We start from the raw sequence: 57,671 nt of genomic DNA on the forward strand, positions 1-57,671 counted from the left end.
CAATACGTTAGCTTCTTTATTTAAATTAGTTACTTCTTGAAATTTTATTTTATTTCTCTCTGTAGAATTTATAAAAATGTCTACAATTCTTCCTGTAATGTTTTGTAATTCTTTAATATCATCATTAATACTAAATTTATCATCTTTAATTGAATTTAACTCATAGAATTTCACCATAGTTTCCATGAATTCTTTATTGTTTATTCCTTGTTTTTGTGCTAAATCATTAAATTTTTCCTTTAATTCATCACTTATTCTTACACTAAAAGTCGTATCCATAAAAATTCTCCTTAAATCTATAAAATTTGTTTACTTCTATATATGCTTATTAAGTGTAAACATTAAGTTTTCAACGTAAACTTAATGTTTACATTATAAATTATATCATAAATTGGTAAACAAATAAATGATTAAATGTTGATAATTATAGAAAATAAGTTTAACTCAATATAACTTTTATTATATTGAGTTAAACTTAAATATAAAATATAAGTTATAATAATAAATCTTAAAAAGGGGAAGTAATTAACTATATAATGATAAATGTAATGAAAAACAGAAAAAATAACCTAAAAAGAGGTAGCAAACACATTGAAATAAAAAACAAAAGTGAGTAAAAAACTTTCACCCACTTGTACAATTTATTAATGAATTCAATTTTAAAAAAATTCAAATTGTATAAATCGAAGTTGAATAATGATTATCAATGAATAATAATATCTTTTTAAGCTCTATTTTTTATAAATTATATAATTTCAGAATAAAGATAAACTATAAAGTTAGTACATATGAGTAATAGTCATCATTTTCTTGTAAAAGAGTAAATCCAAGAGAAGTAAAAAGCTTTTGAGATCTTATATTATATTTATAAACTAAAGGTATATGAAGTTCTGTTAACCCTAAGATTTTAGCACGATTTATCAATGTAGATACAACTTGTTTTCCAATACCTTTACCAAAATAATCGCTATCCCCTATAACTATAGGTAAATTCTCTTGTGATAAAGTTACATCTCCTATAGCTTTCCAAGAATTATTTTCTAAAATTTCTATAAAGTATAATTCACCAATTGACGATAAATAATCATACATTTTAGTTATTTTTTCTATTTCATAGGGTGCTATATCCCTACCTTCAGAATAATATAATATCTCTGGATTGCTGTACCAGGGCAGCGCCAACTTATATCTGTCTTTCGTGACTTTCGTTAGTTTTAATCTATCGTTTATATATATAGTTTTCGGTTGTTTGATTTTTTTGAAACTCATAAAAACACCCCTTTACAAAACATATATTAAAATAAATTAGAAATCGAAACCTCCTATATATAAGATATAAAAATCCAAAATTAAGCTTAAATACACATTTAAATTTTAAATTAGGGAACTGAAGATTGGTTAATAAATATTTTTACTTAATCTTAGTAAAGATGTAAATTATAAACCTAATAAAATACAATTCAATTTTAAAGTCTAGAAAATTCCGAAAACTTAATATATTAATATAAGAGGGAAAGTATGCCCTCTTATATTAATATATTATTTAATTGTAAAATAGATGCCACTGTCAATATTACAAATATGAATAAAAAACTTGAATATAACATTTTAGATTTTAAAGAATGCTTTTTACGTTGTGTATTAAAATATGAATTTATATCTTCAGCAAGAGCGTCTAATCTATTGGTATTACTAGCATTAGTATTTAGAGAAATATTGCTACATATATTTAATGAATTTATTTCTATTTTTAATATTTCATCATAAAAATATAAAATATACGAATTATTAACAGTTTTGAATTTTATGTTATTTTTCTTAAATAGTATAAAATCAAATCATCAACAGAATAGCCACGTTCACCATAAATACTATAACTATATTTTCCGTGATCAAAAGAAATATAATATAAAATTCCCATCAGTGCTAATACAAATAAACTTTTAAAACTAATTAAACTATGATACTCTATAGCATAAGCTAAATAACATAAATTAAAATATGTCATAACATAAAATGATTCTATATATGACTTTATAATAAATTTTCTTTTTAAAAAATTAATAAAAACATAGAAAAACTGACAAGTATACCTAATACTAAGCTAACATTAAGCATATTGGCCTCCTTTGTACATAAAAATGTAAATTATTTTAAAACCATATGAATTTTAACATATATATGTTAAATAAACTAGGGGATTTTAATAATTTATTAAAGAAGCTAAATTTAGAATTTTGTTTATTTTTAAAATCAATTCTTGAAAAGATAACAAAATTCTATAAAATAAAGTTAAAGCATTATATATTAGTATATTTTTTCATTAGTAAAACTTATAAACAATATATTAAGTATTATTAATATAAATAGTATAATAATTTAATTCTACAACCGTTTGTATAATCCCTGTTAATAAATTATAAATTAAGTATTTGCACAATGAAAGTGGAAAAAATATAAATTTAATATATAATTGTTTAGTACTTTTAAAATATAACTAAGGAGAAAATAAATGAGTAGTAACAACAAAATTAAAGGAATTATTTATATAATACTAGCTTCTTTATCTTTTGCAACTATGAATCTTTTTGCAAAATTAGCACTTGAATGTAGTCCGTATCAAAAAACTTTCATCTCAAATGCAGTAGCAACAATTATAATTTCTATAATAATACTTAAGAGAAAAGATTCTTTTTTAGGTAAAAGAGAAAATAGAAAGTATTTGCTTTTAAGAGGTGTTATGGGAACAGTTTCTATATTAACTTTATATTATTCCATAGAATACTTATTACTTGCAGATGCAACGATACTTACTAAATTAAGTCCATTTTTCACAATAATATTTTCGTTTTTTATATTAAAAGAAAGAATCACTAAAAAGCAGCTTATATTTTTATTGTTAGCTTTTATAGGAAGTTTATTTGTTATTAAGCCCCAATTTAATGCAGCTATAATACCAGCATTAATGGGAGTCATTTCTGCATTAACTGCTGGTGTAGCTTATACAATGATAAGAGTTTTAGGTGATAAAGAAAGCTTTTTTACAGTTATACTGTCTTTTACTGGCATAGCAACTATAACTATGAGTCCATGGATTTTTGTTAACACAAGTGCTTTAACATTAACTAACATAACATTTCTAATATTAGGAGGACTTTCATTTACATTAGGGCAAATCTTTTTAACATTGGCATATAAAAATGCTCCAGCTAGTGAAATATCTATGTTTGATTATATTGGTCTTTTATTTGCTGCATTATATGGATTTGTTCTTTTTAAAGAAATACCTGACTACCTATCTTTAATAGGTTATGGAATTATTATTATAGTTTCTATAATTAATATATACTCTTCAAAATCTAGTAAATAAAAGAAAAGAGTCATATCCAATTTAAAAGTGATATGACTCTTTTCTTTTATTCTTTCTAAAATGGTTTTAATCCATCAAATACCCCTTGTATTTTATTCCATGTATTATAATCTACATTTCCAGTTTCATCAAGTCCGAAATATCTTTGAAAATCTAATACAGATTTTTTAGTTTCGGCATCAAATACCCCTGTAATTTTAGGTTTAGATATAGTTGGATATATATCTGAAATAACAGCAAGATGATACTGAAGTAACCTTACCTCATCGCCTATAGATCCTTCTTTTAGCATATAGTTAGAAGGCAATTGATTTTTATTGCTTTTAGGGAATGTACTTTCAATTTCATAATATATTTCAATAAGCTTTTCCCAGGTATTTCGTCCTACTATACCATCAACTAACATATTAAAAAACTTTTGAAAAGCTAAAACTGCATTTTTAGTATCTTCATCAAAAACTCCAGTAATTTTAACTTTTGGTATTTCGTTATAAATATTAGATATAATTAATAAATAATATTGTAAAAGTTTTACTTCATCCCCTGTAGAGCCTTCTTTAAGAGTAATATATTTATACTCATCAGTACTACTAAGTGCTTCTACTTCTTCTAAATTTAAAACAGCAGCATAAATAAAATAAATTCTATTCCACGTAGAACGGCCTACTATTCCATCAGGTATTAAATTGAAAATATTTTGAAATGCAATAACTGCTTTTTCAGTAGCAACATCAAAGAATCCATCCACTTTTGGGATTTTAGGTATAGCAGTATAATTATTACTGATTTCATTTAACTTTAACTGTATAATTTTAACGTCTTCTTCTTTGCTATTTAGCATCAAAGTATTTCCTGGATAAGGTGCTAACATACCCTCTATATTATCAGCCATAATTAGTGAAATATCATATCCATAATAATGTTGTAATATTCCAAAGCCATCATATCCTCTAATTGCCAAATCTAAAGATCCCCATTGAGATAAACCATTACAAGTAACTGTTATACCATTACAAAATGTTGCAAATAATGGTTCAAGTAATCCTATTTTAGATATATATTGATTAAATATATCATCAACCATTTGGCTTACATTAGTAAAATAATTTCGTCCTAATTCAAAGCATTGATCATATGATTTAGAGTTAGTGATTTCAAAACTATATCCTTTATCCCTATACCACGAAGTATAAACTCTATTTAATGCAAAAGAAACTTGAGCACGAATGTTTGCTTTTAAAGCTTCGTTACGCCAAGTTGGGTAAATCTCACTACAAGCAACATTTTTAATATACTCTGGAAAAGCTACTGTTACATCTTCTGCATATTCATTGGGTTCACCTAAATGGACAGTTATATATTTGGGAATATATGTCTCTTTTAAAAGATACTGTGCAACTTTTGGTCCTACTTGTTTATTCCTTGGCTCACTTAAAGTAAGTTGATGCGGAGGAATATTTAATATGTTTTCTTTTATTTTATTTTTAGGATTTTTAAGAAACATTTCTATCTTTTGAAGAGCTGTTACATTTGGGAAAATTTGAACTCCATTTATAACCGTAGGTATATAACCTTCCGCCTCAGCTGTAATAGTATACAATTTATAAGGTATAACCTTATTTTGAGCTGTTTGTGAAAATTCTTCTGCCGGTGCGTCTAATGCTATAGTTTCTGCTATTCCACTAATATTAGTATATAACACTTTTTCAAAGGATATATCTTCATCGTTAAATTTACGAATAGTGACTTTACAATTTTGAACTGGCATAGCTTCTTTTGCAAAAGAAACTTGAACCCGTATATATCCTGTAGCCATAAAATCTCCTTTAGAAAGTTCTATTAATATAAATATATGATATAATTACATTAAATATGTAGGAAAACTTACTTATAGAATATAGATTTATAAAAGTTTTTATAAATACTGAATATATTTTTCAAAATAAAAAATATCTATAAACTAAAAGTGTTTAGTTTATAGATATTTTATTAATTAAAAATTTTATTATTTAAATCCAAGTAATAAACCTACTTGATATACAAGTACTGCTGCTATCCATGCAACTATAAATGTATAAACCGCTGTGAATAATGTCCATTTCCAAGAGTTAGTTTCTCTTTTTACTGCACCAAGAGCAACTAAACAAGGTGTATATAATAAAGACATTACCATAAAAGATAAGGCAGATAGTGGAGTGAATATTGATTGAATTGCAATTGTTACTGCAACACCTTCTTCTACACCAGCATAAATTAATCCCATTGTAGCTACAACAGTTTCTTTAGCTAATATACCAGTTATAAGAGATATACCAGCTTGCCATGTTCCAAAACCAGCTAAAGTAAATAATGGAGCAAAGAAACCACCTATAATTCCAAGAAGTGACTCTTCACTATTAGGTTCAACACCTAATGGGAAGTTAGATAATGCCCAAAGAACCACCATTACTGGTAAAATAACTTTTCCTGCTTTTTTAATAAATGCACCAGCTTTATCCCACATTAACATTAGAACATTTTTGATTGATGGTACTTTATAACTTGGAAGTTCCATTACAAAATAAGAAGGTTCACCTTTAAATAACGTTTTACTAAATATTTTTCCCATTAAAAGTGCCACAAGAAGTCCACCAGCATAAAGCCCGAATAATATTAAAGCTTGATTTTTCTCAAAGAATGCTGTTATAAATAATAAATATACAGGAAGTCTTGCACCACAAGAAATAAATGGATTTATAAGTATTGCAATCATTCTATCTTTTTTATTTTCAAGAGTTCTTGTTGCCATTATACCAGGAACATTACATCCGATACTAACAAGCATAGAAACAAAGGTTTTTCCATGAAGACCTAAAGCTCTCATTAATTTATCCATAACATAAGCAGCTCTGGCCATATAACCACTGTCTTCTAATATACCAATTAAGAAATACATCACCATAATTAAAGGTAGGAAAGCTATTACAGCTGCTAAACCACCAAAAATTGCATCGCTAACAAAACTTGATAAAACTTCTGGAGCGCCTGCATTTGTAAGGAAAGCACCGGTAGACGCCCCTAATGATGCAATAAGCCCATCAGTCCAATCTTGAATTCCTGCACCAACAGTAAATGTAATTTGATATAATAAATACATAATTAGTCCAAATATAGGAATTCCTAAAAATTTATTCGTTACCACTTTATCTATTTTATCTGAAACAGTTTCTTTAGATTGTTCTTTTCTAGTTACCGTATCTGATACAATTTCAGATATTACAGAATACCTTTCATTTACAATAGCCATTTCCGGTTCAAATCCAACTTTTTCTTCAATTCCTTTGTAACATCCTTCTAGTTGCTTTTTCAACTTATCATCTTCATCAATGTTAAGTTCCCTTTTTATATGAGAATCATTTTCTAAAAGCTTTAATGCAGCCCATTTTGAAGAAAGAGTGCTATCTTTAACATTTTCTTCAATAGATTTTGCTAAACCTTCTAACTCTTTATTGATATCTTCACCATAATTAATTTTTATATTTGAAGTATTAATATTATCTTTTATACTAGCTTTTATAAGATTATCTATACCTTTATTTTTTACAGCAACTGTTGGTATAACATCTATCCCTAGTTTTTTAGAAAGTTCTTTTATTTTAATAGAAATTTCTTTGCTTTCAGCCTCGTCCATCATATTTAAAGCTATAACTACTTTAGCTCCCATTTCTATTAATTGAAGTGTAAGATATAAGTTTCTTTCTATATTAGTAGCATCAATTACATTTATAACTACATCTGGATTATCTTTTACTATGTAATTTCTTGCTATAACTTCATCTTCAGAATAGGCACCTAAACTATAAGTGCCTGGTAAATCTACAATTTTATACTCATTACCTTCATATTTTAAAATACCTTCTTTTTTTTCTACAGTAACTCCTGGCCAATTTCCTACATGTTGTCTAGCTTTAGTTAATATATTAAACAAACTAGTCTTTCCGCAGTTAGGATTACCTGCTAATGCTATTGTCTTCATTTTAATCCCCCTCTTTGATAATGAAAGTTATTATCAATAAAATTTCAAAAAAATTTTCTTTAAGTTGCTATCATAATATTCTTAGCTATATTGTTATCTAAAGCAAATCTACTATCTTCTATGGAAATTATAAGACTTCTTCCATCATTTTTAATTATTTTTATTTTATTACCTGATATAATTCCTAATTCTCCAAGTCTTTTGTTTAGTCCATCTTTCATAGATATAGATTTCACTTCCACTGTATTACCTTCTGTTGCTAGATTCATAGGTACTATCATAAAATCACCTCTTTTTATTCTCCGCTAATAACTTTAGCTTCATCTTTTCTAAGGGTTAATTTGTATCCCCTTACTAAAATCTCAAGTGGATCACCAAAAGGCGCTTTACCAGTTACTTTAAGTTCTACACCTGGTGTTATACCCATATCTAAAAGCTTTCTTTTTACAGCACTATCTTTTTCTATACTTTTCACTTTAATTTTCTCGCCAATACTTAATTGATCTAATGTGTTCATAATAACCTCCCTAGTATATTACTTTTAAATATATTAACTAATCTTTTTTAATAAATTGATTCCCTTTTCAGTTATTTCCCAATCAGTTTTATCATTTAGTTTCTTACTGTTACATCCACAGGAGCATTTTTCACACATAGATACATCACAAATCACTTTTTTTATATATCCCATATTAATCAGCTTTTCTTTTAAATCATCAATAATAGGTTCCGGCAATTTAAGTGATTTAGATATAGCTTTAGTTGAAAAATTTCCTTCCTTATGTAAAAAATTCAAAACTTTATATAACATAATGTCACCTCTTTCTCTAATTCTATATTAATCATAGATATATTTTAAAGCAGTTAAGCATGTACTACTTATTTTGATTTTCAAAAACACGACGTATAAATGAAATTAGATTTTTAAATATATACAATATGTTTTAAATTACATTTCAATGAAATATTTTACTTATATTACATATTTGCTTTCCAAAGTAATATTAACACATTCTCATTCTAATTGCAAGTGATTATCAATAATATTTGATTTGGAGTTTCATTAAATAAAAATGTGCTATTAACAAACTTTTCAGTTCATTAATAGCACATTTTAGTTATTATAAATTAAATTTTATATGTCTTTATTTTCAATTTCAACTTTAATATTTTTAATAAATTCGTCTAAAGCAATAGTTCCTTGATCACCGTTTTTTCTAGTTCTAAGTGCAATTGTTTTGTCAGCAACTTCTCTTTCACCTATAACTATTATATAAGGAACTTTTTCATTGCTAGCTTCTCTAATTTTGTATCCTACTTTTTCATCTCTATCATCTAATTGAACTCTTATATTATTATCCTTAAGAGTTTTAGTTACTTCCATTGCATAATCATTAAATTTATTTGATATAGGAAGTACCTTTACTTGAACTGGTGCTAACCATGTTGGGAATTTTCCAGCAAAATGTTCTATTAATATACCAATAAATCTTTCGATACTACCTAAAATTACTCTGTGAATAACTATTGGTCTATGTTTTTCACTATCAGCTCCTATATAGTTAAGATCAAATCTTTGTGGAAGTTGGAAGTCTAATTGGATTGTACCACATTGCCAAGTTCTTCCTATACTATCTTCAAGATGGAAATCTATTTTAGGACCATAGAAAGCTCCATCACCTTCATTTATTTTGTACTCCATATTTATTTCATCTAGAGCTCCACTTAATGAAGATTCTGCAATTGCCCATTCTTCATCACTACCCATAGAATTTTCTGGTCTTGTTGAAAGTTCTACACTATATTTAAATCCAAATTTTGAATAAACTTTATCAATAAGTGATATAACACCTTTGATTTCTGATTTTATTTGATCTGGTAACATAAATATATGGGCATCATCTTGAGTAAACGCTCTAACTCTCATAAGTCCATGTAACGCTCCTGAAAGTTCATGTCTATGAACTCTTCCAAGTTCTGCAACTCTCATTGGAAAATCTCTATATGAATGTGCTTCTGATTTATATACAAGCATTCCACCAGGACAGTTCATAGGTTTTAATGCAAATTCTTCTTCATCTATAACAGAAGTATACATGTTTTCTTTATAGTGATACCAGTGTCCTGAAGTTTCCCACAATTTTTTATTTAACATTATAGGTGTCTCTATTTCTATATAGTTATCTTCTATATGAAGTTGTCTCCAAAAATCTATTAAAGTATTTTTTAACACTACACCATTTGGTAAAAAGAATGGGAATCCTGGTCCTTCTTCCATAACTGTAAATAATTTAAGCTCTTTACCTAACTTTCTATGATCTCTTTTTTTAGCTTCTTCTAAGTTGTTTAAGTATGCATCAAGGGCTTTCTTATCTTCAAAAGCTGTACCATAAATTCTTTGAAGCATTTTATTTTTTTCATTACCTTTCCAATATGCACCTGCTACACTTAATAATTTAAAAGCTTTTATATATTTTGATGATGGAATATGTGGTCCTCTGCAAAGATCAACAAAATCACCTTGTCTATATAGTGAAATGTTTTCTCTTTCTGGTAACTCTTTAATAAGTTCTATTTTATATGGTTCACATTTATCTTCCATTAACTTTATTGCTTCTTCTCTTGATACATCTATTCTTTCAAATTGAAGATTTTCTTCTATTATTTTATCCATTTCACATTGAATTTTTTCTAAATCTTGTTCTGAAAAAGCTTTTTCAACATCAAAATCGTAGTAGAATCCATTGTCGATTGAAGGTCCTATTGCTAATTTAGCACTTTTATAAAGTCTTTGAACTGCTTGTGCCATTATATGAGTAGTTGAATGTCTTAAAACATCTATAGCTTCTTTATCTTCATATGTTAAAATTTCAACTTTGTCATTTTCTTTTAATTTATAACTTAAATCAACTAATTCATCATTAACTCTTCCTACTATAGCTACTTTTGCTAATTTATTGCTAATTGATTTAGCAAGTTCATATACACTAATATTTTCCTCTATTTCTTTTATTGAATTATCTTTTAATCTTATATTTATCATTTTCATTGTTATCCCTCCAAAATATTTTTATATAAATTCTCAAACTTTTAATGTTTAATTTTCAAAAATTCCTTATCAATTGAAAATATAAATTTATTTTTTTGAAAAATTTTATGTTTATTATTTTTTATTGTAAAGCTATATAATATGTCATTTCTAAGTATAACCATAAAACATTTTTAATTGTTTTATAATAAAGTTTCTATTCTCATTTGATAATAAATACTTAATATTATGATTCTATGTACACTTTTAAAATTATATTTTAATTATAAATTTTAATATTACACATAGTTTGTAATTGTTTTAATATTAAGAGAACTTTTGTTTTTGCATTTCAATAATTTTATGTAAAACTTTAACTTAATTTATTATTTTATTATTAATTTAAAATAATTACTAATTTTGGGTAAAACAAAAAGCATCCATCCCTGTTGGGACGAATGCTGTATATTCGTGGTTCCACCCAAATTGAATTAAAATTCAATTCTTCTCGTTTTAATAACGGCATCTAACCGATGACATTTCACTTTAAAAGCTAATAAGCCATAACTCCAGGGTAGTTTTCTTATAGTCATATTTAGGAATACTTCCAGCCAGTGATATTCCCTCTCTGTAAACTGTAACCTATAATACTCTTCCTATCATAGTCTATTTAATATTTAATTTACATTTATTTGTGCACAAATTCAAATATATAACCTTTTCAGAAAAGATTAATAATTTATACTTATAGTATCATACTAAAATTACTTTGTAAACACATTTCTGAAAATTTTTTATAGTTTTTTAAATTGTACTTATAATTTATAGCATATTTTTAAAAACTATATAGAATAAAAGTACAATTTATTTACCTCTTTACTAATAATCTTTAGTATGAGATAATTATTATTAGTAATATGTTTAGAATTGAAAGGAGTTTTCTTTATGGAGAATTTAATTTTAACAGAAGGCATGAAGGCACCAGATTTTACTTTAATGGGAAGTGATAAAAATGAACATAAATTAAGTGATTATTTAGGGGAGAAAGTAATTTTATACTTTTATCCAAAAGATAATACTTCTGGATGTTCTAAAGAAGCACTAGCCTTTACAAGTGTATATAACGATTTTAAAGAAAAAATTCAGTAATATTAGGTGTGAGTAGAGATTCTTTAAAATCTCATGATAAATTTATCGAAAAATATAATATACCATTTGTATTATTATCTGACGAAAAAGAAGAAGTGTGCAACCTATATGGAGTTTTAAAAGAAAAAAATATCTATGGGAAAAAGACTATTGGAATTGAAAGAAGCACTTTTATAATTGATGAAAATGGTATTATTGAAAAAATATACAGAAAAGTAAAAGTTGCAGGACATGTAGAAAATGTTCAATGCTTTTTAGGATTATAATTTTAAATAGAAAACCAGTACTTTTTATTAAGTACTGGTTTTATTATATTTCAAACTAAAAAATATAATTAATATAATATTGTTTAAAACATAAATAAGTAAGCCTAGAAAGTTCAAACATAACTAACTTTTATTTAAATAATAAAAAATGTCTTTAAATACATACTCCAATATTATCTAATAGAATATCTCCTTTAACTCCTTTATCAAAAACAAACTTTATAGTTTTTAATTTTTTAATATTTAATTTAGAGTTATTTTTAACAAATTCTTCTATTGGAAAAGTAAAATTTTGAAGTTCATGTTCTATTGTATTGTTTTTAACTAGAAAGTTATTTTTATATAAATTAGATCTTAATGGAGGATATAACGTATAGTAATCTTTTAATAAAAGAGAAGAAATATTTCCATTAACATCTTCCAATTGAATTGTAAAATCTACATCATTAAATTCATTTTTTATAACGTCGTAATTATCCATTCTACATGCTGAAAATTGCAGTATTGAGTTATTATTTATATTCTCTAAATAAATATCATTCTCTGGAAGTGATATACTATAAAAGCTTCCAGAACCCTTATACCACCTAAGTCTAACTGCTGTATTTCTAGTAGAAGAACCATCCCTTCTTCTAACCTTTTCTTCACGCCATATGGTAAAATTCTTTCCAAATATAGAACTATTTTTTAAAGACGATGTTTTTAAATCTAAATCTTCTTCATAATTAGCTATAACTTTAAAATTACTATCTTCATATTCATTTACATATACAGTTCTAGGTAAATCATTTTGAATATTTTTATAGTTTATAAACATGTCTTTATATTCGTTCTTATTCTTTAGAGTACAATCAAAAAAACCAGTTAAATATCCTTTCAATATACTTTTTTGATCTTCATCTTTAATAATTGGCTTAGTGTTTAAAAACCATCCCATTGGTTTGTTAAGATCATATCGTCCCCAAGTGCTATTGAATTGCCCATGGTTTGCTCCATAAATATAAAGATAGCTTTTAAAATAATCTTTTCCATCAGTGAATTTAACATTATCATATTGTTCTCTTCCATCAAATTCTGTTACATCTTGGTCATACGAACCATGAACTGAAAAATAATTAATATTTTCTAATTCCACTGACTTACCAGAAGGTTTATATTGATTATAAGTAGGTGCTATACTTGCTATAGATTTTATATTATAGTTGAAATTAAGTTTTATATCTCCATCATCAGGATAGTAACTTAATTTATTAAATAATGCGGCTATAGCTACTGCCTCCCCGCCTCTTGAATGTCCTACTAATGCAATATTATTCATATCTATTTTATTATAAAGTGGATTTTCTTTATCATTATTAAATTTTTCAAATTCTTTTATATTATTTAACATCATAATTGCTCTAGCATCATTTTCATCAGCTAAATTTGAATTTATATAAAAATTCAAAAAATTTTCATTTATAGAAGCTACAACATATCCTTTACTTACAAGGTGGTTAGCTAAATATTCATAACCTTCATGGGACGGTGTAGTCATAGTATGATTTCCATGCGCAATTAAAATTAGTGGTAGTTTTTCACCTTTTTCAGGAAAAAACACATCCCCTGTTATAGGTACAGAATAAGAATCAAATCCCCAATATATATTTCTAAGCTTACCTATAATTCCTTCTTCATCAGAAACATATGGTGATAAATTTACTTTTGAAGTTTTTAAATTATATTTATCAGATGAACCATAGCTTAACTTTTTTATTGAATAATCACCTTTTTTAATAAGTTCACTAAAGATAGAGGAATCGTTATTATTTTCAACCCTTAATGATAAGTACTTTTCAGTAAGATTCTCATCATATCCTTTAAATCCAATAAAATATATCATAGAAATATTTATAAATAATGAAAATATAAATATTGACCATATAAATCCATTTTTCTTGTTTTTACTTAACAATTTTAAAATACTATATATAAATATTAATTGTATAATTCCAATAGTAATAGCTATAAAAACATCAGCCTCGAATGATGTGTCTATAAAGAAATTTGTCACGAATATATAAGAAATTATAAACAATCCAATTATAAAAGGAAGATTTTTTATAGGTATTTTTTTATAATTAAAGATACTAACTGCAAAATAACGATAAGAATTATCAAACCTAAAAAAGTAGCGGCAGTAAATACTATAAAATCTAAAACTTTAGGAAGACCAGTTCCTAAAAAGGCCATTTCCAATCCTACCATTGATGAAATCAATAACATAAAGATTAATTTTACATATCTATATTTATCAAAATATGTATGATGTATATAATTTTTAAGATTTATTTTGAATTTTTTAAACATATCAATCCTCCTAATATGTGGATACTAAATTTGTATCTTTTATTTTTAGGTTAAAATTAAAATATAGGAATCTAAAATCAACATTTAATTAAAAGATTTAGATTCCTAAAAAATAATCAAACATTAGTCAAAAAAACTTAATTGAGCTGTTCTGTCATATTTATAATCATCAATGATTTTATTCATATTATAAATTATATTGCTTTTATCGCAGTGTTCTCTAAAAATATCATATAAAATTTTTCTATTTAATGATTGACAATTATATTTTAACCTAAAATTTGTTTCATATTTATTTTTTATATGAGGAAAGTTGTTATCTAATTTCTTATAAAAATATTCCCTTTGATTATCTCTTAAAGTTACTCCAAAATAAGGATATATAAATTTTGCTCCACAATTTCCTGCCCTTTTTATTATGCTTTTTATATTTTCTTCATTATCATTTATAAAGGGCAAAATGGGCATCATTAAAATACCACAATATATACCGTTATTTGCTAGTTCCTCTAAAGCCTTAAACCTTTGAGAAGTTAAACTAACATTTGGCTCTATCCTTTTACACATATTATCATCAAAAGTTGTTATAGTCATTTTTACACACACAGGGGAAATATAATTAATGTTTTTTAATATATCTATATCTCTAGTTATTAAGTTACTTTTAGTGGCTATTGCTACACCAAAGTTATACTTATTTAACAACTTTAACGATTGTCTAGTTAGGTTTAATTTTTTTTCAAAAGGATTGTACGGATCGCTCATTCCTCCTGTACAAATAACACCTTTATTTCTTTTAGATTTTAATTCACCCTCTATTATTTTTAGTGTGTCTTCTTTTATTTTAACTTTATCAAACTCTTCAATTCCATAGCAACTACTTCTAGAATCACAATAAATACAACCATGACAACAACCTTTATATATATTCATTGTATAATCTGCTCCAAACCAATAGTTTGGATGAGCATTTTTTGTAATAATAGTCTTACAGGGTATAGATTCCATTATCCTTCTCCAATTAATTTATTTCCACCTTTTTAAAGTAGGTAAGAAACTTTTTAGATTTTCTCTAGCAGCTTCCTCACTAAAATCTTTATGTGCATTCATAAGATGAGGAACACAAGCCTCTATCATTTCATCTAATGAAATATCTGCCTTAAACTTTCCATTACTATAACAATAAACACAATATTCCTTATTATCACTAACCTCATTTTCATTTACTAGTGGCATTCCACAACTTTGACAAAAATTCATATTAAAACATCCTTTCAATTTATAAAATAAGTTATTTTTGTAAGCCTATAAATTTTATTATCTGCTTTAATATGATACTATCAAAGAATAGTTGACAACTGTTTGTCATATTAGAAATTATAATTCATCAAAGTTTTCTTTAATCTTCTAATAATTTCATCTCTAACAAATTTAGGCTCTAAAACTGTAACATTATTACCATAAGATAATATATGATCATAAACCCACTCACCTTTTGGATAGCTTACAGTAACATCATAGGTTTCATCTTCATTTTTCATTATAGAATTTTCATCATAAAAATCATAAATTTTATATAAAACTTCTTTACTAAAACGCAATTTTAAATTTATAACTTCAAAATTCATTTCACGTGATAAATTTAAATCTACTTCCTTACGTATAAATGTATCGTCTTTAATCTTAAAATTTTTAATTCTACTAAGTTTAAATATTCTAAAATCGTTTTTTTCAATAGAAAAGCCCCATAAATACCATTCTTTGCTTTTAAAGATAAGTTTATATGGATGTACTTTCCTTATGCTACTAACTCCTGTAGAATTTATATATCTAAACTCAATTATCTTCTTTTCTAATATAGAACCTTTTATATCCTCAAAATTATAATCTGAATTTAGTTTATTTCCCCAGTTAGAAAAATCAACAGCAACCCAATCATTCACATCCATATTCTTAAATATTGCTCCAAGCTTATTTAAAACTTTATCTACATTTGGAATTTCAGTAGCTTTTAATGTACTTAATGCTAACATTAAACTTTCTTTATCCTTTTGCGATAACATAGCTTTATTAATTGTATATTCTTCTATTAAAGATATTCCACCACCAGTACCTTTACTTGCATATATAGGAATGCCTGATAATGAAAGCTCTTCTATATCTCTATATATAGTTCTAGTAGATACGTCTAATTTTTCTGCTAGTTCTTTTGCAGTAACTACTTTTTTATTTAAAAGGATTATAATTATTTCAACTAATCTATTTATTCTCATAACATCACCTAAAGTAATATTAACACACTTAAACTTAATTTAACTATAGAGTTACAAACTGAATCTCTAACTTATTCACTTATATAACATATTGTTTAATAGCACTTCATGTAAAATTTTAATCTAAAGGCAATGTATATGTTTACATATACTTCCAATAAATATAAAGAGTTCAAAATATATAATCCATTTCATATATTTAACGAGGAACTCTTTATAAAAGCTCATTAAATAAAATCTTTTATATTACTATTCTCACTTATCATACCTTCTATTATTGGCTTTTTACTTGTTAATATAGTAGTGATTCCTGGGCCATGACCCATCTTAATGCAATCGCTATGAATTACAACACCTATAGAAACTGCTCCTGATAAATATCCCCTTCCAAAAGTATTATCACAATCTTTTAAAAGTACTAAATCACCAAATTTTAATTTATCTATTCCATGTTTTTTTACTTCATTTATATCTGCTGTCATAATATCATAATCACCAGTAAAAGAAGTCGAAGCACCTATACCTGACCCCATTAAATAAGATGGTATTATAGCTGCAACATTAACTATAAGTTTCCCATCATATTCTTTTATAGGCAATTTTTCAAAAAGATTTGGATCTATATTCATAACTGTTATATCTTCATAATTTAAAAGCTTAAGACCTTGACCGTATGCTTTTATTAAAATTTTATCATCAACAGATAAATCATCTAAAATATCATTTTCAAAATGTATTAAAACATGATCTATTCCACCATGCATTCCTGTTACATACCCAATTCCGCCTTTTCCATCACCAGAAACTACCTTTGCAATATTTCCTATACATGAAAGGGTAGTAAGAGCATTATTTTCTCTAGCATCTGGATTTTTTATTGAAACACCTGGTTCTATATGGTCTCCAGATAAACCAAAGGCACTGTCACCAATCTTAACATTATAACAAATTCCACCGGTTGCAGGTAAAACCATTGGTTCACCTTCATGACTTATTCTATAAGGAGATGGTGGAAAAGCTGGATGATGAATTTTACCTTGAACACTTTGCATTACAACTTTATCTTTGTTAGTTTTAACCAAACCGAACCCTCCTTTAGTAAATTTTCATATTTATTAAATTCTAGTGACTTCTTAATAAATCCTTTATTTTACAATAAAACAAAAACTTTTTAATAAATTATTCATAAAAGATATATAATAATTCAAAATAAAACCTCTACCACTATAAATAAGTAGTAGAGGTTTTATTATAGATAATTCATAAGTGCAATTAAATACATAGTGTATGATATTGGAGAGTTTTTAACAGTACTTGAGAAATATTTAAGCTGATTATATGTAATATCTTTTAAAATTTTATCCTTAGTTATTTTGCTTAATTTGACTAAGACGTAGGCTGCTACAGAATTACCGGATGGAATTGCTCCATCATAAATTTCCTTTGGCCTTGCAATAAGTTTTTCACTATCTTTACCATATAGGAAAAATCCAGAACTGTTTTCGTCCCAAAACTTATCAATCATTTCACTATTTAATGATATTGCTTTTTCTAAATATTCCTTCTCATTAGTTCCTTCATAAAGCTCTATAAATGACCATATTAAAAATGCATAGTCTTCTAAATAAGAAAAATAAGCTACATCACCATCCTTATATCTAGCTAAAAGCCTATTATCTTTATTTACTAGATTATTTTCTATAAAAGCTATAGCATCTTTACAAACTTTTAAATACTTTTCATCTTTTAATATAGAATAAGCTTTAGCGAAGGCTGTAATCATAAGAGCATTCCATGAAGTAAGTATTTTTTCATCCTTATGTAAAGTAGTTCTTTCAAGTCTATAATTGAAAACCTTTTTCCTTAAATCATTTATTTTTTCATCATCATTTTCAAAGGAATTATTTTTAAGTAGATTTGCAATACTTTTTCCTTCAAAATTTCCTGAAGTAGTTATATCAAAGTAATTATTAAAATACTTTCCATCATCTTCTCCTAACACTTCACAAATTTCAAGAGGATTAAAAACATAAAATTTACCTTCATCACCTTCACTATCTGCATCCTGTGCACAGTAAAAACCACCTTCATCACTTGTAAGTTCTCTTAAAACATAATCCATAGTTTTTATAGCCACATTTTTATAAAATTCTTTCTTTGTTATACTATAAGTTTCTAAATATGCCATAGTTAATAATGCATTATCATAAAGCATTTTTTCAAAATGTGGAACAAGCCATTTATCATCAGTAGAATATCTAGAAAAGCCATATCCAATATGATCGAAAATCCCACCTCTATACATTTGGTTTAAAGTTTTTTCAACCATTTCTAAAGCTTTTGGTTCATTTTCTAACTTATAATATTTTAGTAAGAACATGAGTTTATGAGGTGTAGGAAATTTAGGGGCTTTATCAAATCCACCATTTACAACATCAAAAAATTCTAAGCACCATAAATAGCCACCTTCAATAATATCTTTTCCTATTTCATCATCTGTAGTTGTTGGCTGAAATGCATTTTCAAGCTGATTGATGACCTCTTCACTTGCATCTATAATACGCTCTTTGTCACTTTTCCATTGGTCACTTATACTACTTAGAATATCCATAAAACCTGGAACATTATATTTTGCATGTTTAGGAAAGTAAGTACCAGCGTAAAAAGGCTTTTGATCTGGAGTAATAAATAGATTAAGAGGCCAACCACCACCGCCAGTAAATGCCTGACAAACTGTCATATAAATACTATCAACATCAGGTCGCTCTTCCCTATCAACTTTTATAGATATAAAATTATCATTAAGAATTTTTGCTACTTCGTCATCTTCAAAACACTCATGAGCCATAACATGACACCAATGACAAGTAGAATAACCAATACTTAAAAATATAGGTTTATTCTCATCTTTAGCTTTTTCAAAAGCTTCATCACACCATGAATACCAATTAACAGGATTATAGGCGTGTTGAAGAAGATAAGGGGATTTTTCATTTATTAAATTATTAGGTACTTTCTGATTTGTTACCATAATATCATCTCCAATAACTATAAATTCATTTTCTATTTGCTATTACACTAATAATATACCCTTAGATCCTTAAAATATTAAAAAGCCTATCTATATTTTGATAGGCTTTTAAGTAGTTAGTTATTAGCTTTTCTGTATTAATATCTATTTCTATAAACATATTGTTATGATTTAAATTACATTACTCTTATATTTTTTGTAAGTATTCTTCTTTTGTAATCTTATACTTGTCAGTTCTAATATAAATTCATCCCTACTCTTTTATGAATTGCTTTAAATATGATTTATATAAATACACATTCTTTTAATGATTAAACATTAATTTTATTGAATACATATTTTTTATTATTATGACCATACTATTAATGAAATTTTATATTTAGGAGGTATTACTCATGGCAAAAGCTAAACAATATGTTGATCAAAGTATGACAAATGTGCAAAATACAGTTTCATCATTAGAAAAAGCACTTACTTCAGCAGAAAAAGCAGAAAATAAGACTAAAATTCAATCAGCAATAGATTCACTTAATTCTGCATGTCAACAATTATCTAACTTTCAAGATTAATACTAAAAAAGGGGCTGTCGCAAAATAATTAAAATAATTAGGAGCGACGCTCCTTTTTTGTTTAATTTTTATATACCTTCATTTCACCATTATGATTTATTTAGGTACATTTTGTTTACATGAGTAATCGCTGCAATTTTAACATTCATACATTATTATTTAACATTATAACCTAAGAACATAATCATCTTTTGGTATTAAACCCTCTAAATTTAATAGTAAAACCACTTCATATACATTATTAAATTTTTTCTTGTAATTAATCATATATTAAGTAAATTACATATACAAAACAAGCTATTGCTCCTCTAACCTTAAGTTAGTTTTGCAACAGCTCATTTTTCTACAATGATTATGTTATCTTTTTTACAAAAGATTTATTAATCCTGTACTTTTTTTAACTCTAATATTATTGATCAAATCTATCTACTTTAAATAAGTTTATATCTTTATCTACTTCTCCATAATATAATTTACTTAACATCATTCCACCTAACATAGCAAATAATATACCATTTGCTCCATAACCTAAGCAATACCATAACTTAGAATTAGTCGGATCTTTTCCTATAAAACCTAAATTATCTTGAGTGGATGCAAATGCTCCACAATATTTATATTCTATTTCTATATTTAAATTTGGAAATAAACTTTTTAACCTTTGTTCTAACTTTTCATAACTTTTATTACATAGTTCTTTATTATATATATCTGGTATAAAGTTTATATCCTCACCACCAATTATTAGCCTGTTGTCTTTAGTTGTTCTAAAGTAATTATAAGGATCTTTATTATCTCTAATAATAACATTTTTATAAATATTCTCAATATTATCTATTGGTTTAGTTGCAAGATTAAATGTAGTAGTTTTAGTTCCAAAGGCTCTTTTAGTAAAAATTCCTGTATTGTATCCTGTAGCTGCAATAATAATTTTACCTTTAACTTTATAACCATATACAGTTTCTACAGTAACATCATTTTCTGAATATTGAACATCTAAAACTTCTGTATTTTCGTATGCTCTTAATCCCTGCTTACAACTTACCTCAATTAGATGTTGAGTAAATTTATAAGGATCCAATACAGCCCCTCCATTTTTACCTATTACACCGCCTTTTACATCAAATAAAAATGGATTATTATCTTCATCAATAAATTCTACAGGTAATCCTGCTTCTTTTCTTATATAATACTCTTCTTTCATTTCCTTATTTTCTAGTTTCTTATCTGTATATAAAAAACTGTCTACTCTTTTAAAATCACATTTATTACCATGTTCATTTATAAACTCTTCAATTTCATCTAATGCTTTTATTCCAAGTTCATATGATTTTATTACATTTTCTATACTTGTATATGACTTTAGCTCCATAGCATTATCATCAAGTTCATATTGAAGCAATGATGTTGTTATACTAGTACTACCATGACCTATTCTTGATTTTTCTAAAATAACGCAATTAATATTATTTTTACTAAAGTAGTGTCCTAAAATTGTCCCAGTAACTCCGCCTCCTACTATTATTACTTCTGTATCTATATCTTCTGTTAAATATTCATATTGTTTTATAGTTTTATTAATTCTTGTAAATATACAATTACCTTGTACATATTGTGTATTCATATTAAAACACCTATCCTTATGTATAATTTCAATATTAAAAATATATTTATTATGCTTTTGTAATTAATCTTCTAGAATTTCTTAAGTATTTCTATTTTTTTCAGGGACACCTAATAATTCATATAAATCATTAAAAAATTTAATACTTTTTTCAGAATCAATATTCTCTTTTACTGGAACCTCTAAGTAAGGTATATTAATTTTATTCTCTTTTAACATATCATCTAACACTGCCGTCATTACTCCATAAGTCCCTTCTACTTGATCACCATTTAAATCTGGCATCATAGACTCTGTATTATATTTGTTTACTTTATGTTTACCCCAATATATACTACAAGTTGGACTTCCTTGTATTCCGATATAGCATAGAGGGGTATTATTATTGTTTCTAAGTTCGCATACCATATCCACATAAGATTGAAGCTCTTTTCTACAATGTTTTTTAAAAAATATATTGTCATATTGTTCTCTTCCTTGTGGATTTCTCAAGTAACCCATTGCTGTAAACTCTGGGCAAGGTAATTGAATAATACTAATGTGTTTATCCAAAAAATAATCTATTATTCTTTGAGAAAAAATAAAGTTTTTGCCTAATAAATGAACTCTAGTAGCTGGGTTCAATAAACAGTGTGAAACTATTATGAAATAACGCTTTCTTTTAGACATATTATTATCCCTTCTTAATTAATTATATTTTTAGATTTATTTTTTCCTAAAGCATATGGTTATATTCTTAAAACACTAAAATATAAGCTTACCTTTTATTGTAAAATTGTATAAATCCATAATGAAATAGACTAACTATTTTGTGTATTGAAATTTTAAAATGAATAGTTTTAAACAATAAAAAACTAGCCTACTGTTAAATACAATAAGCTAGTTATATAGAAAAATAAGTTCCAATTTAAATTTATTCAATAACTTTAAAATTTTCTTATAAAAGATACAATGTTGAATTATAGGTAGTTTGAAGCATATTTCACTATTTTAGAATTCTTATGAATATTACAGTATACTACTTCCTACATATTTAGAAATTTTCTTGCTCATATGATAGGTTAATTATGTCTTCTTCTGTAATTTCTCGCAATACTTTGCAAGGATTACCTACTGCAATCACACCTTCTGGAATATCTTTATTTACCACACTTCCTGCCCCAATAATGCTACCTTTTCCAATAGTAACTCCACCACATACAGTTGCATTAGCACCAATCCACACATCGTCTTGTATTGTAATAGGTTTTGAAGTTCCGATTCCTTCTGCTCTTTGTCTTGAAAGTATAGCATGACCAGAACAGGCTAAACAAACTCCAGGAGCTATAAATGCATTAGCACCAATGTGAACCGGAGATGTATCTAATATCACACAATTATAATTAATTACAGCAAGTCCATGGGTATGTATATTGAACCCATAATCACAACGAAATGATGGCTCGATAAACGTTAATGGATGACAGGTTCCTAGTAATTCTTTTAAAATACTACTTCTCTTTTCACCTTCAGATGGTGCCGTTTGATTATATCTCCAACATAATTCTTTTGCCTTTTGTTGTAATTGCGATGGCATATCTTTATGATTTGAAAAATATCCTTTATTTTGTCTCATAATTTGTGTAAAATCCATTAATCTTATTCCTTTCAAATTTATATTTATTTAAAGATTGTATTAATAATCATTGCAGTTAGAAAATATTTTAATCTACTTGTTGGATTATTTTATATTTCCTATAATTTTTAATGTTTTTTAATTTTATTATTGATTTTAATTCTTCAATTTCAAATATAGGTATTCTACTATGAATTATAGTATGACAATTAGAACATACTGGAATCAAATCATTTATTGGATTAACTACATAATTTTCTTTAATCTGATGTAATGCTTTTTTATGATGTACTTCTATAATTTCTTTACCTATTGAACCATAGAATTTCTCAAAATCAAATTCACAAACATAACATCTATATCCATAATGCTCTAAACACTTTTTTCTGGCCTTTAAGCTTCTTTCATATTTGTTTACTCTTATAGATATCATCTTACCTTCACTAAAATTATTATCTTGCATATTACTACATTCTTCATCCATAATAATTTCTTTATTACTTCTTTCTACTACATCTTTTCCACTATACATCTCTTTAATTGTAAAATATGCATGATTATTTTGCTTAGGTAAACTTACTGCTTTAGGTAAATCTAGATTTTCACCTACTATATAAAATTTGTACTCTCCATCATGTGAAAACTTAAATGAATTACTCCTATCATTAATATATCCACATAACCTCTTCTTAGTTTCACAATCGAGATTAATATCATTGATTTCATTAATGTTATGTGGATTTAAGTTAATAATTTTTTTAAGCGAAAATAACTTTTTCATCCATCCATTTTTTCTCTAAAGGTATAATATAATGCTTTCTTATATGGATAATTTTTATTAATATTAGGATGAGCATGTATCCTATACTTATATATTAAGTCAATTGTTCCTGACGCTGGTATTGATATTACTTCTCTTTTACAGCTTCTTATTTTTACTTTCTTCTCAAAATTTTCATAACACTCTTTGAAACTTTCATCAATATATCTACTTAACTTTTCATTAATTCTAATAGCACATTGTGGTGCCGATTTTAATCCATTTTGGATTAACATATTTAACTGTAATTTTTCTGTATCAACATTTTGTAATAATCTTAACCTACAATATTGTTCTTTTTTAAATTTTATATATTTTTCTTTATCTACCCAAAATTCTCTATCATCAACTGTATCTTCAAATTTCATATTTATCTTATCTACAATCGTTTTAAATATAACTTTTTTAATGGTCTTGTACAATAAATATATACTATATCTCCAATTTTGAATTTTACCTTTTGTCTCCAATCAACATATCCCAATTTTTTAAATGCCTCATAAGTTTTAAATATGTTTGAATTAGATGTTATTATCCAGTTCATTGCTTTTCTCCTTTAAATAATAATTTAATCAAGCTACTTTCTATGCGCAATATATACATCTGTTTTTAACTCATAATTTTCCTCTAAATTCCCTTCTTGAAAATAAAAATTTGCTGTTTTATTTTCAAAATCAAGATTATATACTCGGGCAATAACATATATACCTTTATTAGCTAAAATTTTTGATTTTTCCACTTCATTAAATGTTATTTCAAATGCCGTATCCTCTCCTAATGTAGTCTTTACTTCTATATATTTATCAACTAAATTGCCATCGTTAACATCATAAGATTTAATATCATATCCAAGACCATCACCAATTACACGTGATGACCATTGAATATCAGATGCTTTTTTTACAAGTTCTTTATATTTACTATTCTTAAGCCTTACTTGTTCAAATTTAAATATTATATTTTCTCCAACAAAACCTATAATTTGCTTGTTTTTGTACTCATCAACATACTGTTCTATTTCTTTAGAATCAATCCCTGTATAAACCTCATTTGTAAATTTTTCCTTATTATATATATCTGGTGACTTATATATAGCCTTAAAATCTATATCTTTTAATAAATTCTCTATATCATATTCTTTATTTTTCTCTTTAGACTTTAACATAAATTTATTAAATGCAATAGAATAATAACATTTATTATTAATCCAGTTTTTCCATTCTAATGGCGCAAATTCACTAATCAATCCCAAATTATTTTCTAAATCATATAACCATTTTCGTGAAATATTTTTTTCATTTAATATTGTGAATATAGCTCTATAATTTTTAATATAACCGTCTTTACTTTTAATGGTTACTACTTCTAAACACTTCTCAATATTCTTATTATAACTTCCTGGCACTGCTAAACCTTTGAAAATAACATCTCTTTTCCTATGTTTTACAAAAATAAAGAAAGGTGGTATATTAATTTTTTCTCCTTTTTTTAGCATATCAAATATTCTTCTTAATATTTCATTACCTTTTTTAGGCGTATCCCATAATGATTTATTAGGTTTGTTTTGATCCCCATAATATATAAATTCATCAGTAGTTATATCAAAATCATCATTCCAATCACCATTATTTCCATTTGAATACAACACTACATATTTTAATTTTTTATCTTTAAGACTTCCCTTTTTTCTAAAACCACATGAATTCTCACATTTCATTAATTTACTCAAAACTTCATCAGACATATTTCCATTATTACCACCCATATATATATTATCTACTATTAAATCTGATTCTTTTAAGTCTTTAAATTCTATAAACATAAATTATCCCATTATCCCCTTAATTTCAATATAATACAAATATATTTAATACTTATATTATATTACATAATATTGTAACAATAAAGTTACACATTTCTTCACATGAAAAAGTAGAGTAAAAATTTAAATTACTTTTAAGCTCTTACTCTACTTTTTTACAACTATTAATTATATATAATTCTATTAAATTTAACTTTCTAACTTTATAATCTCATGTAGCTTTCTTCCCATATGTTCTATTAAGTTTACAACCAATGCGTTTCCCATACAAAAATATCTAAAAGAATGCGTCATACCTGTATTAGTCCAATTATCAGGGAATCCATTTATTCTTTCACACTCCAATGGAGTTAATAATCTTAACTTTCCAGTTTCAATATCTGAAACTACATGAGTACTTCTATTTTTACTAGCTTCACTTGTTAACATAGTACGTGCTGGCCTATCAATAGGGTCAGGAAATGCTATTGCACCCTCTCTGAATACGTATTTATGTCCCTCTTTAGAGGTTCTTTCAATAGCCTTAGGGCCTTTCATATACGACCATTTTTCTAAATCATTTTCAGATAATATGTATTTTTCATCTACTTCAATTTCTAATATATCTTTTAATGTAATTTGTTTTTCAGTTAAAAGATTACACGGTTTAGTTTCTACGGTATATATTACTCCATTTTTACATATACCTGAATTTTTAAATTCAAATTTAAATTTATCAGATACCTCAACTATGTCTAAATTGTACTTTTCTTTTAAATCTATACTCTTAATACTTTCTTCATTAAAAGTTTCTACATTAAATATAGAACTAAAAAATCCTGAATTTTGAATTTCTTCATATACATTTTTATTTTCTAATTTACTATAGTATTTAGTTGTATTATGTACTGCAAAAATAAATGTGCGTCTTCTTCTTTGTTGAAAGCCATATTCAGCAGCATTTATTACTCTCCATTCAACAGAATATCCTAATTTAGCAAAACAACTTATAATAATTCCAAAATCTCTTCCTCGTTGTTTTGATGGTGATTTTAATAATCTATCAACATTTTCTAAAAGTACAAACGGTGGACGTTTAGCTTCCAAAATTCGTTCTATCTCCCACCAAAGTACACCTTTTTTCCCTTGAATTCCTTTAGCACCTGTACTTGCTACTGAATAATCCTGACAAGGAAATCCTCCTACTAATAATGTATGCTCAGGAATATGTTCTGTAGGCACTTGTGATATATCTATATTACTAAATTCATCTATTCCTCCAGAGGTTTGAAAATGACTTTTATAACATTCAAAAGCATGTTGAACCTTTTTGCCAGGCTCCCATTGATTTGCCCAAGTTGTTTTCCAATCAGAAGAACTATTTTCAAATCCAACTCTAAAACCACCAACCCCAGCAAATAATTCACAAATCGTATGTTTCATACTTTAACCTCCTTCTCTAACTTTTTAAATTATACTATATTTCACAAGAAAATAAAAACTTTTACTATAATTTTTATCAAATCCACATTTTTACAACTTATATAATTACTATAAGTTGAGCATTTATTTAATTTAAAAATAAATTACCTCATTTTATCTCACAAAAATTAAGAGTATCATTTTGAAATTTATACTCTATTAATCTTAATGAACTCCATGAGTTTGTTATAATAGGTCGTCTTCCTTTTGTATAATTTCTTATGCATATTGAATTTTTATATTCAATAACATCTTCTGAAAAACCGCTTGCAACTATAAATGCTTCAATCATATCATAATCTCCAAATGCATATTCTATGTTAATCCAATCAACATACTTCATTATTTGATTTACTGATTCTATTCCAGCTATATCTTTTTTTATTTCTATAACTAGATATTTAGAAATAGCATTAAATCCTGGTATATATCTTATACCAAATATGTCCATTTTATCCATATAGTCTACTGGTTTAAATGGGGAAGCTACAACTTGATGGGATATATAATCCCAAGGTCCAAAAATTGTATTTTTATCATTAGAAAGTATCTCCATCAATCCAGACTCTAGTGCCATTTCATGTTTAATTTTATTATATTCACTACAGCTCTTTAAAATTTCTGTCGAATTCATTATATAATTTCTATCTATTTTATTTAATTTTTCTTGCTGTAAACATCTATTATATATATATGAACTATTATCATCTTTATATATAAACTTTTCATTTCTTTTTAAAATTATATTTCTAAGCGCTTCATTTTCTTCATTATCTATTTTTATAAAAGACAACTTCCAAAACACTCGTAACATTCTAAATTTGCTTGGGTTAGACATCAAAACATCATCCATATCTATACCATTTACAAAAAAATTAGGTGATGGTTTAAATATACATAAACACCTATTATTTAAATTATTTTCATTATTTAAAATCATTATATTTTTTACTTCGCTATGTTTAAAATTTTTAGGTAACCCAGCTTGAATATAATTCCAGTACTTACAATCGTATTTTTCATTTATTAATTCACCTATACCATATATTTTTCTATCTAAGAAAAAATATATATTATCTCCCTTTTTCATACCGAAATAATCTGTAAAAGTTCCCTCATGATGTATTAACCACTTATTGTTTTTAGGATTGCTTAAATTTGTACTATAAATCCCAAGTTTTATACACTCTTTTAATGCTTCTTTATTATTTAAACTTATTATATATCCCGCCATATATCCTCCAAATTAAGTTATAAATATTCAACTTTATTTTATAATAAATTCACATATGGAATTTGTTGAAATTGCCTAAAATACATAATGTTAATTTTTTTCGATTTCATTTTTTATGTACTTAGCATTTAACCAAAAACATTTTTTTCTTTCTTCTGTACCCTGAGGTGTAATTGCTAAATCAATTTTCGAATCTTGTCCTTTAGGTCTTATATGTGCAATTTCTTTATCGCTAATTTTCATGAAATTATTATAAATACCTTCTTTAATTTTATTTCGAGTATCTTTCCATACTTTATACATACTATTATTTAAATCTGAAATTGGCATATTCCAAAACATAACCTTATTTAATATAATATCATCTAATCCTAATTCTGATTGATTTTTAAAATTAACTCTACTTTTAAATATTATCCATAAATGCTTTTTATTTTCAAACTTGTCTCTTATAGTAGATGTCTCCCATTCTTCATTTACTATTTCACAATAATCTATTTGTTCAAAAGACATAGATTCCTTTGGAACCCCATTTGGTTTTAATAAAATTGTTTTTATTTCTATATTTGCTTTTTTAAACTCTTCAAACTTATCAAGTTTATCCCCAAAAATATTTTTACAAACATCATCTACTATTAATCTTATAAAATTTTTAGCTTTTCTTTCTCTATTTATGGAATAAATTTTCATAATATCTAAAATACTTTTATTTATTAATGAATTAAATAGTGCATAAATCTTTTCATCAAAAAGTACATTATTATCAGATAACTTTTTACATTTTTCTATTTTTCTATATTCTTCCCTTTCAAGTAATTCCTCTATTATAAAATCTACATAAGATCTTTTATAAGAGAATGCTCTTTGTGAAGCCAATATATCGGAATTGGGTTGTTCTCTTTTGCTTTTTTCAGCAGTATTACCTTTTGTACATGCTCCAAGATACATTGTATCTCCTTCTGAAATTTCATGTGCTTTCCCTTGTTTAATTTTTGATACAATAATATCCCAATCTCTTTTAATAATTTTAAAATCTTCATTTGAAGGTGTCCACAAATTTATAAGTTTAAATATTAACTCTTCCTTAGGAACATCTTTCTCATTTATATAAAACATCAAAAGTAGGTTTTTGCATTTTTTCATTAATGAGTTATCTTCCCACGTCTCATTATTTAATTTAAAATAATCAATTATAGTTAAAACAATTCTTTCTTTAGCTGAATATCCTAACTTCTCTCTTAAGACATTTGAATTAACTTTAGGTTTTATCCTTTTAATAGGACATACTTTTAATTCCACCTCAACTTCATTAAAATCTGCTTCTTGTTTAGAATTTACTTTATATCGAAAATATTCTTCTTCCACAAGTTGTCCCAATCTACCTTTAGATTTTTTATTATTAAATCTACTATTATAAATATCTTTATTTACTTGGCTTAAACTCTTATCAATTAACTTTCTTGCATATTCTTCAATTGAATATTTATCATCTCTATCATAATTTAAAATCATTATACCACCCCAAAATTTAGCATTTTATCCTTAATTATTATACTATGAATTAAGTTAGAATTTAAATATATATTTATTAATTGTCATGTTTTCTTTCCTTTTTTTAGAAACATGTTCTTTTTCCTATAAGAAAAGAACCCTACTTTCTCAAGGTTCTTTATATGTTTATACAATTTAAAAATCTCTTGCTTTTTCAAAATTAAAAGAATCTATTTGCCAGTTCCCTATTCTGACTAATATAACATTCTAAAAATTCTATATTTCATAAAGTAAAATACATCAGACATCCTAACATATTGTTATATACACTGACTATTATTAGTCTTCTATAAATGATTTATCAAATCCAATTAATCTACCTAGGGTTCCATACAAGGTCAACTCCATAAAAGGAAAGTTCACGTTTTATTTCATTTAATTTATCTACATCTTTTTTATCTAAAATTCTTCTTAAAGTTATTAATTTTTCTTTATCTTCTGATAGATTTAAAAAAAATTTTATAGATTCTATACATTTTGGCTTTATAAATGGAAATAATCCATTAATCTTAGCAATAATGATATTTACATTTTCTTCTTTGAATAAACTAGTTTTTCTTACTATTAGCTCATCTTTAGTTAATCTAATCATCGATTTATTGTCTTTAATGTTATGTGTTATATAACTTACTTCTCTTAATACGGAAAATATTTCATCCTGCCTTCTAGTAAAATCATCTATTACCTTTTTTGTGTCATCATTTAATTTTTTCGAAGCTCTATTATATCTACAAGATTGATAAATTGCAAATATTCCTAATATGATAGATAAAATTCCTAAACAATTTCCCAAATTAATTAAATTCATACAAGTTTCCTCCTAAAAAATATCAAACTATCAAATTTATCCAATATTGATTATTATATCCTCACCTTTAAATGGTATATCTAATTCTTCTTTTAAAACATGGGCTATCAAATCTATATCATAATTATAAACCATCATAATAAATTTGTATGATGGACATCTAAACATTACATAGATTGTGCAGTCATAACTTCTTAGACTACTTTTTATCAATATCATTTTTAAAATAAGATACACAAGTAGACTTATCGTACAAATCATACCATCATCCATATTCTTAAAATATTTCTCTTGTATCAACATTACATATTTTTTAATAAATTTAATTTGTACACTTTCTTTATACATGTATGAATAGGCTTATACTTGAATAATCCTCAATGTAATATTGCATTTGCAACAAACAAATAACAAAACTCTATATCTCCTTTTTTTCCATGGCTACTGATGCTAAGGCTATTTCTATACTATGAATAAAATTATTATTATAATTAGGGCTATGCACAGGTATCCTTTCATGTGTAACATTCTCTTGAATACACAACTTTTCAAATTTACTAGCTATAAATTGTGATTCATTGTCTGTTCTAATTATTAATTCAGATGTTTTACCCTTAATTACTCTATTATAAAGTGCCTTTATTACTACAATTTTAGCTTGCTCTGCATTTGGAGAAAGTGACAAATCATATGCTAATATGCTTCTATCAAACACATCTATAATAGATGTTAAATATGCTATCTCCCTTGCTTCTGCTAAATAAACATATTTCATGTCCATTTCCCAAAGTTGATTCGAATCTGTGATTACATGATTTTTACATATTTTAGAATATCTCTTAACACACTTTCTTTTAATCTTTAATAGGTTCATCCTCTTCATCAATCTATAAACTTTTTTCTTATTAATTTTTAGTTTATATTTATTTTTCAAAACTGCCCTAACCTTTTTATAACCATAAAACTGTCCTACTTCATCTTTTTTATTTTCACTATATATTTTTGAATTTATAAATCAAAAACTTTTTCACCATTTATATTTAGACTATATCCTGGAATGTTTCCTTCGGATTGATTTAAAGGTCTATTTCCACTTTTAATTAATAACTGTTGTTTATAATAAGTAGATTTTTTCAAACCTAATATCCTTAATATAGCTTTAATAGTTGGACCTATAGAAATCCATTCGGATGCATAAGAATACAAATCATGTTCTTCATCTATTTCTTTTTTTAATAAATCGCGAAGAATTGCAACTTCTAATTCAAGATCTTTGCATTTTTCTTTTGTTTTCTTATACTCTTTTTTATAATCTACAATTATTTCTTCATCTTTAGGTTGAGTAGCATTCTTGGGTTTCTAAGTTTGCTTATATCTTCTATAATTACATTTCCAATTAGATACCAATCCACTGTATATATTATACTTCGCTGCTACTAAAGAATTGCTTCCACATGTTAAAGCCTCTTCTACAATTTTCACTCTTTCTTCTTCAGTATATTTTCTAATAAAATTCCCACTCATAATGCACCCCTTCATTCATTAATCCTACTATAGTTCCATTCGAATTATGAGTCTACTTTTCTACGGGGGCCTATGAGTTTTCAATTCAAAATCATAAATTTTCAACTTTTAAAAATTTTATATTCCCTAATTTATCTTTGGTTCTCTCTGATATAGGAGGAATTGCTATAAATAACCTCTTTTTAGCTCTACTTAGTGCTACATAATACACTCTATGTTCTTCTTTTGTCATATCAGGATTAAATAAAAATTCAAGATTTGTATTTTCATTAAAATCAGATGGATTAATTAGTAATAATACATTTTCAAATTCATCTCCTTTAGCTTTGTGAATTGTTCTAAATGCCCCAGTATCATCATTTATATTTATGGTACAAGCCACTTGCTTATATGTTAACTTTTCATAATATTCTTTTTTTTGCCCGATGTTATCCTTCCTTTTATACCATAAAATCCAAAAATATATTCATTATAGAAATCAATAATATTCAAATTACTAATTTTATCATAATCGTCTACTAATCTTTTTACATTATTAAAAGAACACCTATCATCAAATTCTTCTGTCTTTTTATATGCTTTTTTCATGCTTTTTAAGGCTTCTTTAAAATTGTTTTGTTTACAATGTTCTATAGCACAAATAGAGTAAAATATAATTTTTCCTCTTTCTCCATCATCAAAAATTAACTCATTAGTTATATCATTTGAAAATAAACTTCCAACTCCATATTTAAGTTGATTAGATAATTCTTTTCTATATGATAATGTATATATAGCTTTATTTTCACAAATTTCTTTTACATTTTTAAATATTTTCAAAAAATTTCCTATGATTAAATATGGTTTATCCCCATGCAAATCTTCAGGAGATTTTTGCTTAAGGGATTCTTCTCTTCTCATATAATTTAATAAGTTAATTATCTCTTCTGTACTCCTCCTATTATCCTCTATATAATAAGTTTTCATATTAGGTAAATCAAATTTTATAAATTGTCCTACATCTGCACCTTGAAAGCTGTATATAGATTGACACTCATCTCCTATAACTCCTACAATAGTTTCTTCATTAGAAATTATTTTTATAATTGCACTTTGAATAGGATTCGTATCTTGAAATTCATCCATTAATATATATGGAAATTTGCCACGTATAATTTCTAAGACTCGTGAGTTCTTTTCAATTATTAAATAACTTAGATACAATACATCATCATGTGATATAATTCCTTTTCTCCAACAAATTTCTTTGTACGGTAAATAAGAATCATTTCTAATAGAATACTCGCCTACTTGACCTTCCCATGCATTTTTAAATTTTAATTCAATCTTGTCATTGTGAAGAATCCATGATAATTTAGAAAGTGATTTTGATAATTTTTTATTATCAATTATATGAAATTGTTTTGTTTGAGTTTTCCATTCTTTCAAAATACTAAATGTTGGTATGAACTCTTCATGACCATTAATTTTTTGAAGGTCAAATTTAAACTTACTGTTTAAAACCCATAAGTATGGCTTGACAATATGCTTATATAAAAAACTATGTATTGTACTTACTTCAACACAATCATATGCATCCCCTAATTTTTCTATTATATTTTCCACTCCTACATTTGTATATGTAATACACGCAATTTTTCGCAAATCTGAAATTTTTTTTGATTTTTCTATTATATTATTAATGTGATTTATTAAAAAAGTTGTTTTCCCAGCTCCCGGCCCTGCTACAACCTTAAAATGCTTATCAATATCAATTTCTTCTCTACTATCTACTAATCGAGTAGCTAATGACAAATCCATTTCAATGCCTCCTTTATATATGATGGAACATTAAAGCTAAATCTTTCCCCAACTTCCTTTTCTATATTATTGGAAATCACAGTTGCTAGTTCTTGTGCAATTTCACCTTTTTTAATTGACTTCAAATAACGTGCAGCCACAATATGTTTTGCTTTTACAAAAGGTTCATCATTTCCCATATTGCTATATTGACTTGCTAACTCCTTAAATTCGCCTTTTCGTATAATTTTAATAAGTTCTTCTAATTCTTTTTGTGACATATCCTCTTTAATTAAATTCATAATTTTTTTGATTTCTATACTATTTGATACAGATTGGGTGATAATATCTTCACAACTATAATTTTCGAGTATTAGCTCATACTCAAATGTTGAACCTTGTTTTTGAGTATATACCCTTATAATATCTTCATCATTCCTTTCTTGATATAAAGATGTTAATTTGTTAGAGGATTTTCTATATTCATACTTAGATTTATCAATGTCTAACATAAAAGGAAAACATGATTTCCAACTACTATTTTCATCTGTACTATTTTCATCTGTATTTTTCTTTAACTTCATTACTGGGTCCAAATCAGTAATACAAACAACTTTTTTTGATATGGCATATTTATTATTTTTTGTATCAAACAATTTTAAAAAGTGCTCAAAATATCTACCATTTACATTAATAATAGATATATGGTTATCAATTAAAGATAATTTCTCTGCTTCCGCAAAAGAAGGCAATAGCATTTGTTCAGCGAGACCTTCAACAAAAATAATATTATTTGCAAAAAACATATCTGCTTTTGTTACATCTAAAAATCTTTCAATGTATTTTTTAGATTTCATATCCTCACCAGAATCTGAAAATACTCTTCCAGGATATGAAACTGTTATTAAACTATTTTTCTTAGATAAAACAATTATTGAATTTAAATTTACTGCAGCAGTTATATTAGGTGAGTGCGTTGTTATAAAAATTTGCCTAACTTCATGTGTTCTATTTTTTTCTAAAAATTTCAACAATTTATACTGCATATTAGGATGTAAATGTGCTTCTGGTTCTTCAAAAGCTAATATAGAAAAAACTTTTGAATTGCTTCCTAAATATTCAACAGATGAATTTTTTTGCATTTTAGCTAAAAGCAATGATATATAAATTAAATTGTTGTAACCCAATCCATTTCTTGTTGCTGGTAATTTTATACCAGTTTCATTTTCTACAACTAATTTTAATGCAGAATATAATTCGGTATCTAAGATTTTTCCATCAAACGTAGGTTTCATATTATCAAAATCTGCACCTGTTTCTTCTACGTATTTCAGCATTTCCTTTTTCCCTGAACACATACGTTTTTGTAAAGATTCAATTAACTTTTGGGATTCAGAAGAAAATGCCTTTTTCTTTTCTTGAATAAGCTTCTTTTTTTCATCTACTTTGATACTTTGATCTATCTTAATTTCATAATCAATAAAAAAATCAATTACTTCTTTAAGCAAAGCATTTTTACCAGTAAAAAGATCTCTTTCAACATCACGAATAGCATTTAAAAATTGAAAGTCAAATTTTCTTATAGAGTCATTGACAATTGATATCCTATATTCAGGATTTCCAACAAAAACTTTATATGTATATTTTCTTAAAAAATCTGTTTCAATTTCTTTCCAAAACATATCAATATCATGACTTTCTATTTGGTTCATTTCTGATTTATAATTAACATATTCTTTCTCAGGTAATGAAAATTCATATGTAATTTCGGCCTCATAAGGCTTGTCTATTTTTGTTAACCATGATGCTACCATGATTAAATCGTTTGAATACTTCTCTTCACTATCTTCTTCTATCAACTTTGCAGATATTATAATTTTAGGAGGAGCATCTTTAATATTATCAATTGCAATATTATGATTAAAATCTTCTATTTTAAGACTTTTACATACCTCACTAGAAAAAAGAAGTTCTAATGCTTTTATTATTGTTGTCTTACCTGAATTGTTTGCTCCAATTAAAACATTAATGCCCTTTTGAAATTCAATAGTTGTTTTTGTGGAAAAACCTCTGAAATTTTCCATACTAAGTTCTTTTATATACATTATTTTCTCCTTTGACTGACTATTTATATAATTAAAATTTATACTATATTATATATTATTTTGTATTATTTTTCAATTTTACCCAATTAAGCTTTAATATATAAAATCAAAAGTTATCATAATTTATTAATCTTCGATGTATCAATATATGAATATAAAATACAATCTAATAATAAAATTTAAAATAAAACACATCTACAATTAAATTGTAAATGCCTTTATATAATTTAAATGCTCAATACGTAGTATCTTTTATGAACCGCCACCAATGGAAAGTAGAATAACCAATACTTAAAAATATAGGTTTATTTTTTAAAAGCTTCATCACACCATTAATCCCAATTAACAGGATTATAAGGGTGTTGAAGAAGGTATGGAGACTTTTCATTTATTAATCATATCTAAAGTTAGAGTCTATAATCCTTAATGTATTATTTACAACTGCCTTGAATAGATATTCCTGTTTTATCAGCAAGTGTATTTTATGAATTTTCAAATTTAGAGTCACTTAATAATATAACACTTTCTTTTGTTCTTGATAAATATAATCATTAACATATATATCAAAAAGGACCAACTCATCAAAATTGTCCATGAATTAGTCCTAAATTTATATTTTTATAAAATTATTTCATTGATTGAATAATACTATCAACAACGTCAGCAATTGAATCCTTATCTTGTTCTTTTACGCTGGAGTTAACTGATATATCATTATCTAAAATAGTCATTTCTTTCATATAACTTAAATGTTTACGCATTAATCTTCCTGATTGAGGAGCCCAAGAACCATTTTCTATAAGAGCAAAAGTACGTTTTTGAACATTTAGTGCTTTCATATCCATCAGATATGCTAACATTGGTGGATAAATATTTAAGTTGTAAGTTACACAAGCAAGAACTATATGACTGTATTTAAATGTTTCAGAAATCAAATATGAAACATGAGTTTTTGAAACATCATACATAACCACATTAGTTATTCCTTTTTTAACTAACTCTGTTGCTAAATTATTAGCAGCATCTTCTGTATTTCCATACATTGTTCCATAAACAATCATTACGCCTTTTTCTTCAGGTTCATATCTACTCCACTTATCATATTTATCTAAAAAATATCCTAAATCACTACGCCATACTGGTCCATGTAATGGGCATATAGTTTTAATATTAAGAGTACTTGCCTTCTTTAAAAGAGCTTGAACTTGAACGCCATACTTACCTACAATATTTGTATAATATCTTCTAGCTTCATCAATCCAATCTCTATCAAAGTTTACTTCATCGTTAAACATTTTACCATCCAATGCACCAAAAGTACCAAAGGCATCAGCAGCAAATAACACACCATTAGTAGTATCAAATGTTACCATAACTTCTGGCCAATGTACCATTGGAGCAAACATAAATGCAACCTTATGTTTGCCGAAGGACATAGTATCGCCTTCTTTAACTGTTATTACTCTGTCTTTAACATTAAAATCAAATTGATGCATAAACAGGGAAGCTTTTTCAGTACATACAATCTTTACATTTGGATAACGAAGAATAATTTCTTCAATGGAAGCTGCATGATCTGGTTCCATATGGTTGATTACCATGTAATCTAAATCTCTATCTCCTAAAACCCCTTTAATATTTTCAAGGAATTGACGGCAAATTGACCAATCAACTGTATCAAATAACACTGTCTTCTCATCTAAAAGCAAGTAAGAGTTATATGAAACCCCTTTTTCAATGGGATGAATATTTTCAAATAGAGCAAGTCGATGGTCATTACCACCAACCCAATAAAGATCTTCAGTTATATTTCTAACACAATACATAGTATTTAATCCCCCTTTTCGTTAAAAGCACATTATTATATTTATTTTTAGAAAATCAAATTTCTATAAACATATCCTTTCCCTCACCACAAGCAGGGCAGGTCCAATCCTCAGGTATTTTTTCAAAAGTTGTTCCTGGATTTATATCACCTTCAAAATCTCCTAAGCTAGGATCATATTCGTAACCGCATCCATTACATACATAATGTTTCCAAGTTGGGTGGGTCTCTTTTGGAATCACTCTTTTCATTTTTTTCATTGGTGGCGCTGCTTTTTTGGGTTCTCCATTATCAAAAGCATCAGTAAGCAATGGTAATATTTCCATTAAATCTCCAACAATTCCGTAATCTGAGTTTTTGAAAATCTTTGCATTAGGATTATTATTTATAGCAACAATTGTAGAAGCTTCCTTTATACCTTTCAAATGTTGAATTGCACCTGAAATACCGCAAGCAATATACAAATTTCCTTTGAATTTTTGACCGGACATACCAACGTATCTATCCAATGGTACATATTTAAGTGTTTCTGCTACTGGGCGAGAAGAACCTATGGCTGCACCAGCTTGAACTGCTAAATCTTCTATAAGTTTCATATTTTCTTTTTCTCCTATGCCGAGTCCTGCACTGACCACTCTTTCAGCTTTATTTATAGGAGTATCTATAGGAATTCCAACTGTGAAATCATAACCATCTTCCTTAAGAGCTTTTACAAGAGCATCTACTTTTTCCTTAGCAGTTCCTTCTTTGAAAATCACTTTTTTACGATAACCTGTAGTAGCAGATTTATTTTTATAAGTTTCACCTGCATTCTTAGTTTTTGGCATTTTACCTATTATATTAGCAGCTATAACAACGCGTTGAATTTCATTAGTTCCTTCATATATTGTACAAATCTTAGCATCTCTATAAGCACGTTCAACTTCCATACCTTTCATATAGCCACTTCCACCAAATATTTGAAGAGCGTCGTTTACAATCTCGAGACAAACATCAGAAGCATATTGTTTTGCCATAGCAGCTTCCATACTATATCTCTCATGATTTTCTTTCATATCTGCTGCACTATAAATAAGCAATCTAGCTGCTCTAAGCTTTGTAGCCATATCTGCTAACTTAAAAGCAATAATCTGTTGGTTACAAATAGGTTTACCAAACTGAATTCTTTCTTTTGAATACTCAAGTGCATGTTCATATGCTCCTTGAGCAATGCCAAGAGCCTGAGCTGCAATCCCAATACGACCACCATCCAATGTGGACATAGCAATTTTAAAACCATCTCCTTCTTTGCCTAATAGATTTTCTTTAGGGACTTTTACGTCGCTAAAAATCAACTCTCCAGTGGCAGAAGAACGAATACCCATCTTATCATAATGTTTACCAAAACTAAAACCTTCCCATCCCTTTTCTACAATAAAAGCACTAATACCACGAGTACCTATATCTGGTGTAGTAACTGCAAAAATAATATAAATGTCAGCCTCACCTGCATTAGTTATAAAAATCTTTTCTCCATTTAAAATATAATAATCCCCTTCTAAAACAGCTGTGGTCTCTGTACCTCCAGCATCACTGCCAGCATTTTCTTCCGTAAGACCAAAGGCTCCAATTTTTTCTCCTTTTGCAAGTGGAACTAAATATTTTTGCTTCTGCTCCTCTGTCCCATAAGCAGAAATTGGATATGCACCTAAAGATGTATGAGCTGAAAGAATTACGCCTGTACCACCATCTACTCTTGATAACTCTTCAACAGCAATAGCATAGCTAATTACATCTAAACCTGCTCCGCCATATTTTTTTGAATATGGTATGCCCATCAGACCTATATCAGCCAACTTATGAATTTGCTCCAAAGGAAATTTATTTTCTTGATCTAACATAAATGCAATAGGTTTAATTTCTTCTTCAGCAAACTCTCTTATTTTCATCCTCAACTTTTCATGTTGTTCCATAGTCTTAAATAGCATAGATATACCTCCTTTAAATTAAAATAATATATAAATATTCTTCTTTAATGAATTTTTATAATTAGAGCTTCTTAACCTTAAACATATTCTACAAATCTTTTTTACTTATATGAAAGCCATATAATAAATATGTTTTACAGAATCAATTGTTTTGTAATTATAGTCCTATATAGTCTATTAAAAAAATTTCAAGGCTATTACTTTTCTTTTTCTTATTGTTGAACAATCCTGAAAAATACTAAAAATAAAAAAAGGTCTTTTAAAACCTTAATTATATTGAGCTTGCTTTTAGAGATAGATTATTATATTTTTTAAACCAAAAACCCAGTTATAATCATTATAACTGGGTTTTAATTTATAATTCTTTATTCAACTTAACTGTATTTTTTTATATTCCTTGGACAATAAAAATTAAAATTATCTAAAAAAGTAACTCTCCTGGTTTATAACCGTTAGGTAATTCTTCTTCACATAAGAATTTGAAATTGTCATCACGTAATATTGGTAAAAATGCCTCATATGGTATTCTAGGGAACTCACAAGCGTATGGACTTGCTCCAAACCATTTACCTTCTTTACTACTTAAATTTAAATCTCTAGCAAATTTTGTATGGTTTGAACAATCATGAACTGCTAAATCCCAATTTTCCTCATCAGCCACTTTCATTAATTTGAAAGTTAATTCTCTGCTCCAAATTGGAGAAATATAACCATGTCTAGAAATATACATGTTTTCTCCAAAATAGTTATCTATGTTATTCTCATTTAAATGTAATTCTGCACAATTTATAAAGTCAAGTTTTGTGTCTAAAATTGCTTGCTTTTTCTTAAAGAATACTTCAAAAAATTCAGGAGTCATTGGAGTTTCAATACCTACACTTTTAATGTATTTTTTTGCTATTTTTATGTTTTCAATAACTTTATCTGAACAATTAGATGCACCTAAATTAAAACGTATCTCATCAAGACCAGCTTCACCTAAAGCTTTTAATGTTTCTTCTGTAGCCAAAATCCCATTTGTATATAAATGTTGATGGATTTTCGCATCACTAAATTTCTTTACAACTGAATAGTATTTTTCAATTTCCATAAATGGTTCTAAATAAACATAAGAGATACCAGTAGGTTTGTTATGTATGGAAAGAAGTAACTCAATATCCTTTTCGTAAAACTTTGTACCACCAATTTCCCACATACCTTCACCAATTGGTGGAATGTTATCTAAATCACCATAGTTGTAACAAAACTTACATTCTATGTTACATTTATTTGTTTTTCTAATGGCACTTAAGCCAGTTCCTTTAAGACAAGAATGACATCCTTTAGAAAATTTATTTTCATTTCCTACGAAAAAAGTTCTATTCTCTAGAGTTTTTAACCCTTTAATTTCTGACATTAATATATTATTTCTATGATCAATTGCCTCTTCAATTTGTGCAAATGTAGCGTAAACAATTTCTTGTTGTTTTACCATAAGTTCCTCATCTTCTGGTAACATTGAAAAAAATTCAATCCATTTTAATGCGTCTTCTTTTGAAATTTTCATACTATATCCTCCTCTAATTATGTATCACTACTATTTATATCTTCTTCCCAGCTTAATGAACAGTATTTTTACTAGTTTTAATTTTGTTTTGCTCAATTCACTTACTAAAATTAAGATATAAATTATGAAAGAACTCTTCTTTCGTTATTTCTTGTATTTTTATCTAATTCTGTTTCATATCCGTTTTGAAATGTTTATTTATATCCCAAACGTTAAAAATTCAACATTTTTATTTGTTGTATTTTATTTATCATTAATTTAAATTATGTTCATGCCATATAAATTACTATCTTCTATACACTGCAATTTGTGCAAGTATATCATTACATTTTGTATAAAATTACTTTAAAGGCATTGAATAAATCTAAATTTAATCTCATTTCTCTATATGAATTAAATTACAAAAGTATTATAACATATAAATATATGCTAATTCTATACACACATCTTATTAAATCTAATCTCTATACCTCTGACATTACCACTAAAACTTATAACATTTTTTTACCTATTAAATTTTTTCAACTTTTTTATTTCATCTTTTTAAATTAGAATTCTATTAATTTTTAATTTATTATCACGTTGAAAAATTTAAATATAATAAGACCACTGAAAATCAGTATACTTTTCAGTAGTCTTTATAATACTTCCTTTTTTGTATAGTTCTTATTTTAAATTTTGAACTTATTTAATTTTATCTAATAATATTTTCTTTTTTCTAGCTTATATTTCAAAATTTTTAATATACTCATTTTGAAAGTACTAATTGCTTAATTTGCTGAATTTATGTAAATATTATTTTTCTTGTTACCATTCCTTAGTAGCTTCCATATTTTAAATAGAAACCCATTGACTTTTCCTTTCCAAATTAGTTCATTTTTCATTCTCAATTAATTTAATAGCTTCTTTAAAATAAGGCTTATTTCCCCATAGTTCTTTATCTCCTACAATCACAATTCTTTTTTTTGCTCTTGTAACTGCTACATTTAATATATTAGGAGATTTAGACGCCCAATTCACAGCCCCTTCATGTTCTTTATCTACCCCTAAACAAATTATTACTATGTCTGCTTCTTTACCTTGAAATGTATGAACTGTTCCTATTGATTTTTTTATCCACTCATCTAAAGATTTACTATCTATAAAATCAAATTCATTTTTTAAATCTTTAATTCTATTTTTAAGTCCATTTACTACAGTCGTAAATGGTGAAATTACATATAAATTAGGAAGTCTATTATCAACAATGCATTTTTTTATTTGTCTATATATAACTTCTCCTTGTTCTGGAACATAGTGCGATTTTCCATCACAACTATTTCCCTTACAATCAATCCATGTACTCTTTTCAATAGGCAAATTTTTATCCTTACTTAATGTTGCATATATCATTTTATTCTCATAAGCTATCTTATTACTTATATTAAACATAGGATTTTCACATCTTCTATGAACCCTTAAAGGACATCCTATCCACAATTCCTCACGATTTGTTCCATATTTATTTATTTTATCAGCCATTCCTTGCACTGATAAAGTTTTCGACACTATATCTTCTACATTCCAAGCCTTACCTATTACTTCAAGTAATGATAATGGAGCAGTTGATACTGGTTCTACTTGTAACGGATCTCCAACAACAATAACCCTTCTCGAACGCCAAATGGCTCCAAGTGCAGTTTGTGGTAATGCCTGACCTGCTTCATCTATAAGTAACCATCCTATTTCTTCTCTTCCTAAATGTTTATACATTCTTGATATAGATGCAAATGGACTTGATATTACTGGAACTACCAGAAATAGAGTATTCCATAATTCATTCATATATTTTAAATAATTACCTTGCATTTCAGTCCCTGAAAGGTAATTCATAACTAATCCCATATTACTTTTCATTGGTTTTTCAGCATTTAATATGAATGCTTTATGCAATTGTAATGATAATAAAAATAATTCACACCTCTTATTATTCAGTTCTTCAGTTATCCATAAACAATATATTTGTTGGTTATTTTTTGAATTTTTCCAATATCTTTCGGGATACAAATCTCCTACTTTACCTAACCAATCGTCTTTTATTTTATTAATGGTATCCAACTTAATTAAATCTTGTTTTAAATTTTTCTCTAATTCAGTCTTTTGTACTTTAAATTTATCTAAGATATCTTTAATATCATTTAAATCACTATTTGATTCTAACAAATCAACTAATAACTTTTTCTTCTCTTTATTGTTAGATTCTAACTCTAAAACATATCCTCTATACTTCTTTCTATTTAAGATTCTACTTAAAAATGATGGTTTATCATTTAAATGGCATTTAATTATCTCATCTAATATATTAATTGATTCTTTTAATTTTACATTAATTTGTTCTGTTTTTTTATAATCGTTTTCACTGGATTTTATATAATTTTCTACATCCTTTATTCTACTATTAGTTGTACTAATACTATTTTTTACTTCTTTTTCTTCATCTAATACTTCCTTAAATTTATCTAATTTATTTATATATTCTTCTATCTCATTATATTTATCTAAAAATCTCTGTTTCTCTTCTTCCCAACTTTGAACTTTATTTTTCTCATCTTCATTTTTGTGAATTTTATAAAAACCTCCCCACCAAAAATTATTTACAAATTTTGAACAATTAGCTTTTTTGCCTAAGGAGGCTGAAATTAAACCCCAAGTTTCCATGTTTAAAACTTTATTTGAAAAATCCTTAAAATAATCTGATCCTATCTCATTATAAAAACCTTCTATAGCTCCTATCTCGGGTAATTCTTTGGATATATTTTCAACAGCATTATTATTATTAGAAACTATTGTTATTCCATATCCCTTTAAATTTTCATTTAATATGTATGGATAAAATGGAATATCGTTTCCTTTATTATTTTTAACCTTAATACAGTAGTCACTTTTTTCAAATGCTTCTTCTGGATGTTTATACTTAGCTAATTCTCGTGCTCTATTAACTACAACATTGCTAATGATATCTCTTAATAATGTTGTTTTTCCTGTCCCTGGTGGTCCATTTACTGAAAATACACCACTACTATTAACTAACTGTTTTAGGGCTGTATTTACTGCTACTTGTTGCATTAAACTTAACCCATATTTTGAAGGCCATTTACCCATAGGTATATTCTTAGGCTCTAAAGCAAGCTCTATCTGTTTAATATCATTTTCTATATCTATTTTTTCCATATTATTATATTGCAGAATAAAATCTTTAAATGCTTTACCATAATTGTTTACTTTCACTTCATTAATTAATTTTTCTATATCATTTAAATAGAAACTATTTAAATATGTATCAGTCTCTTCATTATCACTACTTTTTTTATTTCAAATTCTTCTACTTTAAACTTTCTTTTTACTAATAACCAATTTTTATTAAACCACTTAAATTGTTTCAGTATTTCATCAAAAAAATTATTTAAAGTATCGTAATTAACACTTTTCAACTTATTAATTGCAATACTTTCAATCTCCTCTACAAAAAGTTTAAATTCATTAGAACTATTGGTTGTATTTATATTTCCAGAAATAAGTTCATTTATAGCATATGGTAATGTTGGCATTTTTATAGATTCCTCAATATACTCTCCTTTTTCATTTACCTTAAAAATACATAAACATGAAAATCCAGAAATTTTTTCTGGCAGTCCTTCTTTATCTCCATACTTATTAATTATAAAATCTACTAAATCTGAATTCTTATATATACCTAGATAAACTTCAAAATTTTTATCTTTTTTATTATTTAGCCAAGGAAATTCTTCACAATATGATTTTTTATCAAATTCAATTCTAAACTCTGAAAATTTCTCAATTGTATACCAATAATATAATTTATTTGTAATTTCTTTCATCATTACCCCCTAAATTTAGTAACTATCTCTTTTAACTTATATAAAAATTTATTTTCTCATCTGAAAAGTAATTTGCTATAAAATAAGATATTTTTAGCCATTTAATCTCATTAAACTACAATATTTTTTAGAACATGCATATTATACCACATATTAGTAAAATATTAGATATTTTACTAATATAATCTAATATTTTACTAATTTATTCTAATATATATTTCTTATGATATATGATTTAATTTATTAACTTCCTGTTTTCGTATATTTACATTAAACTTCTATTTAAAACACTAGTTTTAAAACTTAATTTAATATTTCATATATAAAATCACATAGAAAAAGTCCTAGAAATAAGAAAATTCATAGGACTTTTTCTATAGAGTTTTAAGTTAAGTTATATATTTTGTATTCTAATATTTTTTAAACAATAAGTATTATATTTAAATTTTTGCTATTTATTTTGATATACGAATAACTGGTTTTATTACTTTTCCATCATGAGAGTCTTTAAATGCTTGTTCTATATCTTCAAAGTCATAAACAGTAATAATTTTATCAATAGGAAATCTTCCTTCTTTATACATTCTAATTATTTCTGGTATATATACTTGAGCAATACATTCGCCTTCACAGGTTCCACGTAAAGTCCTCATATTCATTAAAATATCTTCTCCAATATTAAAGGAATCAATTATTCCACTAGAACCTAATACAAATATTGAACCATTAAAAGAAGATGCTTTAATAGCTTTTTCTATCATAGGTCCAAATCCACTAGTGTCTATACAATAATCTACACCTCCTGGAACTATTTCATGAATTGATTTAACTATGTCATCTACTTCTTTTCTATTAATTGTATGCGTAGCACCAAGTTCTTTTGCAAGTTCTAAGCTTTTACTGTTACCACCAATTGCTATAATTTCTTTACAGTGTTCCATATTAGCTGCCATAATTGCACTAAGTCCAACTGCTCCCATTCCTAAAACTGCAATTGTAGAGTTTATACTAGGTTTTATTATATTAGTTATTGTTCCTGCTCCTGTCTGTATACCGCAACCAAGTGGTGCAGCTATTTCTAAATTAACATCTTTATCAATTTTAATTGCACTTCTACTATTAATTACTGAATGTGTAGCAAAAGAAGATTGTGCAAAGAACATTGCTATATCTTCACCATTTTTACTTAATCTACTTTTTCCATCAGCTGCAGTTCCACCAAAATTTATTTCATTGTAATGATCACAGTAAAAAGGTTTACCACTTCTACAAGCTGCACAATTTCCACAGTATCCGTATGAAAAAACTACATGGTCACCTACTTGAAAATTTTTCACCTCTGCCCCAACTTTTTCAATAATTCCTGCCCCTTCATGACCAAAAACAGCCGGGAACTTTTGATTCATACCACCTTGTCTACCAAATTCATCAGTATGACAGATACCACTTGCTACTACTTTAACAATTAGTTCATCATCTTTTGGCTCTGCAAGGTCAATCTCTTCAAATACAAAAGGTCCACCTTTTGTATTAACAACTGCCGCTTTTATCTTCATTGTAATTTCCTCCTAAGTTAACATTTTTTATAGATTTCTTTTTCATAAGCAATGCAAAAGTAAATACATTCAAAAAACCAATTAAACTAATAATTACAAGAATATATATACCTCTTGTCCATGATTTTGTTATTTCCACTGCTTTTATAATTATAGGTGTTCCTACAAATATACCTATATAGTAAATAAAATTGATAAATGATATGCTTACACCAATAAGTTTTTTATTTTTAATAATATTTGGTGCAATAATCATTACACAAGCAGAGGAAAGTCCAGTACCTGCTGAAAGTAATAATAACTGAAGAATGATACTCTTTGCATCTGTTAAATAATTTACGTATATAACAGCTATTGTCATTATAAAAAAAGAACATACTGTTATTAATGATCCTTTTTTAGTTTTATCAATTAAATACCCAGCTATAGCTCCAAAAGGGATTCCAAATAATCCAAAGTAACTAGCATATCTATTTGCAACAAAGCTATTAATTCCATATTTTTGACTATATATTAACGGGAAAGTATTTATGAATGTAAAAAGTACTAATGCCATACACCCTTGTGCAATTGCTAAAATCCATATATATTTATTTGTGATTGCCTCTTTAAACATATTCTCGTCATTTTTACTTATAGTTTCTTCTTCATTTTCATTAATATCCTTTATCTTAAAAAAATATATAATAAACAATACTATGGAAATAATAACAATAAACATCCATGGACTTTTTATTCCATATTTTTTTACCATTGGCAAAAATATATTCATAGCTAATAAAGAACCTGCCGCTGAAAAAGTACCCCAAATTCCAGTAGCCAACCCTCTATTTCCATCTTTAAACCATTCATTTATAAATACAATTCCAACCATTATAATCATTGAAAATGCAATTCCTTCTATTAATCTTGAAAATAGCATTAATGTAAAATTATTAGAAATAAAACCTATGCTATTTCCTAAAATAACAGACAACATTAAAAAAACAAGTAATTTTTTAGGTCCAAATTTCGTAACCAAACGTCCACCGGGAATTGATAGAAATATTCCAGATAGAGTAAATATAGACATCAACCATGAAATTGATGAAAGTGAGAACCCCATCACGTCTACTATTTCATTTTGTATAGGAATTATTTTTAATTGACTTAAAGATATGACCACACCGCCTAAATACAATAATAAAAAGTTAGTCCATTTACTTCTTTTTTTAATTATCATAGAGTTAACCCCCTTAAATTATGCAAATAAATATACCTTTATATCTTCTTAATAAATACGCTAACCACTATATTAGTATCTATACACTAGTTAAAACATCCTTTAGATAACAGTGGTTAGCGTATTAACTGAAGTAATAATTGAGTACTACCCCAAATTTTTATTTTAATGTACTAAGTCTTCTTATAACTTCTTCAATTATTGAAGGTTCTAATGCATAACATATTCGAAACCACCCAGGTTCATTAGTTGCAAATATTCTACCTGGAGAAATATTTAACTTTAAGTCACAAAACATTTTTTCCCATAATTTGTTTTCAGCTTCAAATGTTTGTTCTTCTAGATATTTTGCAAAATTAGCAAATATAAATATACCTCCCTGAGCTTTTTTGGTTTTAATATCTAATTTGTTTAGAGCAGTTTCTATTCTTTGATAACTTATGTGTAATTGTTTTTTATTATCTTCCATTAATTTAGGAAGCTCTGATGATTTTAATAATTCTGTCAACAATCCTTGTGTATGTGTAGACACGCCTGAGTAATATGCTAAGTTTTGCATGCCTTTTATTAAGTCTTTATTAAATGAAATAGCAAAACCTGTTCTAAATCCTGAAAGAGCGAAATCTTTTGCAAAACTACTAGTAACATGTACATGTTCAATATAACTATCTGGAACTAATTTTAAAGTACTAATCCATTTTGTATTTGGATCATGAATGGTTTGACCATAAATTTCATCTGAAACAATATCAAGATTATGACTAATACTAAAATCGATTACATTTTTTATGGCATCTTCTGAATAAACAGTTCCTGTTGGATTATTTGGAGATGAATAAAGCACTCCTACAACTTTTTTACCCTTTAAAATTTCTTCATTATATACTTTTTCAAATATATCCTTATCCATATTTTCTCCACAATGGACTGGAACTAACTCTATTTTTGCTCTTTCTGAGAAATCATCTTCAAAACCTGAATAATATGGAGCTGGAACTAAAAAGACATCCCCTGGATCGCCTAACATTGTTGCTAACATTTCTAATGCTAAAGAACATCCTGAACCTACAATTATATTGTCTGCAGTAATTTTTCTATGATTTTCATCTTCAAAAATAACTTTTTGCCAATGATTAGCTATTGCTGTTCTAAAATCCTTACTTCCATAAAAGAAATCATAGTGAAGATGATTTGGCTTTATATTCATTGTATTTTGTAATTTATATAATAAATTTATAATTTCATCATCAATTAAATGTGTCTCTGCTGTTCCTAAATTTATATATCCATCTTTTCTTGTTACAGGATTGTATCGTTTGTCTCTCGTACTAAAATCAGCATGCATAAGTGGAGACATATCTTTAACATTGGCCATTCCTCTTTTTGATAACGACATTCTATATACACCCCTTTATTTTTTTGTAAAATACTCTTTATAGCTGTATGATATTTTAAAATTTAGTGACTTAATCCTGCCTCTGTTTGTATTCCTGGTCTTGATGCAAGTCCCATGGTAGCATCAATAACTGCTCCATGTAATACAGTAGATTCTTCTCTTAACAACTTTTCTATCCAATAAGAAATTTCATCTGGTTGAATTAGACGTTGTTTTGATTGAGCAAGGTCAAATTTCTTTCTTTCTTCATGTGACATTTTAGATAATGTGCTAGATACAAACATTGGAGTTTCTGTTGCACCAGGACAAACTACAAAAACATCTATTAAAGTATGTGTGTTTTCAGCAGCTAATTGTTTTCCTAAAAATGCTACTGCTGATTTACTCATTCCATCACTTAATGTAAAATAAGGGAAGGCTGCTAATCCACCACCTACAGATGAAATAAATATTAGTTTACTCTTACTTTCTTTCTTTAATAAGTTTTCTTTTACAACTTTATATATCCAAAGTGGACCAAGAGCATTAACCTTAAACATTGCCTCGTCTCTTTCAAAACCTAAATTATCATCATCCTTTGCATAATCTTTTACTGTTCCTGACCCTAAAGCTGCATTAAAGATAATTCCATCCCATGAATGTTTAGTTAAAAATTCTGCTTTTTTTATAGCTTCTGGGTCTCCTTGGTCTAACTTATATGCAAATACTTTTCCTAAATATTGCTCTGTTAACTTTTTTGCTTTTTCTGAAGAACTTCTATAGGTAATATGAACTTCATAGCCCATTTTAGCAAGCAAATGTACTGTAGTTTCTCCAATTCCTTGTGTTCCGCCAGTTAGTAAAATTTTTTTATTTGAATTTTCCATAGATACCCCTCCAATTTAGTAATAAAATTTTTATTTAAAATTTAAAATCTTCTCAATATTTTTTATTTGTTTACATTCTATATGATTGTAAGCTTAAGGTAAATATTATATAATAAATACAAATAATAATTTATTTTTTAACTTTTAAACAAAATATAATTACAAATTATATTAAAAAACTTTATATTTTTTTGTCATATAGGAGATATATTAATGGATAAAATTGACTATGAAATAATGAAACATTTAGAAAAAAATGCACGAATCTCTATAAAGGAACTTAGCAAAAAAGTAAATCTATCTCAACCTGCCGTTAGTGTTAGAATGAAAAGATTAGAAGAAACCGGTTGTATTAGAGGCTATTTAACATTAATAGATCCTAAAACTATTAATAAAAATTTAATTTGTATTTGTTTGCTTTCATCTAAAAATAAAATTATAGAGCAAAGTTTTTTTGATTTTGTAAATCAATGTGAAGATATTGATGAATGTCATTGTGTTACAGGATATTATGAGTTTTCACTGAAAATATCCACGGAATCTTCATTTACACTTGGTGTATTACTTGATACTTTAAGAAAAAAGTTTGGATTTAAAAGTGTAACTTATCCAATAGTTAAGTCTATAAAAGAAAGTATATAGTATAGATTTTATATCACATCCATGGTATTTATTTACATATTTAAATTAGTTCTTTGAAATAATTTAATGCGATTGCAATTTTTAAAATTACGTTTTAATAATTTGCAATAAAAAAATCTTGGATTTCTCCAAGACTTTATAATATAATCAAATAAATTTATAGTATTTCTAATATTTCTACCTTATATTTTTCACCTGGGGCATCAACTTCCACTACATCTCCAGCTTTTTTCCCCATTAATGCTTTTCCTAAATCTGATTCTACACTTATAAGCATATTTTCTGGATCTGCATCCATAGTAGTTACTAGTGATATAATTGTTTCAAATTCATCTTCTACAAATTTAACTTTAGATTTACTATTAACTCCTAGTACTGACTTATCTTGATTTTTGTCATCTATTACAGTTGCAGTTGAAATCATAGTTAATAAATATTGAATTCTGTTATCATTTTCTCTATAGTTTGCGCAAGCTTCTTTATATTCTGCATTTTCTGACCTATCACCATGAGCAGCTGCTTCTAATTTTTCCTTTGCTATTTCAGCTCTTTTTTTAGTCATTCTATATTCTAATTCTTCTTTTAATTTATTCATATTTTCTTCTGTCAATATGTTTTTCATGTACTAATAAAACCTCCTTGAGATATGTTATGTTAATATTATATAATATATAGTATAAATGCTAATGAAACATTATGCTATACTCTAGTAGCAAAACCTTAAGTTAAGCTTTATTAAATACTCTTTCATATTATAAATTTATTCTTTCTTTTAGTTCATTTATTGCTACCTGTTCTTTTTTCTCTAAACTCAAAATATAGTTATTAAATTCAGCATATAAATCCTTATCATACTCATCTTCAAAGCTTAAATCTGATATATATTTAGATAAGAGAACTATTTCCATTTTGGATAAGCTTTTGAAAAACGTAATATATTCATCATCAAATAAACAATCAGCATTTAGCATATCTACTAAATCTTCTAGACTCTTAATATTATTTCTAATTAATGAAATTTTATCTTCCACTAAAGAGCACTCTCGAATTTCTTCCGTTAGCTTTTTAAATATAGAATTGGACATTTTTTTACCATCAGTATATTCTATTATTTCATTATGCTCCTCTTCATTAAAGGATATAAATACTGAATCTAATTTATTTAGTTTTATCCTTTCATTTATAAGTAAAGCTATATTTAAAATACCCTTCTTTATATAAGTCATCAATTTTGTATTTTTAATCTCTAAAACTTCTAAGCATATTTTTGCATCCTTTATTAATTCTTCCTTTAATTCCTCTATGGATAATTCTTTCAACTTGTTTTTAATAATCTCTCTATCTAAATTATTAATATTAAGGCTGCTTAAATCTTTATTACATATAATTAACCCTAGTGAATTAATAAGTACTAGTTCAAATATATTTATAAGCAACAATTCACATTCTTTATCATAACCCTTTAATAATTTATTAATTTCACCAACATCAAATTTATTACAAAACTCATTTTCTAAACTTAAGTCATATAAATAATTATACACATAATCAATGCCTATAAAGTTCATAGTATCAATGTAAAGTTGATAATCTATTGAACATCCTGGAGTTTCATGAGGTGCAAAAAAATCATCATATTCTTTAAAAAATAGAGAAAAGCCATCATCTACAGTATCGTTATAGGAATAGTTATCAACCTTAAGTTTATTTGACCTGACCTTCTTAAACAATTTCTTACACTCTAATTTTTTATTCTTAATTAAATCATGTCCCATTTTTAACATATCAGCTAAACTGATATGCTTTAATTCTTCTCCTATTAACTCTATATTCTCAAAGTTTTTTAAATGAATTCCTATTGTATAATCAATACATTGCAAAATACTTTCAGCTACCTCTGTCATAACTGAACTACTCTCATCTTTTGTGTAATATTTTAATTTTATTCTTAAAAGTTCTATTCTTTCATAATATATTCTAGCTAAAGTATTATCATCTAGTAACTTTTTCTCATAACAAATTAGTAAAGCATATTTAAAAAAGCTTTCCTCTCTGAAATTATTATCTATAGCATAGTTGTACTTTTGAATATTATTCCCCATAACTCATCAATCCTTTTCATTCTCAAGATTTGTATAATCCTTAAACCCACTTTTTATATTGTTAGCAATTCTATATAATGCATTTCCTTCTAGAATCTCTAATGATCCTTGACAATAATTATCAAACTTTTCCTTCATAATTTCTATTAATTCATCATCACTTATATAATCTAAAGTTTCATTCTTATAGTTATAAAAGATTTCTACAAGTTCATTTATTGTTTCACTGTAATTATACTGAGATATATATGGTGAATCACGAAAAGACGTAATAATTTTATTTATAATTTGACCATTAAACTCTATTCTTCCGCTTTTTTTAAGCGCTATATTTCTAGTATCAATAATTTCTTTTACATCTTTCTCTGAAAGTTTCAATCCATATTCTCGTGTAATTTCATTACACTGAAGTATGTCATTAAAGACTTGTTTTTCTAGTAAATTGCTTTGAAATAAATCAATCGAATTTTCCATTTCAAAATTCCCCCTAAAAGTATTGACTTTTGTTTTAAAGTATGTTATAATAAAAATGATATACTTTATATTAAGTAATTGTAACATTGACACCTTTTTTTGTCAATGTATTTTATAATGCATTAAAAGAGTATCTTCTATCATTGGAGATACTCTTCTTTATTCCTATAATTTTATAGTTATTCTAAAAAACATTCCTATTACTAGCTTATGCATTTACTTTATTCACCAACACAGAATACTCGATACTTCAGTGCCAAAATGAATGTGCCATAAAATTCTCATTGGAGTTGAACAAATTACATTAATTTTAGTTTCAAAGGTTGTCCACTCTATTTTGCCACAAATGCATAAGAAAGAGAAATGACTATATTTTTGAAGAAGTTTTTCCATCTGCTAAACACTTTTTTCTATATTCCAAAGGACTTATCCCAATAATTTCTTTAAATGAAGCAGCAAATTTACTTTGACTTTCATATGAAACACTTATTGCAATATCAGCTACACTATTTGGAGTTTCTCTTAACATTATCGCAGCTTGTTTCATTCTATATTCTTTCATATATGCTGCCATTGAAGTGCCATAAATACCTTTAAAATATGTTTTCAACGTAGTTTGGCTAATGCAATACTCTTTTGCAAGGTCTTGGATGGTATATCTATGTTTAAAATCTTTCATAATTAGATTTTTAATTTGTTTAATAATTTCAACTTGTTGATGAGAATAATATTCTCTTTGGATTTTTTTTGAAACATCTATTATATTCAAGAACACAAGTAATTCTAAAACTTTTAGCTTAAAATATACTTTCTGAACAGATTCTGGTACATAGTAGAGTTCTGAAAAAATATTTTTAATTTTATCAGTTGCTCGCATGACAAAACACTCATCATTAATACAAAACTTTTCTTTGAAACCATAAATATCAATAGATATATCTTGTAAAATTTCTGGCACATCTCTTACAAATTCATCTAAATATAATAAAATAGAAATCCATTTATAATATTTCAGTGGAAATCCCATGGTATTAGTACAATTATTCATAGTATTAATAGAAATATCACCTTCACCTAAATATAAATAAGAGCCATTTAAAAGCTTACATTCCTGTCTGCCTTCTTGACAGTGATTGATTTCTATAACATTCTCATAGGTTGGTACATTACACAAACATGTTGTAGATTCAAATTCATTAATTATTAACTCAATACCAGTAAATACCTTATAAACCGTCATGGTTCCTATACCATTTGTGGAATTCATTTTATATATAGTTTTATATCCATCTTTATCATGATTTTGAATCCATGCCATTTTATTTAAAATTCCATGATCTTGTACCATACCACTCTTTTTCAACATAGAACCCCACTTTCCTATCTATCTTAGTAAATACATTTTAAAATGCTGTATATTTTTACATCATTTTTAACTTTTTTCTCACCATTGTACAATATATTAAACTTTTAGTTATCTTAAAAAATCTAAAAAACATATAAAAAATTATAATTCTATTACCTTGCCTGTTGAAAGTGTACTTATTTGCTCTCCCATCAAAGAATGAAGTCTATTGAAAGCTGTCTCACCTGTGCAATGACAAGTAAAATAACTTGTTGAATGTTTAGATAGTTCTGTAGCTAGTTCATCAATTCTACTTTCGGGCTCAGTATTTTTAGTAGGTGGATCATATAGATGAAATCCAGATACTACAAAGTCTACAGAACGACCTAGCAACTCCTCTGCTTTGTTTAACAAGTTTATAACCCCTCCATGAGCACAACCGCCTACTAGCACAGTTGTTTCTCCTTCAGTAATAATTAAACTCTGTTCATGAGAGAAATCGTCCTCTACCATCAAACCATTTTTTTCAGCATAAAGAGTATTATTAAACATAGGCTTAAGAATATTTCCACAAGAACTACTAAATACCTGTAACTCTTTATCAATAACTTGAGTTGATTTAGTTAACAGTATCTGAGGAGATCTTTTCAAAGCTAGTTCTACTCCCACAGGATAGTCTTTTCCAAAGGCCTTTATTGTGTGTGCTGAAAAAGCATCAGGACGAGTATAAATCTTGGAGTTAGCATTTAACTTTAAAAATGTATTCATCCCACCACCATGATCCATATGTCCGTGTGAAAGGAAAGCAGTATCTACATTAGATAAATCAACTCCTAAAACATCAGCATTTTTCAATAAAGTAGAACCATCCGGTCCAAAATCAAAAAGAATGCAATGGTTTATAGTTTGTATATATAAACTTAACCCATGCTTAGATTCACAATTAGGATTAATAGTATTATTTTCTACCAAAACAGTTATTTTCATCACAATTCCCCCTATAAAATTCTATTTATAAATCTTATCAGAAAACTTTATACTAAAGTTAGTCTCATATAACTTAATATTATTATACTAGTATTTAATTATCTTGTCCGCTCTGTTCTGACAAACTTTAGTCCCAAATAGACATCTCAAAATTTCTTTTTAAAATCTACCTTTTCTTAGGGAAATCTCCATTTTGGTGTTAATGATATCAATATGCTAAGTCCGTTTTTTACGCTTTTATAATTATTTAAGATTCTTTTTCCTAGCTTTATGTTTTCTATGTTCGTACTTTTGCCAGTAAACATGTTTTTCATCGAACTGAGTTCTTGGCTCTTTTTCTTCATCTGGATATCCTAAATATATAACTGCTAGTGGTATAACTTCCTCTGGCAAATCTAATATTTTATATAAAGGTCTTGCAGCACTTTCAACAGGATGTAATCCAATCCAAACTGAACCTAACCCCATACTAGTCGCTGCTAATAAAATGTTTTCAATGGAGGCACTGCAATCTTGAATCCAATAATCCCTAACTGGTCCTGACATTGATAATTTCATATTCCCACAGACAACAATCATTGCCGGTGCGTTATATTGTCCAAAATATAAACTTTTTCTTACTTCATTTTTTATATTATCCTCTGTAATAATAATATACTCCCAAGGTTGTGTGTTACATGCACTAGGAGCTGCCATTCCTGCTTTTATCAAAGTTAGTAATGTTTCATCTTCTACGGTTTTATCAATAAATTTTCTTATACTTCTTCTCTTATATATACATTCAATTACATCCATATTCTCATATACCTCATCTATATTAAATTAAATCTATTGTGTTTTATTTCTGAATATAATTATAACCTCATCAATTATCTTGACATTATCTAAAACTAAATACTTTTAAATAAAATTGATTCTACATTTTTTACTTGGATTTTAAATTGTTTACTAGTTATATTAGTTATCATAACTATTTGTACATTCTCATCTGGGAAGATATTGTTTGCTGAAAAAAATCCAGGTATTCGACCACTATGAGATATTCTTTTTACTATTTTGTCATTAAAATTTAAGTTATTTATAAATACACCATACCCATAATATCCATCTTTGCCTGCTGAAATATGCCTTTCAGTCATTTTGTTTAATAGAGATTTATCAATAACATTTCCATTAATTAAAGCCCTGTTCCAAATGTACAAATCTTCAACAGTTGAATACAATCCGCCAGCAGCAAATGGTACGCTCATATCAATAAAGCTTGATTTTACAATATGCTCATCATTATTATAAATTTTCAAATCATAACCACTAGCTCTATTTTTAATTATTTTAGTATTGCTATCATATCCTGAATTATTCATTGATAATTTTTTAAAAAAGTTTTCTCTAATATACTCCTCATAAGTTTTATTAGTGGCCTTTTCTATAATGTCGCCTAATAAAGTATAGCCTGAATTAGAATATTTATA

General features: G+C 26.6%; 53 protein-coding genes, 3 pseudogenes and 1 other annotated feature (1 of these 57 cut by a window edge). Of the genes and pseudogenes, 5 read left to right on the top strand and 51 right to left on the bottom strand.

Going from position 1 to position 57,671, the window contains the following annotated elements; all coding sequences use genetic code 11:
• Together CSGHG_RS23635 and CSGHG_RS15370 are read right to left on the bottom strand one after the other, a co-directional pair.
• A pseudogene (locus CSGHG_RS23635) lies at positions 1-279 on the bottom strand (hypothetical protein); the annotation flags it as partial.
• A 492-nt stretch (positions 280-771) separates the two neighbouring features.
• Complete coding sequence (locus CSGHG_RS15370; protein WP_010297179.1) at positions 772-1,269, bottom strand: GNAT family N-acetyltransferase; 498 nt, start codon at positions 1,267-1,269, stop codon at positions 772-774.
• A gap of 249 nt (positions 1,270-1,518) precedes the next feature.
• Here CSGHG_RS15370 and CSGHG_RS15375 point away from each other — a divergent pair, with 249 nt between their 5' ends.
• Entirely contained in the window at positions 1,519-1,767 is a 249-nt protein-coding gene (locus CSGHG_RS15375) for a hypothetical protein (RefSeq protein ID WP_010297183.1), read from the top strand.
• A 37-nt stretch (positions 1,768-1,804) separates the two neighbouring features.
• Here the strand turns inward: CSGHG_RS15375 and CSGHG_RS23370 are convergent, their stop codons facing one another.
• Positions 1,805-2,008, bottom strand: a complete 204-nt coding sequence (locus CSGHG_RS23370) for a hypothetical protein (RefSeq protein ID WP_155844779.1) — start codon at positions 2,006-2,008, stop codon at positions 1,805-1,807.
• Positions 2,009-2,512: 504 nt separating this feature from the next.
• On the opposite strand from CSGHG_RS23370, the gene CSGHG_RS15380 reads away from it, so the two are divergent.
• Entirely contained in the window at positions 2,513-3,370 is an 858-nt protein-coding gene (locus tag CSGHG_RS15380; RefSeq protein WP_010297186.1) for a DMT family transporter, read from the top strand.
• A 55-nt stretch (positions 3,371-3,425) separates the two neighbouring features.
• On the opposite strand, the gene CSGHG_RS15385 is transcribed toward CSGHG_RS15380, so the two are convergent.
• The 6 genes from CSGHG_RS15385 to thrS form a co-directional block, all read right to left on the bottom strand.
• A complete protein-coding gene (locus CSGHG_RS15385; protein ID WP_010297190.1) occupies positions 3,426-5,186 on the bottom strand; it encodes a peptidoglycan-binding protein in 1,761 nt (586 codons plus the stop codon).
• 189 nt (positions 5,187-5,375) lie between these two features.
• Positions 5,376-7,385: a ferrous iron transport protein B gene (feoB, locus tag CSGHG_RS15390; protein ID WP_010297193.1), complete on the bottom strand. Its 2,010-nt coding sequence runs from the start codon at positions 7,383-7,385 to the stop codon at positions 5,376-5,378.
• 59 nt (positions 7,386-7,444) lie between these two features.
• Positions 7,445-7,666, bottom strand: coding sequence for a FeoA family protein (locus tag CSGHG_RS15395; protein ID WP_010297197.1), 222 nt, complete (start codon positions 7,664-7,666; stop codon positions 7,445-7,447).
• A gap of 14 nt (positions 7,667-7,680) precedes the next feature.
• Positions 7,681-7,902 carry a FeoA family protein gene (locus tag CSGHG_RS15400; RefSeq protein ID WP_010297200.1) on the bottom strand — a complete coding sequence of 74 codons (222 nt, stop codon included), beginning with the start codon at positions 7,900-7,902 and terminating at the stop codon, positions 7,681-7,683.
• 33 nt (positions 7,903-7,935) lie between these two features.
• Entirely contained in the window at positions 7,936-8,196 is a 261-nt protein-coding gene (locus CSGHG_RS15405) for a FeoC-like transcriptional regulator (protein ID WP_010297203.1), read from the bottom strand.
• Between the two features lie 324 nt (positions 8,197-8,520).
• Entirely contained in the window at positions 8,521-10,428 is a 1,908-nt protein-coding gene (gene thrS, locus CSGHG_RS15410) for a threonine--tRNA ligase (RefSeq protein ID WP_010297206.1), read from the bottom strand.
• A 432-nt stretch (positions 10,429-10,860) separates the two neighbouring features.
• Positions 10,861-11,085: a binding site (T-box leader), on the bottom strand.
• 273 nt (positions 11,086-11,358) lie between these two features.
• Between thrS and CSGHG_RS21105 the strand changes: the two are divergent.
• A pseudogene (locus tag CSGHG_RS21105) lies at positions 11,359-11,828 on the top strand (peroxiredoxin).
• A 154-nt stretch (positions 11,829-11,982) separates the two neighbouring features.
• Here the strand turns inward: CSGHG_RS21105 and CSGHG_RS15420 are convergent.
• From CSGHG_RS15420 to CSGHG_RS21110, 7 genes are all read right to left on the bottom strand, one after another.
• Positions 11,983-13,782, bottom strand: coding sequence for an alpha/beta hydrolase family protein (locus tag CSGHG_RS15420; protein ID WP_147582266.1), 1,800 nt, complete (start codon positions 13,780-13,782; stop codon positions 11,983-11,985).
• Between the two features lie 146 nt (positions 13,783-13,928).
• The gene (locus tag CSGHG_RS15425; protein ID WP_010297212.1) at positions 13,929-14,177 is read right to left on the bottom strand and encodes a hypothetical protein; all 249 of its coding nucleotides are present in this window, start codon (positions 14,175-14,177) and stop codon (positions 13,929-13,931) included.
• A 123-nt stretch (positions 14,178-14,300) separates the two neighbouring features.
• The gene (locus tag CSGHG_RS15430) at positions 14,301-15,185 is read right to left on the bottom strand and encodes an SPL family radical SAM protein (RefSeq protein ID WP_010297214.1); all 885 of its coding nucleotides are present in this window, start codon (positions 15,183-15,185) and stop codon (positions 14,301-14,303) included.
• A gap of 18 nt (positions 15,186-15,203) precedes the next feature.
• Positions 15,204-15,437, bottom strand: coding sequence for a zinc ribbon domain-containing protein (locus tag CSGHG_RS15435; RefSeq protein WP_010297217.1), 234 nt, complete (start codon positions 15,435-15,437; stop codon positions 15,204-15,206).
• 110 nt (positions 15,438-15,547) lie between these two features.
• The gene (locus tag CSGHG_RS15440) at positions 15,548-16,450 is read right to left on the bottom strand and encodes a helix-turn-helix transcriptional regulator (protein ID WP_010297221.1); all 903 of its coding nucleotides are present in this window, start codon (positions 16,448-16,450) and stop codon (positions 15,548-15,550) included.
• A gap of 227 nt (positions 16,451-16,677) precedes the next feature.
• Positions 16,678-17,532, bottom strand: coding sequence for a DUF4438 domain-containing protein (locus CSGHG_RS15445; protein WP_010297223.1), 855 nt, complete (start codon positions 17,530-17,532; stop codon positions 16,678-16,680).
• 167 nt (positions 17,533-17,699) lie between these two features.
• A complete protein-coding gene (locus CSGHG_RS21110; RefSeq protein WP_010297226.1) occupies positions 17,700-19,481 on the bottom strand; it encodes a thioredoxin domain-containing protein in 1,782 nt (593 codons plus the stop codon).
• Positions 19,482-19,876: 395 nt separating this feature from the next.
• On the opposite strand from CSGHG_RS21110, the gene CSGHG_RS23760 reads away from it, so the two are divergent.
• Positions 19,877-20,050 (top strand): hypothetical protein, encoded by a 174-nt coding sequence (locus CSGHG_RS23760; protein WP_010297230.1) that lies wholly within the window; start codon positions 19,877-19,879, stop codon positions 20,048-20,050.
• A gap of 409 nt (positions 20,051-20,459) precedes the next feature.
• On the opposite strand, the gene CSGHG_RS15460 is transcribed toward CSGHG_RS23760, so the two are convergent.
• The 28 genes and pseudogenes from CSGHG_RS15460 to CSGHG_RS15585 all read right to left on the bottom strand — a co-directional run bounded on the left by CSGHG_RS15460 (position 20,460) and on the right by CSGHG_RS15585 (position 50,649).
• The gene (locus tag CSGHG_RS15460; RefSeq protein WP_010297236.1) at positions 20,460-21,674 is read right to left on the bottom strand and encodes an NAD(P)/FAD-dependent oxidoreductase; all 1,215 of its coding nucleotides are present in this window, start codon (positions 21,672-21,674) and stop codon (positions 20,460-20,462) included.
• Between the two features lie 81 nt (positions 21,675-21,755).
• The gene (locus tag CSGHG_RS15465) at positions 21,756-22,343 is read right to left on the bottom strand and encodes a hypothetical protein (RefSeq protein ID WP_010297238.1); all 588 of its coding nucleotides are present in this window, start codon (positions 22,341-22,343) and stop codon (positions 21,756-21,758) included.
• Positions 22,344-22,707: 364 nt separating this feature from the next.
• Positions 22,708-23,307, bottom strand: coding sequence for a sugar O-acetyltransferase (locus tag CSGHG_RS15470; protein ID WP_010297241.1), 600 nt, complete (start codon positions 23,305-23,307; stop codon positions 22,708-22,710).
• Between the two features lie 70 nt (positions 23,308-23,377).
• Positions 23,378-24,070: an HNH endonuclease gene (locus CSGHG_RS24390; protein ID WP_010297244.1), complete on the bottom strand. Its 693-nt coding sequence runs from the start codon at positions 24,068-24,070 to the stop codon at positions 23,378-23,380.
• The gene (locus CSGHG_RS24395; RefSeq protein ID WP_010297246.1) at positions 24,067-24,477 is read right to left on the bottom strand and encodes a hypothetical protein; all 411 of its coding nucleotides are present in this window, start codon (positions 24,475-24,477) and stop codon (positions 24,067-24,069) included. The genes CSGHG_RS24390 and CSGHG_RS24395 overlap by 4 nt, the downstream gene beginning before the upstream one ends.
• An 11-nt stretch (positions 24,478-24,488) precedes the next feature.
• Positions 24,489-24,653, bottom strand: coding sequence for a hypothetical protein (locus tag CSGHG_RS24400; protein WP_010297249.1), 165 nt, complete (start codon positions 24,651-24,653; stop codon positions 24,489-24,491).
• 33 nt (positions 24,654-24,686) lie between these two features.
• Complete coding sequence (locus CSGHG_RS15490; RefSeq protein ID WP_010297252.1) at positions 24,687-25,931, bottom strand: protein NO VEIN domain-containing protein; 1,245 nt, start codon at positions 25,929-25,931, stop codon at positions 24,687-24,689.
• Between the two features lie 189 nt (positions 25,932-26,120).
• Positions 26,121-27,353, bottom strand: a complete 1,233-nt coding sequence (gene dcm, locus CSGHG_RS15495) for a DNA (cytosine-5-)-methyltransferase (protein WP_010297254.1) — start codon at positions 27,351-27,353, stop codon at positions 26,121-26,123.
• A gap of 148 nt (positions 27,354-27,501) precedes the next feature.
• On the bottom strand, positions 27,502-28,626 hold the full coding sequence (locus tag CSGHG_RS15500; RefSeq protein ID WP_010297257.1) for a PDDEXK family nuclease: 1,125 nt from the start codon (positions 28,624-28,626) through the stop codon (positions 27,502-27,504).
• A 90-nt stretch (positions 28,627-28,716) separates the two neighbouring features.
• Positions 28,717-30,138 carry a Sau3AI family type II restriction endonuclease gene (locus CSGHG_RS15505; protein WP_010297260.1) on the bottom strand — a complete coding sequence of 474 codons (1,422 nt, stop codon included), beginning with the start codon at positions 30,136-30,138 and terminating at the stop codon, positions 28,717-28,719.
• A 355-nt stretch (positions 30,139-30,493) separates the two neighbouring features.
• The gene (locus CSGHG_RS15510) at positions 30,494-30,985 is read right to left on the bottom strand and encodes a hypothetical protein (RefSeq protein ID WP_010297264.1); all 492 of its coding nucleotides are present in this window, start codon (positions 30,983-30,985) and stop codon (positions 30,494-30,496) included.
• A 36-nt stretch (positions 30,986-31,021) separates the two neighbouring features.
• Positions 31,022-31,288 carry a hypothetical protein gene (locus CSGHG_RS15515; protein WP_155844780.1) on the bottom strand — a complete coding sequence of 89 codons (267 nt, stop codon included), beginning with the start codon at positions 31,286-31,288 and terminating at the stop codon, positions 31,022-31,024.
• A 115-nt stretch (positions 31,289-31,403) separates the two neighbouring features.
• Positions 31,404-31,997: a DDE-type integrase/transposase/recombinase gene (locus CSGHG_RS21120; protein ID WP_328284745.1), complete on the bottom strand. Its 594-nt coding sequence runs from the start codon at positions 31,995-31,997 to the stop codon at positions 31,404-31,406.
• The gene (locus CSGHG_RS23640) at positions 31,994-32,191 is read right to left on the bottom strand and encodes a hypothetical protein (RefSeq protein WP_010297272.1); all 198 of its coding nucleotides are present in this window, start codon (positions 32,189-32,191) and stop codon (positions 31,994-31,996) included. The genes CSGHG_RS21120 and CSGHG_RS23640 overlap by 4 nt, the downstream gene beginning before the upstream one ends.
• A 153-nt stretch (positions 32,192-32,344) precedes the next feature.
• A complete protein-coding gene (locus tag CSGHG_RS24405; RefSeq protein ID WP_010297276.1) occupies positions 32,345-32,509 on the bottom strand; it encodes a helix-turn-helix domain-containing protein in 165 nt (54 codons plus the stop codon).
• A 91-nt stretch (positions 32,510-32,600) separates the two neighbouring features.
• Positions 32,601-32,891 carry a 3'-5' exonuclease gene (locus tag CSGHG_RS23950; protein WP_207635869.1) on the bottom strand — a complete coding sequence of 97 codons (291 nt, stop codon included), beginning with the start codon at positions 32,889-32,891 and terminating at the stop codon, positions 32,601-32,603.
• A gap of 11 nt (positions 32,892-32,902) precedes the next feature.
• Complete coding sequence (locus tag CSGHG_RS21130; RefSeq protein WP_207635870.1) at positions 32,903-34,309, bottom strand: UvrD-helicase domain-containing protein; 1,407 nt, start codon at positions 34,307-34,309, stop codon at positions 32,903-32,905.
• Positions 34,294-36,393: an ATP-dependent nuclease gene (locus tag CSGHG_RS15535; RefSeq protein WP_010297280.1), complete on the bottom strand. Its 2,100-nt coding sequence runs from the start codon at positions 36,391-36,393 to the stop codon at positions 34,294-34,296. Before CSGHG_RS15535 ends, CSGHG_RS21130 begins: the two co-directional genes overlap by 16 nt.
• Before the next feature lie 265 nt (positions 36,394-36,658).
• Positions 36,659-36,785: pseudogene (locus CSGHG_RS24410) on the bottom strand (DUF255 domain-containing protein); the annotation flags it as partial.
• Between the two features lie 234 nt (positions 36,786-37,019).
• A complete protein-coding gene (locus CSGHG_RS15540; RefSeq protein ID WP_010297283.1) occupies positions 37,020-38,219 on the bottom strand; it encodes an FprA family A-type flavoprotein in 1,200 nt (399 codons plus the stop codon).
• Positions 38,220-38,274: 55 nt separating this feature from the next.
• Positions 38,275-40,185 carry an acyl-CoA dehydrogenase family protein gene (locus CSGHG_RS22830; RefSeq protein ID WP_010297285.1) on the bottom strand — a complete coding sequence of 637 codons (1,911 nt, stop codon included), beginning with the start codon at positions 40,183-40,185 and terminating at the stop codon, positions 38,275-38,277.
• 421 nt (positions 40,186-40,606) lie between these two features.
• A complete protein-coding gene (locus CSGHG_RS15550; RefSeq protein ID WP_010297286.1) occupies positions 40,607-41,731 on the bottom strand; it encodes a radical SAM protein in 1,125 nt (374 codons plus the stop codon).
• A gap of 873 nt (positions 41,732-42,604) precedes the next feature.
• Complete coding sequence (locus CSGHG_RS15560) at positions 42,605-44,998, bottom strand: DEAD/DEAH box helicase (RefSeq protein WP_026022398.1); 2,394 nt, start codon at positions 44,996-44,998, stop codon at positions 42,605-42,607.
• A gap of 41 nt (positions 44,999-45,039) precedes the next feature.
• Positions 45,040-45,609 (bottom strand): hypothetical protein, encoded by a 570-nt coding sequence (locus tag CSGHG_RS15565; protein WP_026022399.1) that lies wholly within the window; start codon positions 45,607-45,609, stop codon positions 45,040-45,042.
• 455 nt (positions 45,610-46,064) lie between these two features.
• On the bottom strand, positions 46,065-47,165 hold the full coding sequence (locus CSGHG_RS15570) for an NAD(P)-dependent alcohol dehydrogenase (protein WP_010297288.1): 1,101 nt from the start codon (positions 47,163-47,165) through the stop codon (positions 46,065-46,067).
• On the bottom strand, positions 47,140-48,387 hold the full coding sequence (locus CSGHG_RS15575; RefSeq protein ID WP_010297290.1) for an MFS transporter: 1,248 nt from the start codon (positions 48,385-48,387) through the stop codon (positions 47,140-47,142). Before CSGHG_RS15575 ends, CSGHG_RS15570 begins: the two co-directional genes overlap by 26 nt.
• A gap of 160 nt (positions 48,388-48,547) precedes the next feature.
• Entirely contained in the window at positions 48,548-49,783 is a 1,236-nt protein-coding gene (locus tag CSGHG_RS15580) for an aminotransferase class I/II-fold pyridoxal phosphate-dependent enzyme (RefSeq protein ID WP_010297292.1), read from the bottom strand.
• Between the two features lie 62 nt (positions 49,784-49,845).
• A complete protein-coding gene (locus CSGHG_RS15585; RefSeq protein WP_010297294.1) occupies positions 49,846-50,649 on the bottom strand; it encodes an SDR family oxidoreductase in 804 nt (267 codons plus the stop codon).
• A gap of 213 nt (positions 50,650-50,862) precedes the next feature.
• Here CSGHG_RS15585 and CSGHG_RS15590 point away from each other — a divergent pair, with 213 nt between their 5' ends.
• Positions 50,863-51,291 (top strand): Lrp/AsnC family transcriptional regulator, encoded by a 429-nt coding sequence (locus tag CSGHG_RS15590; RefSeq protein WP_010297296.1) that lies wholly within the window; start codon positions 50,863-50,865, stop codon positions 51,289-51,291.
• 157 nt (positions 51,292-51,448) lie between these two features.
• Here CSGHG_RS15590 and CSGHG_RS15595 read toward each other — a convergent pair whose 3' ends face one another.
• The 7 genes from CSGHG_RS15595 to CSGHG_RS21140 all read right to left on the bottom strand — a co-directional run.
• Entirely contained in the window at positions 51,449-51,913 is a 465-nt protein-coding gene (locus CSGHG_RS15595) for a GreA/GreB family elongation factor (protein WP_010297300.1), read from the bottom strand.
• A gap of 130 nt (positions 51,914-52,043) precedes the next feature.
• Positions 52,044-53,393 carry a DUF6179 domain-containing protein gene (locus CSGHG_RS15600; RefSeq protein ID WP_010297303.1) on the bottom strand — a complete coding sequence of 450 codons (1,350 nt, stop codon included), beginning with the start codon at positions 53,391-53,393 and terminating at the stop codon, positions 52,044-52,046.
• 6 nt (positions 53,394-53,399) lie between these two features.
• A complete protein-coding gene (locus CSGHG_RS15605) occupies positions 53,400-53,867 on the bottom strand; it encodes a DUF6323 family protein (RefSeq protein ID WP_010297307.1) in 468 nt (155 codons plus the stop codon).
• 367 nt (positions 53,868-54,234) lie between these two features.
• Positions 54,235-55,233 carry a helix-turn-helix domain-containing protein gene (locus CSGHG_RS15610; protein ID WP_010297309.1) on the bottom strand — a complete coding sequence of 333 codons (999 nt, stop codon included), beginning with the start codon at positions 55,231-55,233 and terminating at the stop codon, positions 54,235-54,237.
• A gap of 141 nt (positions 55,234-55,374) precedes the next feature.
• A complete protein-coding gene (locus tag CSGHG_RS15615; protein ID WP_010297312.1) occupies positions 55,375-56,199 on the bottom strand; it encodes an MBL fold metallo-hydrolase in 825 nt (274 codons plus the stop codon).
• A gap of 243 nt (positions 56,200-56,442) precedes the next feature.
• On the bottom strand, positions 56,443-56,994 hold the full coding sequence (locus CSGHG_RS15620) for a nitroreductase family protein (protein ID WP_010297315.1): 552 nt from the start codon (positions 56,992-56,994) through the stop codon (positions 56,443-56,445).
• A 95-nt stretch (positions 56,995-57,089) separates the two neighbouring features.
• Positions 57,090-57,671, bottom strand: partial view of a serine hydrolase domain-containing protein gene (locus CSGHG_RS21140; RefSeq protein ID WP_010297318.1) — the 3' portion only. It continues 450 nt past the right edge of the window; 582 of the gene's 1,032 nt are visible here — the last part of the coding sequence; its start codon lies off the right edge, out of view; it ends in the stop codon at positions 57,090-57,092.

It is taken from the genome of Clostridium senegalense JC122 (assembly GCF_000285575.1).
Lineage (GTDB): Bacteria > Bacillota > Clostridia > Clostridiales > Clostridiaceae > Clostridium_J > Clostridium_J senegalense.

Bases quoted from the DNA above. Each gene is read 5' to 3' on its own strand.
- CSGHG_RS15370 (WP_010297179.1), bottom strand. From the start codon at position 1,269: ATGAGTTTCAAAAAAATCAAACAACCGAAAACTATATATATAAACGAT.
- CSGHG_RS15375 (WP_010297183.1), top strand. From the start codon at position 1,519: ATGCCCTCTTATATTAATATATTATTTAATTGTAAAATAGATGCCACT.
- CSGHG_RS23370 (WP_155844779.1), bottom strand. From the start codon at position 2,008: ATGACATATTTTAATTTATGTTATTTAGCTTATGCTATAGAGTATCAT.
- CSGHG_RS15380 (WP_010297186.1), top strand. From the start codon at position 2,513: ATGAGTAGTAACAACAAAATTAAAGGAATTATTTATATAATACTAGCT.
- CSGHG_RS15385 (WP_010297190.1), bottom strand. From the start codon at position 5,186: ATGGCTACAGGATATATACGGGTTCAAGTTTCTTTTGCAAAAGAAGCT.
- feoB (WP_010297193.1), bottom strand. From the start codon at position 7,385: ATGAAGACAATAGCATTAGCAGGTAATCCTAACTGCGGAAAGACTAGT.
- CSGHG_RS15395 (WP_010297197.1), bottom strand. From the start codon at position 7,666: ATGATAGTACCTATGAATCTAGCAACAGAAGGTAATACAGTGGAAGTG.
- CSGHG_RS15400 (WP_010297200.1), bottom strand. From the start codon at position 7,902: ATGAACACATTAGATCAATTAAGTATTGGCGAGAAAATTAAAGTGAAA.
- CSGHG_RS15405 (WP_010297203.1), bottom strand. From the start codon at position 8,196: ATGTTATATAAAGTTTTGAATTTTTTACATAAGGAAGGAAATTTTTCA.
- thrS (WP_010297206.1), bottom strand. From the start codon at position 10,428: ATGATAAATATAAGATTAAAAGATAATTCAATAAAAGAAATAGAGGAA.
- CSGHG_RS15425 (WP_010297212.1), bottom strand. From the start codon at position 14,177: ATGTTTAAAAAATTCAAAATAAATCTTAAAAATTATATACATCATACA.
- CSGHG_RS15430 (WP_010297214.1), bottom strand. From the start codon at position 15,185: ATGGAATCTATACCCTGTAAGACTATTATTACAAAAAATGCTCATCCA.
- CSGHG_RS15435 (WP_010297217.1), bottom strand. From the start codon at position 15,437: ATGAATTTTTGTCAAAGTTGTGGAATGCCACTAGTAAATGAAAATGAG.
- CSGHG_RS15440 (WP_010297221.1), bottom strand. From the start codon at position 16,450: ATGAGAATAAATAGATTAGTTGAAATAATTATAATCCTTTTAAATAAA.
- CSGHG_RS21110 (WP_010297226.1), bottom strand. From the start codon at position 19,481: ATGGTAACAAATCAGAAAGTACCTAATAATTTAATAAATGAAAAATCC.
- CSGHG_RS23760 (WP_010297230.1), top strand. From the start codon at position 19,877: ATGGCAAAAGCTAAACAATATGTTGATCAAAGTATGACAAATGTGCAA.
- CSGHG_RS15460 (WP_010297236.1), bottom strand. From the start codon at position 21,674: ATGAATACACAATATGTACAAGGTAATTGTATATTTACAAGAATTAAT.
- CSGHG_RS15465 (WP_010297238.1), bottom strand. From the start codon at position 22,343: ATGTCTAAAAGAAAGCGTTATTTCATAATAGTTTCACACTGTTTATTG.
- CSGHG_RS15470 (WP_010297241.1), bottom strand. From the start codon at position 23,307: ATGGATTTTACACAAATTATGAGACAAAATAAAGGATATTTTTCAAAT.
- CSGHG_RS24390 (WP_010297244.1), bottom strand. From the start codon at position 24,070: ATGAAAAAGTTATTTTCGCTTAAAAAAATTATTAACTTAAATCCACAT.
- CSGHG_RS24395 (WP_010297246.1), bottom strand. From the start codon at position 24,477: ATGAAATTTGAAGATACAGTTGATGATAGAGAATTTTGGGTAGATAAA.
- CSGHG_RS24400 (WP_010297249.1), bottom strand. From the start codon at position 24,653: ATGAACTGGATAATAACATCTAATTCAAACATATTTAAAACTTATGAG.
- CSGHG_RS15490 (WP_010297252.1), bottom strand. From the start codon at position 25,931: ATGTTTATAGAATTTAAAGACTTAAAAGAATCAGATTTAATAGTAGAT.
- dcm (WP_010297254.1), bottom strand. From the start codon at position 27,353: ATGAAACATACGATTTGTGAATTATTTGCTGGGGTTGGTGGTTTTAGA.
- CSGHG_RS15500 (WP_010297257.1), bottom strand. From the start codon at position 28,626: ATGGCGGGATATATAATAAGTTTAAATAATAAAGAAGCATTAAAAGAG.
- CSGHG_RS15505 (WP_010297260.1), bottom strand. From the start codon at position 30,138: ATGATTTTAAATTATGATAGAGATGATAAATATTCAATTGAAGAATAT.
- CSGHG_RS15510 (WP_010297264.1), bottom strand. From the start codon at position 30,985: ATGAATTTAATTAATTTGGGAAATTGTTTAGGAATTTTATCTATCATA.
- CSGHG_RS15515 (WP_155844780.1), bottom strand. From the start codon at position 31,288: ATGTTGATACAAGAGAAATATTTTAAGAATATGGATGATGGTATGATT.
- CSGHG_RS24405 (WP_010297276.1), bottom strand. From the start codon at position 32,509: ATGAGTGGGAATTTTATTAGAAAATATACTGAAGAAGAAAGAGTGAAA.
- CSGHG_RS21130 (WP_207635870.1), bottom strand. From the start codon at position 34,309: ATGGATTTGTCATTAGCTACTCGATTAGTAGATAGTAGAGAAGAAATT.
- CSGHG_RS15535 (WP_010297280.1), bottom strand. From the start codon at position 36,393: ATGTATATAAAAGAACTTAGTATGGAAAATTTCAGAGGTTTTTCCACA.
- CSGHG_RS15540 (WP_010297283.1), bottom strand. From the start codon at position 38,219: ATGTATTGTGTTAGAAATATAACTGAAGATCTTTATTGGGTTGGTGGT.
- CSGHG_RS22830 (WP_010297285.1), bottom strand. From the start codon at position 40,185: ATGCTATTTAAGACTATGGAACAACATGAAAAGTTGAGGATGAAAATA.
- CSGHG_RS15550 (WP_010297286.1), bottom strand. From the start codon at position 41,731: ATGAAAATTTCAAAAGAAGACGCATTAAAATGGATTGAATTTTTTTCA.
- CSGHG_RS15565 (WP_026022399.1), bottom strand. From the start codon at position 45,609: ATGAAAGAAATTACAAATAAATTATATTATTGGTATACAATTGAGAAA.
- CSGHG_RS15570 (WP_010297288.1), bottom strand. From the start codon at position 47,165: ATGAAGATAAAAGCGGCAGTTGTTAATACAAAAGGTGGACCTTTTGTA.
- CSGHG_RS15575 (WP_010297290.1), bottom strand. From the start codon at position 48,387: ATGATAATTAAAAAAAGAAGTAAATGGACTAACTTTTTATTATTGTAT.
- CSGHG_RS15580 (WP_010297292.1), bottom strand. From the start codon at position 49,783: ATGTCGTTATCAAAAAGAGGAATGGCCAATGTTAAAGATATGTCTCCA.
- CSGHG_RS15585 (WP_010297294.1), bottom strand. From the start codon at position 50,649: ATGGAAAATTCAAATAAAAAAATTTTACTAACTGGCGGAACACAAGGA.
- CSGHG_RS15590 (WP_010297296.1), top strand. From the start codon at position 50,863: ATGGATAAAATTGACTATGAAATAATGAAACATTTAGAAAAAAATGCA.
- CSGHG_RS15595 (WP_010297300.1), bottom strand. From the start codon at position 51,913: ATGAAAAACATATTGACAGAAGAAAATATGAATAAATTAAAAGAAGAA.
- CSGHG_RS15600 (WP_010297303.1), bottom strand. From the start codon at position 53,393: ATGGGGAATAATATTCAAAAGTACAACTATGCTATAGATAATAATTTC.
- CSGHG_RS15605 (WP_010297307.1), bottom strand. From the start codon at position 53,867: ATGGAAAATTCGATTGATTTATTTCAAAGCAATTTACTAGAAAAACAA.
- CSGHG_RS15610 (WP_010297309.1), bottom strand. From the start codon at position 55,233: ATGTTGAAAAAGAGTGGTATGGTACAAGATCATGGAATTTTAAATAAA.
- CSGHG_RS15615 (WP_010297312.1), bottom strand. From the start codon at position 56,199: ATGAAAATAACTGTTTTGGTAGAAAATAATACTATTAATCCTAATTGT.
- CSGHG_RS15620 (WP_010297315.1), bottom strand. From the start codon at position 56,994: ATGGATGTAATTGAATGTATATATAAGAGAAGAAGTATAAGAAAATTT.